At 73.2% G+C, this 57671-nt stretch carries 48 protein-coding genes and 1 pseudogene (2 of these 49 cut by a window edge); 34 read left to right on the forward strand and 15 right to left on the reverse strand.

The features are described from left to right. The 3 genes in view from FRAAL_RS15270 to FRAAL_RS15280 are tightly spaced (at most 45 nt apart) and all read left to right on the forward strand, a layout consistent with a single transcriptional unit that may run on beyond the window. On the forward strand, positions 1-785 hold the 3' portion of the coding sequence (locus FRAAL_RS15270) for an amidohydrolase family protein (protein ID WP_011604640.1). It extends 433 nt beyond the left edge of the window; 785 of the gene's 1218 nt are visible here — the last part of the coding sequence; the start codon falls outside the window, past its left edge; its stop codon occupies positions 783-785. Positions 786-789: 4 nt separating this feature from the next. Further along, a complete protein-coding gene (locus FRAAL_RS15275) occupies positions 790-1701 on the forward strand; it encodes a TIGR03619 family F420-dependent LLM class oxidoreductase (protein ID WP_011604641.1) in 912 nt (303 codons plus the stop codon). 45 nt (positions 1702-1746) lie between these two features. Next, entirely contained in the window at positions 1747-2961 is a 1215-nt protein-coding gene (locus FRAAL_RS15280; RefSeq protein ID WP_011604642.1) for an amidohydrolase family protein, read from the forward strand. Here the strand turns inward: FRAAL_RS15280 and FRAAL_RS15285 are convergent. Then, the gene (locus tag FRAAL_RS15285) at positions 2958-4007 is read right to left on the reverse strand and encodes a Rieske 2Fe-2S domain-containing protein (RefSeq protein WP_231861011.1); all 1050 of its coding nucleotides are present in this window, start codon (positions 4005-4007) and stop codon (positions 2958-2960) included. The genes FRAAL_RS15280 and FRAAL_RS15285 overlap by 4 nt on opposite strands. Before the next feature lie 347 nt (positions 4008-4354). Between FRAAL_RS15285 and FRAAL_RS15290 the strand changes: the two genes are divergently transcribed. The 7 genes from FRAAL_RS15290 to FRAAL_RS15320 all read left to right on the forward strand — a co-directional run bounded on the left by FRAAL_RS15290 (position 4355) and on the right by FRAAL_RS15320 (position 13219). Next, entirely contained in the window at positions 4355-5452 is a 1098-nt protein-coding gene (locus tag FRAAL_RS15290) for an acyl-CoA dehydrogenase family protein (protein WP_011604644.1), read from the forward strand. Beyond that, entirely contained in the window at positions 5449-6495 is a 1047-nt protein-coding gene (locus FRAAL_RS15295; RefSeq protein WP_011604645.1) for an acyl-CoA dehydrogenase family protein, read from the forward strand. The genes FRAAL_RS15290 and FRAAL_RS15295 overlap by 4 nt, the downstream gene beginning before the upstream one ends. A 77-nt stretch (positions 6496-6572) precedes the next feature. Then, on the forward strand, positions 6573-7031 hold the full coding sequence (locus FRAAL_RS15300; protein ID WP_011604646.1) for a Zn-ribbon domain-containing OB-fold protein: 459 nt from the start codon (positions 6573-6575) through the stop codon (positions 7029-7031). After that, positions 7018-8169 carry a thiolase family protein gene (locus FRAAL_RS15305; RefSeq protein WP_011604647.1) on the forward strand — a complete coding sequence of 384 codons (1152 nt, stop codon included), beginning with the start codon at positions 7018-7020 and terminating at the stop codon, positions 8167-8169. Before FRAAL_RS15300 ends, FRAAL_RS15305 begins: the two co-directional genes overlap by 14 nt. Positions 8170-8217: 48 nt before the next feature. Continuing rightward, positions 8218-9390, forward strand: coding sequence for an acetyl-CoA hydrolase/transferase C-terminal domain-containing protein (locus tag FRAAL_RS15310; RefSeq protein WP_041939349.1), 1173 nt, complete (start codon positions 8218-8220; stop codon positions 9388-9390). Positions 9391-9946: 556 nt separating this feature from the next. After that, a complete protein-coding gene (locus FRAAL_RS35575) occupies positions 9947-11446 on the forward strand; it encodes an HNH endonuclease (RefSeq protein WP_083866803.1) in 1500 nt (499 codons plus the stop codon). 144 nt (positions 11447-11590) lie between these two features. Then, positions 11591-13219, forward strand: coding sequence for an ABC-F family ATP-binding cassette domain-containing protein (locus tag FRAAL_RS15320; RefSeq protein ID WP_041939350.1), 1629 nt, complete (start codon positions 11591-11593; stop codon positions 13217-13219). A gap of 4 nt (positions 13220-13223) precedes the next feature. Here FRAAL_RS15320 and FRAAL_RS15325 read toward each other — a convergent pair whose 3' ends face one another. Continuing rightward, positions 13224-13901: a TetR/AcrR family transcriptional regulator gene (locus FRAAL_RS15325; RefSeq protein ID WP_011604651.1), complete on the reverse strand. Its 678-nt coding sequence runs from the start codon at positions 13899-13901 to the stop codon at positions 13224-13226. A gap of 60 nt (positions 13902-13961) precedes the next feature. Here FRAAL_RS15325 and FRAAL_RS15330 point away from each other — a divergent pair, with 60 nt between their 5' ends. Further along, a complete protein-coding gene (locus tag FRAAL_RS15330) occupies positions 13962-15017 on the forward strand; it encodes an LLM class flavin-dependent oxidoreductase (RefSeq protein ID WP_011604652.1) in 1056 nt (351 codons plus the stop codon). Between the two features lie 17 nt (positions 15018-15034). Here FRAAL_RS15330 and FRAAL_RS15335 read toward each other — a convergent pair whose 3' ends face one another. Genes FRAAL_RS15335 through FRAAL_RS15345 form a run of 3 tightly spaced genes read right to left on the reverse strand, consistent with a single transcriptional unit; the run spans position 15035 to position 19082 of the window. Next, positions 15035-16627, reverse strand: coding sequence for a class I adenylate-forming enzyme family protein (locus FRAAL_RS15335; RefSeq protein ID WP_011604653.1), 1593 nt, complete (start codon positions 16625-16627; stop codon positions 15035-15037). Further along, positions 16624-17799, reverse strand: coding sequence for an acyl-CoA dehydrogenase family protein (locus FRAAL_RS15340; RefSeq protein WP_011604654.1), 1176 nt, complete (start codon positions 17797-17799; stop codon positions 16624-16626). The genes FRAAL_RS15335 and FRAAL_RS15340 overlap by 4 nt, the downstream gene beginning before the upstream one ends. Next, positions 17796-19082 (reverse strand): acyl-CoA dehydrogenase family protein, encoded by a 1287-nt coding sequence (locus FRAAL_RS15345; RefSeq protein WP_011604655.1) that lies wholly within the window; start codon positions 19080-19082, stop codon positions 17796-17798. The genes FRAAL_RS15340 and FRAAL_RS15345 overlap by 4 nt, the downstream gene beginning before the upstream one ends. A 176-nt stretch (positions 19083-19258) precedes the next feature. Between FRAAL_RS15345 and FRAAL_RS15350 the strand changes: the two genes are divergently transcribed. The 8 genes from FRAAL_RS15350 to FRAAL_RS15385 all read left to right on the forward strand — a co-directional run bounded on the left by FRAAL_RS15350 (position 19259) and on the right by FRAAL_RS15385 (position 29757). After that, positions 19259-20185: an SDR family NAD(P)-dependent oxidoreductase gene (locus tag FRAAL_RS15350; protein WP_173402691.1), complete on the forward strand. Its 927-nt coding sequence runs from the start codon at positions 19259-19261 to the stop codon at positions 20183-20185. A gap of 93 nt (positions 20186-20278) precedes the next feature. Continuing rightward, on the forward strand, positions 20279-21514 hold the full coding sequence (locus FRAAL_RS15355; protein ID WP_011604657.1) for a Zn-ribbon domain-containing OB-fold protein: 1236 nt from the start codon (positions 20279-20281) through the stop codon (positions 21512-21514). After that, positions 21511-22671 carry a thiolase C-terminal domain-containing protein gene (locus tag FRAAL_RS15360; RefSeq protein ID WP_041939351.1) on the forward strand — a complete coding sequence of 387 codons (1161 nt, stop codon included), beginning with the start codon at positions 21511-21513 and terminating at the stop codon, positions 22669-22671. Before FRAAL_RS15355 ends, FRAAL_RS15360 begins: the two co-directional genes overlap by 4 nt. Before the next feature lie 64 nt (positions 22672-22735). Further along, the gene (locus FRAAL_RS15365; RefSeq protein ID WP_011604659.1) at positions 22736-23506 is read left to right on the forward strand and encodes an SDR family NAD(P)-dependent oxidoreductase; all 771 of its coding nucleotides are present in this window, start codon (positions 22736-22738) and stop codon (positions 23504-23506) included. Between the two features lie 75 nt (positions 23507-23581). Further along, positions 23582-24601 (forward strand): DUF2889 domain-containing protein, encoded by a 1020-nt coding sequence (locus tag FRAAL_RS15370; RefSeq protein WP_041940576.1) that lies wholly within the window; start codon positions 23582-23584, stop codon positions 24599-24601. Positions 24602-24613: 12 nt separating this feature from the next. Continuing rightward, positions 24614-25453 carry a hotdog family protein gene (locus FRAAL_RS15375; protein WP_011604661.1) on the forward strand — a complete coding sequence of 280 codons (840 nt, stop codon included), beginning with the start codon at positions 24614-24616 and terminating at the stop codon, positions 25451-25453. A 192-nt stretch (positions 25454-25645) separates the two neighbouring features. Next, positions 25646-27259: a class I adenylate-forming enzyme family protein gene (locus FRAAL_RS15380; RefSeq protein WP_011604662.1), complete on the forward strand. Its 1614-nt coding sequence runs from the start codon at positions 25646-25648 to the stop codon at positions 27257-27259. 104 nt (positions 27260-27363) lie between these two features. Beyond that, positions 27364-29757: a CoA transferase gene (locus tag FRAAL_RS15385; protein ID WP_011604663.1), complete on the forward strand. Its 2394-nt coding sequence runs from the start codon at positions 27364-27366 to the stop codon at positions 29755-29757. A gap of 85 nt (positions 29758-29842) precedes the next feature. On the opposite strand, the gene FRAAL_RS15390 is transcribed toward FRAAL_RS15385, so the two are convergent. After that, positions 29843-30337 (reverse strand): nuclear transport factor 2 family protein, encoded by a 495-nt coding sequence (locus FRAAL_RS15390; protein ID WP_231861012.1) that lies wholly within the window; start codon positions 30335-30337, stop codon positions 29843-29845. A gap of 84 nt (positions 30338-30421) precedes the next feature. On the opposite strand from FRAAL_RS15390, the gene FRAAL_RS15395 reads away from it, so the two are divergent. Continuing rightward, positions 30422-31054, forward strand: a complete 633-nt coding sequence (locus FRAAL_RS15395; RefSeq protein ID WP_011604665.1) for a TetR/AcrR family transcriptional regulator — start codon at positions 30422-30424, stop codon at positions 31052-31054. Between the two features lie 75 nt (positions 31055-31129). On the opposite strand, the gene FRAAL_RS15400 is transcribed toward FRAAL_RS15395, so the two are convergent. Next, positions 31130-32302 (reverse strand): amidohydrolase family protein, encoded by a 1173-nt coding sequence (locus tag FRAAL_RS15400; protein WP_011604666.1) that lies wholly within the window; start codon positions 32300-32302, stop codon positions 31130-31132. A 376-nt stretch (positions 32303-32678) separates the two neighbouring features. Between FRAAL_RS15400 and FRAAL_RS15405 the strand changes: the two genes are divergently transcribed. Then, positions 32679-33290, forward strand: a complete 612-nt coding sequence (locus FRAAL_RS15405) for a TetR family transcriptional regulator (protein WP_011604667.1) — start codon at positions 32679-32681, stop codon at positions 33288-33290. Between the two features lie 83 nt (positions 33291-33373). On the opposite strand, the gene FRAAL_RS15410 is transcribed toward FRAAL_RS15405, so the two are convergent. Next, on the reverse strand, positions 33374-34714 hold the full coding sequence (locus tag FRAAL_RS15410; RefSeq protein ID WP_011604668.1) for an ABC transporter substrate-binding protein: 1341 nt from the start codon (positions 34712-34714) through the stop codon (positions 33374-33376). 360 nt (positions 34715-35074) lie between these two features. Here FRAAL_RS15410 and FRAAL_RS15415 point away from each other — a divergent pair, with 360 nt between their 5' ends. From FRAAL_RS15415 to FRAAL_RS15430, 4 genes are all read left to right on the forward strand, one after another. Next, positions 35075-35872 (forward strand): SDR family oxidoreductase, encoded by a 798-nt coding sequence (locus tag FRAAL_RS15415; protein ID WP_041939352.1) that lies wholly within the window; start codon positions 35075-35077, stop codon positions 35870-35872. 281 nt (positions 35873-36153) lie between these two features. Then, entirely contained in the window at positions 36154-38946 is a 2793-nt protein-coding gene (locus FRAAL_RS15420) for a branched-chain amino acid ABC transporter permease/ATP-binding protein (protein ID WP_011604670.1), read from the forward strand. Between the two features lie 455 nt (positions 38947-39401). Beyond that, positions 39402-40166: an ABC transporter ATP-binding protein gene (locus FRAAL_RS36105; protein WP_011604672.1), complete on the forward strand. Its 765-nt coding sequence runs from the start codon at positions 39402-39404 to the stop codon at positions 40164-40166. 111 nt (positions 40167-40277) lie between these two features. Next, positions 40278-41582 (forward strand): ABC transporter substrate-binding protein, encoded by a 1305-nt coding sequence (locus FRAAL_RS15430; protein ID WP_011604673.1) that lies wholly within the window; start codon positions 40278-40280, stop codon positions 41580-41582. Positions 41583-41677: 95 nt separating this feature from the next. Here FRAAL_RS15430 and FRAAL_RS35845 read toward each other — a convergent pair whose 3' ends face one another. Beyond that, entirely contained in the window at positions 41678-42388 is a 711-nt protein-coding gene (locus tag FRAAL_RS35845) for a FadR/GntR family transcriptional regulator (RefSeq protein WP_011604674.1), read from the reverse strand. 773 nt (positions 42389-43161) lie between these two features. Between FRAAL_RS35845 and FRAAL_RS15440 the strand changes: the two genes are divergently transcribed. Continuing rightward, positions 43162-44427, forward strand: coding sequence for an RCC1 domain-containing protein (locus FRAAL_RS15440; protein WP_011604676.1), 1266 nt, complete (start codon positions 43162-43164; stop codon positions 44425-44427). Between the two features lie 77 nt (positions 44428-44504). Here the strand turns inward: FRAAL_RS15440 and FRAAL_RS15445 are convergent, their stop codons facing one another. Both FRAAL_RS15445 and FRAAL_RS15450 read right to left on the reverse strand, forming a co-directional pair. After that, on the reverse strand, positions 44505-46799 hold the full coding sequence (locus FRAAL_RS15445; RefSeq protein ID WP_011604677.1) for an acyl-CoA dehydrogenase family protein: 2295 nt from the start codon (positions 46797-46799) through the stop codon (positions 44505-44507). Positions 46800-46933: 134 nt separating this feature from the next. After that, positions 46934-48148, reverse strand: a complete 1215-nt coding sequence (locus tag FRAAL_RS15450; protein ID WP_050997138.1) for a CaiB/BaiF CoA transferase family protein — start codon at positions 48146-48148, stop codon at positions 46934-46936. 431 nt (positions 48149-48579) lie between these two features. Here FRAAL_RS15450 and FRAAL_RS15455 point away from each other — a divergent pair, with 431 nt between their 5' ends. From FRAAL_RS15455 to FRAAL_RS15475, 5 genes are read left to right on the forward strand one after another with little or no spacing between them, the layout of a single operon-like run. Then, positions 48580-49167 carry a nuclear transport factor 2 family protein gene (locus FRAAL_RS15455; RefSeq protein ID WP_011604679.1) on the forward strand — a complete coding sequence of 196 codons (588 nt, stop codon included), beginning with the start codon at positions 48580-48582 and terminating at the stop codon, positions 49165-49167. Then, positions 49164-49916, forward strand: coding sequence for an SDR family NAD(P)-dependent oxidoreductase (locus FRAAL_RS15460; protein ID WP_011604680.1), 753 nt, complete (start codon positions 49164-49166; stop codon positions 49914-49916). The genes FRAAL_RS15455 and FRAAL_RS15460 overlap by 4 nt, the downstream gene beginning before the upstream one ends. Continuing rightward, positions 49900-50835 (forward strand): SDR family NAD(P)-dependent oxidoreductase, encoded by a 936-nt coding sequence (locus FRAAL_RS15465; protein ID WP_157892108.1) that lies wholly within the window; start codon positions 49900-49902, stop codon positions 50833-50835. The genes FRAAL_RS15460 and FRAAL_RS15465 overlap by 17 nt, the downstream gene beginning before the upstream one ends. 9 nt (positions 50836-50844) lie before the next feature. Further along, positions 50845-51726: an LLM class F420-dependent oxidoreductase gene (locus FRAAL_RS15470; RefSeq protein WP_011604682.1), complete on the forward strand. Its 882-nt coding sequence runs from the start codon at positions 50845-50847 to the stop codon at positions 51724-51726. After that, the gene (locus FRAAL_RS15475) at positions 51723-52706 is read left to right on the forward strand and encodes an SDR family NAD(P)-dependent oxidoreductase (RefSeq protein ID WP_157892109.1); all 984 of its coding nucleotides are present in this window, start codon (positions 51723-51725) and stop codon (positions 52704-52706) included. The genes FRAAL_RS15470 and FRAAL_RS15475 overlap by 4 nt, the downstream gene beginning before the upstream one ends. Positions 52707-52739: 33 nt before the next feature. Here the strand turns inward: FRAAL_RS15475 and FRAAL_RS15480 are convergent, their stop codons facing one another. Further along, positions 52740-53090 carry a winged helix-turn-helix transcriptional regulator gene (locus FRAAL_RS15480; protein ID WP_197537196.1) on the reverse strand — a complete coding sequence of 117 codons (351 nt, stop codon included), beginning with the start codon at positions 53088-53090 and terminating at the stop codon, positions 52740-52742. A gap of 38 nt (positions 53091-53128) precedes the next feature. On the opposite strand from FRAAL_RS15480, the gene FRAAL_RS15485 reads away from it, so the two are divergent. Both FRAAL_RS15485 and FRAAL_RS36110 read left to right on the forward strand, forming a co-directional pair. Continuing rightward, the gene (locus tag FRAAL_RS15485; protein ID WP_231861013.1) at positions 53129-54034 is read left to right on the forward strand and encodes an enoyl-CoA hydratase/isomerase family protein; all 906 of its coding nucleotides are present in this window, start codon (positions 53129-53131) and stop codon (positions 54032-54034) included. A 61-nt stretch (positions 54035-54095) separates the two neighbouring features. Next, positions 54096-54230, forward strand: a pseudogene (locus FRAAL_RS36110) (methyltransferase, FxLD system); the annotation flags it as partial. A 153-nt stretch (positions 54231-54383) separates the two neighbouring features. On the opposite strand, the gene FRAAL_RS15490 reads toward FRAAL_RS36110, so the two are convergent. Further along, positions 54384-55625, reverse strand: coding sequence for a hypothetical protein (locus FRAAL_RS15490; RefSeq protein ID WP_041939354.1), 1242 nt, complete (start codon positions 55623-55625; stop codon positions 54384-54386). A 73-nt stretch (positions 55626-55698) separates the two neighbouring features. On the opposite strand from FRAAL_RS15490, the gene FRAAL_RS15495 reads away from it, so the two are divergent. Next, positions 55699-56457 (forward strand): glycosyltransferase family 2 protein, encoded by a 759-nt coding sequence (locus FRAAL_RS15495; RefSeq protein ID WP_041939355.1) that lies wholly within the window; start codon positions 55699-55701, stop codon positions 56455-56457. A gap of 155 nt (positions 56458-56612) precedes the next feature. Here the strand turns inward: FRAAL_RS15495 and FRAAL_RS15500 are convergent, their stop codons facing one another. Beyond that, on the reverse strand, positions 56613-57179 hold the full coding sequence (locus FRAAL_RS15500) for a dihydrofolate reductase family protein (protein WP_041939356.1): 567 nt from the start codon (positions 57177-57179) through the stop codon (positions 56613-56615). Positions 57180-57465: 286 nt separating this feature from the next. Next, a protein-coding gene (locus FRAAL_RS15505) for an AzlD domain-containing protein (RefSeq protein ID WP_011604689.1) crosses the window boundary here: on the reverse strand, positions 57466-57671 show its 3' portion. It continues 118 nt past the right edge of the window; the window shows 206 of its 324 coding nt (coding positions 119-324); its start codon lies beyond the right edge, outside the window; it ends in the stop codon at positions 57466-57468.

The raw sequence follows: 57671 nt of genomic DNA on the forward strand, positions 1-57671 counted from the left end.
ACCGATGGATGCTCGACACCTGGGGCTACACCCACGCCGACCGGCTGTTCATGACGCCGGTCATCAGCTGCGCCCTGGTCGACGACGCCCGCCGCGAGCTCGACTACGTCCTGGAGAACGGGGCGAAGGTCGTCCTGATCAAGCCGGCGCCGGTCAAGGGCCTGCGGGGCTGGCGCTCCCCGGCGCTGCCGGAGTTCGACCCGTTCTGGGCCGACGTCGAGCGCGCCGGCATCCCGGTGGTGCTGCACTCCAGCCAGCCGCCGCTGGACGACTACATCAACCGGTGGGAGCCGCCGGACTCCAACGACTTCACCGAGATGAGCGCCTTCCGCTGGGTGACGCTCGGCCACCGCGAGATCGCCGACATGCTCACCAGCCTGATCTGCCACGGCACGCTCACCCGGTTCCCGAAGCTGCGCATCGCCAGCATCGAGAACGGCAGCGCCTGGATCCACCCGCTGTTCGACGACCTGCAGGCCGCCTACAACAAGATGCCGCAGGCGTTCCCCGAGCACCCGCTGGAGGTGTTCCGCCGCAACGTGTGGGTCAGCCCGTTCTGGGAGGGCTCCGTGGCCGACGTGATCTCCACGGTCGGCTGGGACCGGGTGCTGTTCGGCTCCGACTTCCCGCACCCGGAGGGCCTCGCCGAGCCGCGCGGCTACTACGCCTACGCCGAGGGCATGGACGAGAAGCGGACCCGCGACTTCATGGGTGACAACGCGCGGCGGCTACTCGGCCTGCCGGTGCGCGACCCCGCCGGTGACCGGTCCCCGGTCGCGGTCTGACGCCGTGGAGTTCAACTACCAGTTTCCGACCCGTGCGGTGAAGCACTGGGAGCGGTGGATCGGCGAGCGTGACCTCGCCGACGTGGCGGTCGCCGCCGAGGAGAGCGGTTTCGACATCGTCTCCACGACGGACCACCCCTTCCCGTCCAGCGCGTGGATCGACGGTGGCGGCCACCACTCCTTCGACCCGTTCGTCTCGTTGGCGTTCATGGCGGCGGTCACCCGGCGCGTGCGCCTGTTGACGTTCATCCTGGTCGCCGGCTACCGCAACCCGTACCTGACGGCGAAGTCCACGGCCAGCCTCGACCTGCTCTCCGGCGGCCGGCTGATCGTGGGCATGGGCGCCGGGTACCAGAAGCCCGAGTTCGACGTGCTCGGCGCGCAGTTCGACGGCCGCGGCGGCCGGTTCGACGCGGCCATCGCCGCGATGCACGCCGCCTGGACGGGCGAGGTCGTCGAGCGCGACGACGACCCGTACTTCCCGGCGTCGGGCCACGTCATGCTGCCCCGCCCGGCGCAGCGCCCCGGCCCGCCGATCTGGATCGGCGGCAACAGCCGGGCGGCGATGCGCCGGGTCGCCGAGGTCGCCGACGGCTGGCTGCCCTTCGAGCAGCCCGCGCAGATGGCGGAGATCACCACCACGCCGAGCCTGGCCGCCGACGAGATCGGCGAGCGGATCGCCACCCTGCGTGAACTGCGCGTGGCGGCGGGCCGCCCGTCCACCTTCGACGTCTGTTTCACCCCGCAGGTCAGCCGGGATCCGGCGCGCGCCGCCGAGGCGCTCGCGGCCGCCGCCCCCGGGTACGAGGCCGCGGGCGTCACGCACCTGTCGGTCGAGTCGCACGCCCGCAGCATCGACGACTGCCTGGCCGAGATCGAGCTGTTCGGCAAGGCCCTCGCGTCTGCCCCGCTCTGAAGAACTGCCGCTCACGTCCCGCACGCTCGACAACGAGGAGAGTCCATGACCACCCTGGCAGCCCCCGGCGACGCGGCCGTGCTCCCGTCGCTGGGCTACCCGCTCTACGACGCCGACCAGCACTACTACGAGACGGCCGACGCGCTCACCCGTCACCTGGCGCCCGAGTACAAGCGGCTGATCAAGATTCTGCAGACGCCGGACGGCCGGACCCGGATGGTGATCAACAACAGGCTCTACACCACCAACCCGGACCCGACGTTCCCGACCGTCGCCGCCCCCGGCGTGTTCGAGCAGTACTTCCGCAGCAACAACACCGAGGGCCGGGAGCTGGCGTCGTTCGTCGGCAGGCTGCAGGAGAGCCAGCCCGAGTACACCGACCGCGACGCGCGCATCGCCAAGCTCGACGAACAGGGCGTCGCCGCGACGATCATGCTGCCGACGGTCGGGGTCGCCGTCGAGGGGCTGCTCACCGACAAGCCCGACGCGCTGCACGCCATCGTCGAGGCGTTCAACCGGTGGATCGAGGACGAGTGGGGCTACTCGTACCAGGACCGCATCATCTCGACGCCGGTGCTGTCGCTGGCCGACCCCGACCTGGCCGTCAAGGAGCTGGAGCGGGTGCGTGACGCCGGCGCCCGCATCGTCGTGCTGGTGCCGGGCCCCGTCCGCGCCGGCGCGATCACCCGCTCCCCGGGCAACCCGATCTTCGACCGGTTCTGGGCGACCGCGGCCGAGGCCGGCATCGTCGTGTCATACCACACCGGTGAGGCCGGCTACGAGTGGGTCGCCGAGAAGTGGGGCGAGGGCGCCTTCGAGGGCCTGCGCACCACGCCGCTGCCCGAGATCATGCAGCTGCACGTCGAGCGGCCCATCCAGGACACCATCGCGGCGCTGGTCGGCCACGGCGTGTTCGAGCGGCACCCGGCGCTGAAGGTCGCCACCATCGAGGCCGGTTCCACCTGGGTGCTCGACCTCGTCCGCCGGATCCGCAGCGCCTACGGCAAGATCCCGCAGAAGTTCGCCGTCGACCCGGTGGAGAGCTTCCGCGAGCACGTCTGGGTCGCGCCGTTCTACGAGGACGACCTGCTCGCGCTCTCCGACGCCCTCGGCATCGGGCACATCATCTTCGGGTCGGACTGGCCGCACCCGGAGGGCCTGCCGACTCCGGGTGCCTTCGTCCGCGACGCCGCCGTGCTCTCCGAGGAGGACCGCAAGCTGATCCTCTCGGACAACCTCAAGTCCCTGCTGCAGCTCTAGCGGCTCGCAGCTCCTGCAGCGTCCTGTGGCGCGGCGGCGGTCCTGCGGGCCTCGGGGCCGACCGCCGCGTCCGGGTAGAACTGCGCGGACCAGCTGCGCAGCGCGCGGAAACCGCGGGCCTCCTCGGTCGCCAGCGCCGGCGCGTCGAGGAAGGTCTGGTTGGTCCAGATGACGATGTCGTCAGGTAGCGCCAGCTTGGCGTCGGCCATGCGCCGTTCGTAGGTTCCGTCGGCGAGGTCGCCGTCGAGCTCGTCGATCCAGTAGGTCGCGAAGATCTCCGTGCGGCCGTCCTCGACCGGCGTGGTGTTGATCGAGATGACCCGGACGCCCTCGCCCATGTGCTCGACGTTGACGCTGACGCCGGGGCCGGACCAGAGGATCTCGATCGTGTTCGCGCTGTCGGTGCGCAGCCTTCCCGCGGCGTCGAGGGCGTGCTCCGCCCAGCCGCGCCCGAAGCCGACCCGCGACCACCACTGCGGCCCCTCCACGCGTTCTTCGAGCACCACCGGGCTGCGCGAGGTGTGGTGGACGAACTGGAAGTGGTGCGGGTCGACGACGTTCTCCAGCACCATCTGCGGGTGGGCGCGCAGGTCGCGGAAGTGCTGGCGGCCCTCCACGCCGGCCGGGTGGAAACGCCGGCTCGCCGCGTGTGGCGCGTCGCCGAGTGCGTCGGGGACCTCCCACAGCGGCTCCCGGCCGGCGGCGTCGTGCCAGACGTAGATCGTCTCGTTGCGTTCGGCCACCGTCCAGGTTCCCAGCTTCGGGCCGCGGTTGGGCCGCTCCTGGTAGGGGATCGACACGTTGCGACCCTCCGGGCTCCAGACCCAGCCGTGGAACGGGCAGCGGATGCCGTCGTCGACGACGCAGCCGCCGTGGGCCAGGCTCGCGCCGAGATGCCGGCAGTACCGGTCGTGGACACGGACCACGCCGTCGCGACCGCGGTAGGCGACGAGGTCCCGGCCGAAGTACCGCAGCGGGACGACCTGTTCCGGGCCGACGTCGACCGACCACGCCACCTGGAACCATCCGGTCAGCGCCAAATCCAAACCGTGCAGTTTCACTGCCCCGACCTCCGCGTTCTCCCGGCCTGCGGGACTTCCCAGAATGAATGCACCCTACGGGGAACGGCATTCCCGGACAAGCCGACGGTCGACGGCCGCCGGGCGGCTCGCCGGCTGCTCGCCCGGTGACGTGCCGGCCTCGGTCCGCGCCGGCCCGGCGGCCGGCGCGGCGGTTTACTTCTGACGAAATCGTCAACTACGATGTGCGGGCTGGATCGCACCCCCCGGGCCGCGGTGCGAAGCATCCCGCCGACATCGGTGCGAGCGGCGTCCCGCGGCGGCTGCGCACTCGGAGGAAACCTCATGATCGTCGCCCGCGACGAGGTCGGCTGATGGCCGACCCCCACGACAAGCTGCGCCGGGAGGTCCGCGCGTTCGTCGCCGAGGCCGGCATCGTGGCGCGCAACGACAGCTGGCTGCGCGGCTACGACCCCGACTTCACCCGCGAGCTCGGCCGCCGCGGCTGGATCGGCATGACCTATCCGACCGAGTACGGCGGCGGCGGGCGGTCGAACACCGAGCGGTTCGTCGTCACCGAGGAGCTGCTGCGCGCCGGTGCTCCGGTCACCGCGCACTGGACGGCCGACCGCCAGATCGGCCCGACGATCCTTCGGGTCGGCACCGAGGGCCAGCGCGCCGAGATCCTGCCGAAGATCTGCCGTGGCGAGGTCGTCGTCGGTCTGGGCCTGTCCGAGACCGAGGCCGGCTCGGACCTCGCCGCCGTGCGTACCCGGGCGACGGCGATCGACGGCGGCTGGTCGATCACCGGGGCGAAGGTGTGGACCACCTCGGCGCACCACGCCACCCACCTGTACATCCTCGCCCGCACCGGCGAGGGGGCCTCCAAGCACGAGGGCCTGACCGAGTTCCTCGTCGACGCCGACACCCCCGGCATCACCGTGCGGCCCATCCTCGACCTCGTCGGGGAGCACCACTTCAACGAGGTGATCCTCGACGACGTGCACGTGCCCGACGACCGCGTGCTCGGCACGGTCGGCGCCGGCTGGAAGCAGGTCACCGAGCAGCTCGCCTTCGAGCGCGGCGGGGTGGAGCGCTACCTGAGCACCTACCCCGTGCTCGCCGCGATGATCCGCACCGTCGCGCGCCATCCCGACCGGGCCGCCACCGAGCGCCTCGGCGAGCTGGCCGCGCGCCTGACCGCGTTGCGCCAGCTCGGCCTGCAGCTCGCCGGCGCCCTCGACCAGGGCGAGGCGCCGGTGCGCCTGGCCGCGGGCCTCAAGCTCGCCGGCACCCGGTTCGAGAAGGACGTCGTGGAGACCGCCCGGTACGTCCTCGACGTCTGCGAGGGCGACACCGAGGCTCACCGGCTGCTCGTCGACGGCCTGGCCGTCGTGCCCGGTGCGTCGATCCGCGGCGGCTCGTCGGAAGTCCTGTACACCGTCATCAGCCGGGCGGAGCTGCCACGATGATCTTCGATGCCGATCTGCGCCCCGTCGTCGACGACGTGCTCGGGGCGAACACCGACACCGCCCCCGGCGCGCTGTGGGCGCTGCTGACCGAACTCGGCTGGCCGGTCGTCGGCGTCGCCGAGGACGACGGCGGCGCCGGCGGGGATCTCGCCGCGGTCGCCGAGCTCGCCGCGGGCGTCGGGCGCCACGCCGTCGCCGTCCCCCTGATCGAGACCGGCCTGGCCGCCTGGGCGCTGGCCGGCGCCGGCCTGCCCGTCGCCGCGACCGCCGAGCGCGCCGCGGTGGCGCTGGCTCCCGCCGGCTCCGTCGAGGCCCGCCGCGACGGCGCCGACGGCGGCGACGCGGGCGACTGGATCTTTGACGGCACCGTCGCGCGCGTTCGCTGGCTGTCCGAGGTGCCCACGGTCGTGCTCGTCGTCGAGCAGGCCGACGCCACCGTCGTCGCCATCCTCGACGCCGCGGCGAGCGCCACCCCGCCCGAGCGTGACCTGGCCGACGAGCCGTCGGGGACGCTGCGCCTCGACGGCCTGCGGGTGCCCGCCGACCGCGTCGCCGCGGCCTCCGCGGGGCTCGCCGGGGACGTGCTCGACCGCGTCGCGGTGCTGCGTGCCGCGGCGATCTCCGGCGCCGTCGAGCGGGCCTGCACGCTGACCAAGGACCACGTCACCACCCGCCAGCAGTTCGGCCGGCCGCTGTCGGCGCTGCCCGCGGTGCGCCAGCTCGTCGCCGGCCTGGCCGTCGAGCGCGACCTGCTCGACGCGGCGCTCAGCGTCGCCGTGACCCGCCCGGGGCGCGGCACCGCGGCGGCGGCCCGCGCGGTGGCGGCCCGCAGCGCCGGGACGGTGGCGACGGACACCCACCAGCTGCACGGCGCGATCGGCATCACCCAGGAGTACCCGCTGCACCTGGTGACCCGTCGGCTGTGGTCGTGGCGCGACGACGAGGGCACGCAGCGGCGCTGGGAGCGGCTGCTCGGCGACGAGGTGGTCGCCACCGGTTCGGACGAACCGCTGTGGGCGCTGGTCACCGGCGCCTCCGTCTGACCGCTCGACCGCTCGACCGCTCCACCCGCGCACAGGCTCGACCGCGCACAGGCTCGAAGGCTCGAAGGAGAGTGGGAATGGCACAGCAGGTACCCCTGGCCGAAGATCTGTTCACCTGGCCGGCGGAGGAACCCGCCCTGATCGGCGGCCGGTCGTCGGACGGCAAGGTCGTCTTCCCGTACCGCAGCCACAAGCTGGTCGGGGGCGTCAACGAGGAGCTGGAGCGGGTGGAGCTGCCGCGCCGCGGCACGCTCTGGACGTTCACGGGCCAGCGGTTCCGCCCGCCGTCCCCGCCCTACACCGGCGACGACACGCCGAAGACGTTCGAGCCGTTCGCGGTCGGCTACGTCGAGCTGCCCGGCGCGCTGCGGGTCGAGGCCCGGCTCACCGAGGCCGACCCCGACAAGCTGCACATCGGCCAGGAGATGGAACTGCGCATCGTCCCGTTCGGCACCGACGCCGACGGCAACCAGACCTTGATCTACGCGTTCGCCCCGGTCGGGGCCGAGGAGGGACACGGCGATGGCTCCGAGTGACGTTGCGATCATCGGCACGGGCCTGCACCCGTTCGGGCGCTACCCCGGCAAGTCGGCGCTGGAGATGGGCGAGGACGCCGTCATCGAGGCCCTCGCCGACGCCGGGGTCGAGTGGTCGGCCATCCAGGCGCTCTACGCGGGCAGCATGGAGGTCAAGAACCCCGAGGCGATCGTCGGCCTGCTGGGCCTGACCGGCGTGCCGGGCCGGGCGGTGTTCACCGGCTGCGCGACGGGCGCGACCTCGCTGGCGATGGCGGCGCACTCCATCCGCCTCGGCGACGCCGACATCGCGATCGCCATCGGCCTGGACAAGCACCCCCGCGGCGCGTTCTCCGACCACCCGTCGGTCTCCGGCCTGCCCGGCTGGTACGGCGAGGCCGGCCTGTTCCTCACCACGCACTTCTTCGGCATGAAGATCAACCGCTACATGCACGACTTCGGTATCACCCCGATCACGCTGGCCCGGGCGGCGGCGAAGGCGTTCCGCAACGGCGCGGCGAACCCGCGGGCATGGCGGCGCACCCCGATGACCGCCGAGCAGATCCTCGAGTCGCAGTACCTGAACTACCCGCTGACCCAGTACATGTACTGCTCGCCGGACGAGGGCGCCGCCGCGGTCGTGCTCGCCCGCGCGGACCTGGCGTCGAAGTACACCGACAAGCCGATCTACCTGCGCGCCAGCACCCTGTTCTCCCGCCGCGAGGGCGCCTTCGAGCTGCTCAGCCCGTCGCTGCCGCTGGAGACGGCCCCGAGCCCCACCGTCTTCGCCTCCCAGGCCGCCTACGAGCAGGCCGGCATCGGCCCCGAGGACGTCGACGTCGCCCAGCTCCAGGACACCGACGCCGGCTCGGAGATCATCCATCTGGCCGAGAACGGCTTCTGCAAGGACGGCGAGCAGGAGACGCTGCTGGCCGAGGGTGCCACCGAGATCGGCGGGAAGCTGCCGGTCAACACCGACGGCGGGCTGCTCGCCAATGGTGAGCCGGTCGGCGCCTCCGGGCTGCGCCAGATCCACGAGCTGGTCACCCAGCTTCGCGGCCGCGCCGGGGACCGCCAGGTCGCCGGCAGTCCGCGGGTTGGCTACGCCCATCTCTACGGCGCCCCCGGCACCGCCGCCGTCACCATCCTGTCCACCTGAGCTGACTGACCCGACGACGAGGGTGATGGCGTGAGTGTCGGTGCTGGCATGAGTGTCGAGAGCGGGAAGCTGGCGGAGCTCGTCGAGCCGGGCAGCCGGGTGGCGCTGGCCGACGGGATCGGCGCGCCGCGGTCGGTGTCCGGCGAGCTCGCCGCCGCGGCTGCCGCGGCGGGCGGGGTGCGGCTGCTGCTCGGCTGGCTGCCCGTCGCCGACCGGGAGCTCGACCTCGCCGCCTTCGCCGACGTCCGCGCGGTGATGTCCGGCTGGGGGCTGCGTCGGCCGGTGGACGACGGGCGGGTCCGCGCGCTGCCGGTGCGGCTGTCGGCGGTGCCGTCGCTGCTGCACGGTCCGCTGCGCCCGGACCTGCTGGTCGCCACGGTCGTGCCGGCTCCCGGCGGCGGCTACGCCTTCGGTACCGAGGTGGCGTGGATGCACGCCGCGATCGCCGCCGGCGCCCGCGTCGCCGGCGTCGTCGCCCACGCCACCCCGCACTGCGACGCGGGCCCCCCGCTGCCCGCCGACCGGCTCGTCCTGGTGGGGGAGACCGACACCCCGCCGATCGCGCTGGAGTTCAGCCCCCCCGGCGACGAGCACCGGGCGATCGCCGAGCGGGTCGCCGCCCTCGTCCCCGCCGGTGCCCGGTTGCAGGTCGGGCCGGGGGCGCTCGGCGTCGCGGTGCTGGAGGCGCTGCGCACCCCCGTGCACATGGACTCGGGCCTGCTGCCCGAGGGCGTCGTCGACCTCGACCGCCGCGGCCTGCTCGCCGGCACCCCGGTCACGACCTACCTGGCCGGCGGTCCCGGCCTGCTGGCCTGGGCGGCGGGCCGCCGGCTGCTGCATCCCATCGAGCACACCCACGACCTGGGCCGGCTGTCGAGCGGGCTGCCGTTCGTCGCGGTGAACACCGCGATCGAGCTTGACGAGCAGGGCCAGGTCAACGTGGAGGGCTTCCCTGGCGCGACCGTCGGCGGCGTCGGCGGCCACGCCGACTACGCCGCCGCCGGCGCCCGCTCGCCCGGCGGCCTGTCCATCATCGCCATGCCGGCGACCCACCGCGGCCGCCCCACCCTCGTCGAGCGTCTGTCGGCCCCCGTGAGCACCCCCGGCCACGACGTCGACGTCGTCGTCACCGAACACGGCACCGCCGACCTGCGCGGCCTGGACCGCCGCGAACGCGCCGCCGCCCTCCACCACCTCTGGGACCGCCCGGCGTCATCCTGATCTCCGCGTGCCCGAATTCCTCTGGTGGGTTCGGCGTCCGGTTTGGCGCTGAAGTAGGACCCGGATGGTCCGTTCCCACGCAGGCCTCTCGCACCGGCCGGCCGACCCCGACCCGGATCGGCGGAGATGACCGAGACGCCACAGCAGTGACCGGGACGAGCTCGCCCGAGCATCAGACAAGGCCCGAGCGCAGCGCCAGCCGCAGCGGAACCGACGCAATCACGCGCCCGCCCTGCGGCGCAGGCACGATGACCGTGACGCGGTTCCGCGGAACACCAAGATCGTCTTTGGGGTGCCGGCTTGGTTGCCGGCCACGCCGCCGGCTTGGTCGCCGGCGTGGCTTCCAGGCGCCGTTGCGGGTCTGCCGCCGGCTGGTGCGGGTTCCGCGGCATTCCATGTTCGGACGCCCTGATGCCCTGATGCCCGGACGCCGTGCTGCAAGCCGGGTTCCGTGTCCGGGGCGGGGGTGCGGGTCGGTCGCGGCGGTGTGTGGGCGTTGCCGCCTGGTTGATCTTGGTGGGTTTTTGTCGGTGGGGGGTGGGACGATGTTCGAGTCCTGTTCGACGACACCCCTGGCCCGGTGATCATGATGGCTGTTCCTGTGTTCCCCGTTTCCGCCGATCCTGCCGCCTCCTCGGCGCTGGGGGTGGATGTGGAGTCGGCGTCGTTGGGGGAGGTGGAGGAGGTGATCTGCCGGTGGGCGGGGCGGATCGCGGCGGCGACGTGTGCCTGGCTGCTGGCGGTGGCGGCGTTCGATCGGCGCCAGGGCTGGTCGGGGATGGGGCTGGGGTCGTGTGCGCACTGGTTGTCGTGGCGGTGCGGGATCGGTCTGCGCACCGCGCGGGAGCAGGTGGCGACCGGGCATGCGTTGGAGCGTCTGCCGGCGATCCGGGCCGCGTTCGCCGCGGGCACCCTGTCGTATGCGAAGGTCCGGGCGGTGACCCGGATTGCCGACGAGCATTCCGAGCAGGCGTGGTTGACCCATGCCCGGTTCTGCACCGCCGGGCAGATCGAGCGGCTGGTGCGTTGCGCCCGGCAGGCCCGCGGGCAGGAGAAGACCCGCCGGTCGGCGCCGCGGCTGGGGTGGCAGTACGACGACGACGGGATGCTGCGGGTGAGCGCGGTGCTTTCCCCGGACGACGGTGCCCGGCTGATCGCGGCGTTGGACGCGGCCCGGGCCGGCCTCGACACCACCACCCCCCTCGACTCCCCCGGTGATGCCGAGGCCGGTGAGGTGCCGGCGGACGGGGAGAGTGTGGTCCGGGCGCGGGATCGTAGGCGGGACGCCGAGGCGCTCGTCGCGTTGGCCGACGGGTTCCTCGACCGGCAGGCACCCGGGCTGACGGCCCCCGAGCACACCCTGACCGTCCACCTGACCACGACCCTGCCCGACACCACCGCCAGCCCCGACACCACCGCCAGCCCCGACGGCACGGCCAGCGGCGGCGAGGACAGCACCCCGGCCAGGGCAGCAGATGGTGGCGCCGCGGGGCCGGTGGGGATGGCGCGGATCGGGATCGGGGCGTGGGCGCAGGTCGACGGGGGGATCGGGCTGTCCCGGCAGGTCGTGGCACGCCTGGGCTGTGACGGGTTCCTGCGCGGCCTGGTCACCGACCCCGACGGCAACAACCCGCTGCACCTGGGCCGGCGGCAGCGTCACCCCGGCCAGCGGCTGCGTGACGCCGTCTACGCCCGCGACCACGGCCACTGCCAGTACCCCGGCTGCGGACACACCCGCTTCCTGCAGATCCACCACCTCACCGAATGGACCCGGGGCGGTGACACCGACATCGACCGGCTACTGCTGATCTGCTCGGCCCATCATCGGGCCGTCCACGACGACGACATCCGCCTCGACCGCGCCCCCGACGGCACCGTCACCGCCCGCACCGCCGACGGCCGGGTCCTCACCGCCGCCCCACCCCTGCTGCCCGGACCCGAACCCGCCAGCAGACTCGCCCACGCCACCCGCCACATCACCCCCACCGCCATCCACACCCCCGACGGCGGCCGACTCAGCCTCATCGACTCGATCCACGCCCTCCTCAACCCCTGATTCGGGACAGACCCCGACGCCGACGGTTCCGCGGAACCGGCCAGGGTTACCATGGACGCATCATGGAGCTCTGACACCACCCGCGTCCGCGGCCGAGGCAGCGTCCCGGCGGGCGAGAGATGCGATCCTCTCGGTGGTGTTCGCGTGGCTCAGTCCGCTCTTTCCGCATCCGACCTCGTCCGCTCGCTGGGTGGGCGCCGTGTTCTCGACGGGGTGTCGCTCACCGCGGCGCCGGGGCATCGCGTCGGGCTGATCGGTGAGAACGGAGCCGGCAAGAGCACGCTGCTGCGGCTGCTCGCCGGCGTCGACGAACCCGACGGCGGCGCCGTCACGCGGCCGGCGGACGTCGGCTTCCTCCATCAGGAGATGCCGTTCGATCCGGCCGCGACGATCGCCGACGTGCTCGACGAGGCGCTGCGCGAGGCCCGCGAGGACCTCGGCGAGCTTGACCGGCTCACGACCGCGCTCGCCGCGACCCCGCCGGAGGGCCCCGACCATGCGGCGTTGCTCGCCGCGTACGGCGTGCGGCTCGAACGGGCGCAGGACCATGCGGCCTGGGACGCCGACCGGCGCGCCGAGATCACCCTGGCCGGTCTCGGGCTTGGTGGGATCGATCCGAGCCGGGCGCTGGCGACGCTGTCCGGCGGGCAGCGGGCCCGTCTCGCTCTCGCCGCGTTGCTGGTGCGCCGGCCCACCGCGCTGCTGCTCGACGAGCCGACGAACCATCTCGACGACGACGCCGCGGCCTTTCTGGAGGAGCAGGTGCGCGCGCTGCCCGGGGTCGTCGTCGCGGCCAGCCACGACCGGGCGTTCCTCGACGCCGTCTGCACCGACCTGATCGACCTCGACCCGGCTGTCGACGGCCCGACCCGCTACGGCGGCGGCTACACCGCCTACCAGGCGGCGAAGCAGGCCGAGCGGGACCGCTGGGAGCGGCGCTTCGCCGACGAGCAGTCCGAACTCGCCGCGCTGCGCCACGCGGTCGCGACCACCTCGCGCACCATCGCCGCGAACCGCGGGCCGCGGGACAACAACAAGATGAGCTTCGGCCTGCTGACGAACCGGGTGGAGCAGCAGATCTCCCGGCGGGTGCGCAACGCCGCGCGCCGCCTCGACGATCTGGAGCGCCACCAGGTCCGCCGCCCCCCGCCGCCGCTGCGCTTCGCCGCCCCGGCGCTGGCGAACCCCTCGCCGGACGGGACGCTGCTGGCGCTGCGCGACATCCGCGTGCCCGGCCGCCTCGCGCTGGACCGGCTCGACCTGACCGCCACCGACCGGGTTCTCGTCACCGGCCCGAACGGTGCCGGCAAGTCGACGCTGCTCGCCGTGCTGGCCGGGCAGCTCGGAGCCGCCGCCGGCGGTGGTGAGGTGCGCCGCCGCGCCCACCTGCGGGTCGGGCTGCTGGCCCAGGACAGCGTGTTCGACCGGCCGGAGCGCACCGCCGCCGACACCTACGCGCGCGCCGTGGGGCAGCGCCGGGCCGAGACCGTGCCGCTGGGCGGTCTCGGCCTGCTCGCCCCGCGGGAGCTGGGCCGGCCGGTGGGGGAGCTGTCCGTCGGGCAGCGCCGCCGCCTCGCCCTGGCGATCCTCGTCGCGGACCCGCCCGACCTGCTGCTGCTCGACGAGCCCACCAACCACCTCTCGCCGCGCCTCGCCGACGAGCTGCAGGACGCGCTGGGTCCCGGCCCCGGCGCGATCGTCGTCGCCTCCCACGACCGCTGGCTGCGCTCCCGCTGGCCCGGCCGCGAACTGCGCCTGCCCGCCCCGGCCTGACCGGTCAGCGGCGGGTGTCCGGCTTCGGCGGCGCCGAACGCAGGCGCAGCATCGCGCGGTACATGGCGGTGCGGCTCGGTGGCGGGGGCAGGGCGAGGTGAGTCTGGGAGTCGGGGTCGGCGGCGAAGGAGCGCAGCAGGTGGCCGACCAGGCGTCGGGAGGCGGCCTCGGCGGCGGGGCCGCTGGCGGCGACGACGCCGGCGTTGGCCATGAGGATCACGACGAGGTCCTGGTGGGCGAAGTCGGGTCGCAGCCGGCCGGCGGCCTGGGCCCTGGCGATGAGCCGGCCGAAGTCGGCGGCGACCTCGTCGCGCTGCGACTCCAGCGCCCGCGCGGTGGGGAAGGTCCGGGTCAGGACCTCGGTGAAGCCGAGGTCGGCGACCTGCATGCCGCAGACGGTCTCGAGGAACCGGCTGAACCCGTGCCAGGGGTCGGGGTCGGCCAGGGCGGCGGACATGGCGTCGCGGTAGCCGGCCATCTTGGGCCCGAACACGGCGCCGACGAGGTCGTCGCGGGTCGGGAAGCGGCGCAGCACGGTGGCGATGCCGACGCCGGCGTGGCGGGCGACCTCGTTGGTCGACACCGACAGCCCCTGTCGGGTGAACAACTCCCGGGCGGCCTCGACGATCCGGTCGCGGTTGCGCCGCGCGTCGAGGCGGATCCGCTGGCCGTCATCCGTCACGGCTCCGACCGTACCGCACCATCTGGAGCGCCTTATCCGGTTGTCCCGTAGGCTGCGCACATGCTCGAACTCGGGGTGCTATCGCTCAGCGACCGCCAGGTCCGGCTCGGGACGGGGGAGCGGGTCGGTCACGGTGAGCGGCTGGACGAGATCGTGGGTCACGCGACGCTCGCCGAGCGGGTCGGGCTCGACCTGTTCGCCCTGGGGGAGCACCACACCCTCGACTTCGCCGTCTCCTCGCCGGCGGTCGTGCTCGCCGCCGTCGCCGCCCGGACCAGTCGGATCCGGCTCACCAGCGCGGTGACCGTGCTGCCGATCCTCGACCCGGTGCGGCTCTACCAGGACTTCGCCACCCTCGACCTGCTCAGCCACGGCCGCGCCGAGATCATCGCCGGGCGCAGCGCGTACGCCGAGCCGTTCGAGATGTTCGGCGAGCACCTCGCCGACGCCGACGCGTTGTTCGACGAGAAGCTCCGCCTGCTGCTGGCCCTGCGCGAGCGGGAGCGGGTGACGTGGCGCGGCCGCTTCCGCCCCCCGCTGACCGACGCGCCGATCACGCCCCGGGCCGAGCCCGGCTCGCTGCCGGTGTGGGTCGGGGTCGGCGGGTCACCCACCAGCGCCGAGCGGGCCGGCCGGCTCGGCCTGCCGATGGTGCTCGGCTACATCGGCGGCCCGCTCAGCCACGCTCGCCGGGCCGTCGACCTGTACCGGGAGGCCGGCGAGCGGGCGGGCCATCCCGCCGAGCGGCTCAAGGTCGGCATCTCGACCCACTTCTACGCGGCGGCCTCCGAGCAGGACGCCCGCGACGTCCACCCGTACTACTACGAGTACCTGCGTCCCAAGACCCCCGGCGGGCGCGGCTTCGTCGTCTCCGCGGAGGCGTTCGCCGACGGGATGCGCCGCGGCAACGCCATCATGATCGGTACACCGGCCCAGCTCGTCGAGAAGATCCTCGACGCCCACCAGACCCTCGGCCTGGACCGGTTCTACGGCCAGATCGACTGGGGCGGCCTACCCCGCGAGCAGGTCGCCGAGTCCATCCACCGCTTCGCCGAGGCCGTCGCCCCGGTCGTGCGCACCCACACCGACAGCCAGCCCAGCGTCGCCACCCGCTGATCAGCCTCGCCCACCGCTCAGCGGCGGGGGCCCCAGGGGGTGTCGGTGCGCAGGCGGGCCTTGTCGACCTTGCCGGCGGCGTTGCGGGGCAGCGGCTCGGTCAGGATCGCCACGTACTGGGGGATCTTGAAGTCGGCGAGGCGGCCGGCGGCATGGGTGAGCAGAGCGGGGATGTCGACGGCGGCGCCGGGGCGGGGGACGATCGCCGCGGCGACCCGCTGGCCCAGGCGCGGGTCGGGCACGCCGACGACGGCGACCTCGCCGACGCCGCCGAACGCCGCCAGCACCCGTTCGACCTCGATGCTGTAGACGTTCTCGCCGCCACGGTTGATCATGTCCTTGATGCGGTCGAGCAGGTGGATGCGCCCGGCGTCGTCGATGCGGGCGAGGTCGCCGGTGCGCAGCCAACCGTCGACGAGAGCCTCGGCGGTGGCCTCGGGGCGGCGCCAGTAGCCGCTCATGAGCTGCGGGCCGCGTACGAGGAGCTGGCCGATGCCGGCGGCGGCCTCGGGGCCGTCGAGGCGCAGTTCGGTGGCGGCGACCGCGCTGCCGACCGTGTCGGCGTGGGCGAGGACGTCGTCGTGGTCGAGGCCGCTGACGCAGGCGGCCTCGGTCAGCCCGTAACCGGGGCCGAAGCGGGCCGCGGGGAAGGCGGCGAGCAGCTCCGCGACCTGGCTCGGCGGGGTCGGCGCGGCGCCGTAGCTGACCAGCCGGACGCGGGAGACGTCGGTGCGGGGGAAGTCGGGGTGGCGCAGCGCCTGCCAGTACATCGCCGGCACGCCGTTGAGCACGTCGATGCGCTCGTCGCGGATCGCCCGCAGCCAGGCGCCGGTCTCGAAGTGGGTGGCGATGACGACCGTGCCGCCGGCGAGCAGGGCGGGCAGCCACTGCATGCCGAAGGCGAGGACGTGGAACAGCGGCGCGGCGATCAGCGTCCGGGTCACCTCGGTCGGGCCGAGGTGCAGGGCGCGGCGGCACTGCTCGGCCGCGGACAGCAGCGCCCGGTGCGACAGCATCGCGCCCTTGGGCACGCCGGTGGTGCCGGAGGTGTAGAACAGCGCCGCCAGCGCCTCCGGGTCGTCGGCGAGCCGGACGGTGGGCGGGCCGTCGGGCAGCGCGGCCGGGTCGTCGACGACGAGCGTGGCGGCGGAGTCGGTGACGATGTGGGCGACCTCGGCCGGGGTCAGCCGGGTGTTGACGGGGACGGGCACGGCGCCGGCGAGGATCGCGCCGAGCACCGCCGCGCACCAGGGCGCGCCGTTGGGCAGCCGCACGGCCACCCGCTCACCCGGGTCGACGCCCGCGGCGACGAGGCCGCCGGCGACCCGGCTGGCCGCGTCCCACAGTGCGCGGTAGGTCAGGCGCTGGCCGGTGGCGAGGTCGACGAGGGCCTCGGCGTCGGGCACCCGCTCGACGGTGGCGCGCGTGCCGTCGCCGACGGTGGTCGCCAGGCCGGTGAAGCGCAGCCCTGCCGCGGTGCGCACCGTGCCCGCGGTGTCCGGGCCGGGGCCCGGTGCGGCAAGCCCCGGACCCGGCGGCGGCGAGGCGGCTGGGACGGTGGCCGTGCCCGCGCCGCCGGGCACGGTGGCCGGGTCCGGGGCGGCGCTCACACGCCGGCCTTGGCCAGCAGTCGCTCGTAGTAGACCGCCGGGCCGCCGAACAGCAGCTGGGAGGCCTTCGCCCGGCGGTAGTACAGGTGCGCCGCGTGCTCCCAGGTGAAGCCGATGCCGCCGTGGACCTGGATGTTCTCGGTGGCCACCGCGAGGAACGCCTCGGAGCAGACGGCGTGCGCGACGGCGGCGGCGACGCCGGCGTCGGGGGCGTCGGCGAGGCCGTCGACGGCGCGGGCGGCCTCGCGGGCCGCGGCGTCGGCGACCTGGACGCGGGTGAGCATGTCCGCGGCCTTGTGCTTGACGGCCTGGAAGCTGCCGATCTGCCGGCCGAACTGGACGCGGTCCTTGGCGTAGGTGGTGGACGCCTCCAGGCAGGCGCGGGCGGCGCCGACCTGCTCGGCGGCCAGCGCCGTCGTCGCCACGTCGAGGACCCGGTCGAGGACCGCCGCGGCGCCGCCGGCCGCGCCGACCAGGCGGGCGGGAGTGGCGGCGAAGGTGACCTTCGCGATGCGGCGGGTCAGGTCCAGCACGGGCAGCGGGGTGCGGGTGAGCCCGGCCGCGTCGGCGTCGACGGCGTACAGGCCGGGGCCGGCCGGGCCGCCCGCGACGACGAGGAGCACGTCGGCGCCGGCGCCGTCGAGCACGAGCGGCGCGGTGCCGTCGAGGGTGACGGCACCGCTGTCGGCACTTGCCGTGCCGGCGCTCGCCGTGACGGCGAGAGCGTCGCCCGCGCCGCGCCCGCCGAGCGACCAGCCGCCGTCGACGGACGGCGGGGCGAGGGTGGCGGTGGTGGTGCCGGCGGCGATGCCGGGCAGGATCCGCGCGGCCTCGTCGCCGCCCGCGGCGACCAGCGCGGTGCCGGCGAGCACCACCGAGGACAGGAACGGCGAGGGCAGCAGCGCCCGGCCCATCTCCTCGAGCACGACGGTGAGCTCGACCAGGCCGTAGCCGTCGCCGCCGTGCTCGGTGGGCAGGGCGAGCGACTGCAGGCCGAGCTGCTCGGCCATCTGCGCCCAGACCTTGTCGTCGTAGCCGCGCTCGGAGTCGATCGCCGCGCGCACCGCGCGCTCGTCGGCCTTGGCGGACATGAAGTCGCGTACCGCCGAGCGCAGCTCGTCCAGCTCGGTGCTGGTGGTGTTCTCGCTGCTGGTGGTGACCTCGGTGCTCATGCGGACCTCGATTCCGTGGCGCCGGCCGAACGGCGGAGCTCCCGGAACGGCGACCTGGTGTCGATACCGGGCTCCTTGGGCAGGCCGAGCACCCGCTCCGCCAGGATGTTCTTCATGATCTCCTCGGTGCCGCCGAGGATCCGCAGCGCCGGGGTGGACAGCAACAGCTCGGTCCAGGAGTAGGTGCCCCACGCGCCGGTGTCCGCGATCAGGCGCGGGCCGATGATCTCGGCGGCGAAGTGGGCGCCCCGGGTGAGGTTCTGGGCGTACATCAGCTTGGACACCGACGCCTCGGGGCCGGGCTGCTCGCCCGCGCGGAACCTGCGGACCATCTGGTGGTTGAGGTACTCGGTGGCGAGCGTGTCGGCGTGCAGCTCGGCGAGGCGGCGGCGGGCGGCGCCGTCGTCGAGGCGGCCGTTGGCGCGCAGCAGCTCGGTGAGGAAGGGCAGGGCGACCACGCGGCCGACGGGGCCGGCGCCCTCGCCGCCGACGCTGGCCCGCTCGTTCATCAGGGTCGTCAGGGCGACGCCCCAGCCGCCGTCGACGGGGCCGAGGCGGTGGTCGTCACCGACGTGGACGTCGGTGAGGAAGACCTCGTTGAACTCGGAGCCGCCGCTCATCTGGCGCAGCGGGCGCACGTCCACCCCGGGGGCGGTCATGTCGACGACGAACGCGGTGATGCCCTTGTGCTTGGGGTTGTCGGGGTTGGTGCGGCACAGCGCCAGCCCGATCGCGGCGTGGTGCGCCACCGACGTCCAGACCTTCTGCCCGCCCAGCACCCAGCCGTCGCCCTCGCGCACGGCCTTCGTCTCCAGGCTCGCCAGGTCGCTGCCCGCGGCCGGCTCGCTGAACAGCTGGCAGGCGATGATCTCGCCGCTGTAGAGCCGGGGCAGGTAGCGCTGCTTGAGCTCGTCGGAGCCGTGGGCGAGGATCGTCGGGCCGATCATGCCGAGGCCGATGAGGGAGAGCACCCCGGTCTCGGGCACGTCGTAGGCGGCCTCCAGGCCGTCGTAGACGAGGTCGTGCAGGGTGGTCAGGCCGCGCCCGCCGAACTCGGTCGGCCCGGTGATCCAGCCGAAGCCGTTGTCGTAGCGGGTGCGCTGCCAGGCCTTGGCCGCGGCGACCTTGGCGTTCTCGATCTCGGGCGGGTCGGTGCTGAAGTAGGTGATCCGGTCCTCGCCCTCGCCCCAGGCGACATCCTCGGCCGCCCGGGCGCGGCGGGTGGCGTGGGCGTCGAGAAACGCGGTGACCTCGGCGACGAACTGGTCCATCTCGCTCGGCATGGGCGATCTCCGACTGGGGTGTCAAGTATGGCGGAAAATCCCGGCCTGCAAGCGCACACCGGGGCGGCATGAGCAAGGGATATGGCCTCATGACACTAAGGTTTGACGAATATGTCAAGTAGACCCTAGAGTCGCCAGCGTCGCCGTGCGGACTGACCGGGCAGAGGAGCTGACGGGTGTCGCAACAGGGTGAGCGTCTCCTGGAGGGACGCGTCGTCATCGTGACCGGCGGAGGCCGGGGAATCGGCCGCAGCCACAGCCTCGAGCTGGCCGCCCACGGGGCAACTGTCGTGGTCAACGACCTGGGCGTCGGAGTCCGCGGGGAGTCGTCGCAGGAGGAGCCCGCCGACGCCGTCGTCGCCGAGATCGAGGCCAAGGGCGGGGTCGCGGTGCGCGACACCGGCAACGTCACCGACTGGGCGGCGGTGCGCTCCCTCGTGGCGAACACGGTCGAGCGGTTCGGTCGACTCGACGCCGTCGTCAACAACGCCGGCATCCTGCGGGACGCGACGATCACCTCGCTCACCGAGCAGGACTGGGACGCCGTCATCGGCGTCCACCTCAAGGGCACCTTCGCCCTGACCAAGCACGCCTGCGACTACTGGCGGGCCGAGTTCAAGGCGGGCCGCCCGGTCGCCGGGCGGATCGTCAACACCACCTCCGGCACGGGGTTGGCGGGCAACGTCGGTCAGGCCGCCTACGGCGCCGCCAAGGCCGGCATCGCGAACCTGACGCTGACCACGGCGCTCGAGGGCAGCCGCTACGGCGTGACCGCCAACTGCATCTCCCCGGTCGCCGCGACCCGGATGACCGCCGGCACGGGCCTCGCCCAGCCGGGCGCCGACGAGGGCTTCGACCGGTTCGACCCGGCGAACTCCTCCCCGGTCGTCGCCTGGCTGGCCTCGGAGCGCTCCGGCTGGCTGACCGGGCGGGTGCTGCGCATCGACGGCAACACCGTGCATCCGGTGGACCCGTGGAGCGTGCGCCGCGGCTACAGCGCCGCCCGCGGCGGGCGCCTCGACGCCGCCGAGCTCGACGCCGGGCTGCGCGTGGTGCTGGGCACGGCCCCGGCGGGCCTGGCCGGCCTGACCATCATTTCGTGACCGCGGTGTTTCCGTGAATTCCGGTGTTTCTGTGAGCGGTGTGCCTGTGATCGGGGAGTCCGTGATCTGCTGGCGGCGAGAGGAGACGACGCGATGACGACGGTGGCCGCTGTCGGTACGTACCTGCCCCCCTGGGGCAGCGCGCGGGGACGGGTCCTGGGACCCGACGAGGACGCGGTGACCCTGGCCGTCGCCGCCGCCCGCGCGGCGCTGGAGCAGGCCACCCCGGCCGGCTCGGCGACGGCGCCGGACGTGCGCCGGGTGGTTTTCGTGACCCGCGAGCTGCCGCTGCTCGTCGGCGGCAACGCCGCGGCGCTGCTGGCCGGCATCGGGCTGCCCGACGACGTGCCCGTGGTCGAGCAGGTCGGCGGCGGGCCGGCGGTGTTCGACACTCTCGGCGGCGCCGAGGCCGGCACGCTGGTCATCGGCGTCGACGCGGCCGAGTCCGGCCCGGTCGGCGCCGCCGCGGCGCTGCTGTCCGACGGGGCCGGGGTCGGCGTGGAGCCGATCGGCCGGATCGTGCGCAGCCTGCCGGTGCACAGCCGGGAGAACGGCGGCGGCCCTCGCGACTACTCCGACGCCCGGCTGGAGCGCGAGCGCGGCGTCGGGGTCGCCATCGAGCGTCTCGAGCTCACCGACAAGCCGGTCGTCGTGGCCGGGCTGCCCGCCAAGCAGGCCCGGGCGCTGTGCGCCGGGGTGCCGCCGACGCTGCCGACGACGGGCGCGAGCGCGGCGCTGTTCGCGCTGGCGGCGCTCGCCGAGGTCGGCGCCGGCGGCCTGGTCCTCGCCGTCGAGCAGGGGTCGGCGACGGCGCTGCGCGTCGACGGGGTGCCCGCGGTGCGCCGTGACTCCCCGGCACTGCTGGCACCGGAGAAGCTGACCCGCACCCCCGGCCCGGACATCGCGATCTCGCTGGCCGCCTACGAGCGGGCCTTCGACGCGAAGCTGCGCTGGGACGCGGGGAAGTGCGACGCCTGCGGCACGCTGGCGCTGCCGCCGCGGCGGCGGTGCCTCAACTGCGGCTCGGAGGACGGCTGGTCGCTGACCCCGCTGCCGCGCACCGGCGAGGTGTACACGGTCGTCACCGTGCATGTTCCCGTGCCGGGATTGCCGACGCCGTACTCCCTGGCGATCGTCCAGCTCGACGGGGTGGACGTGCGGGCGCTGGTGAAGGTGACCGGCGCCCCGGCCGGCACCGTGCAGATCGGCGACCGCGGCCGGCTGGTGCTGCGCCGGGTCGCGGTGCGCTCAGGAATTCCGGACTACGGATATGCGCTGTACCCGGATGCGGCCACGGCCGCGGATGCAGGCGAGGGAGCGGTGCGATGAGGCGAGTGGCGGTGGTCGGCGCCGGGATGACGGCGTTCGGCGAGCATTTCGGCCTGGGCATCAAGGAACTGCTGCCGATGGCGGTCTCCGAGATGGCCGCGCACGTCGACAAGGGCCTCAACCGTGACGACATCCAGGCGGCCTGGTTCGGTGAGCTGACGACCTCGGACGGTTTCCCGACGGGCATCCTCGCGGACACCTGCGGGCTGCTCGACATTCCCGTCACCCGGGTGGAGAACGCCTGCGCGACGGGTAACGACGCGGTCCGCAACGCCACCTTCGCGGTGGCCTCCGGCGCGTTCGACGTCGTGCTCGTCGTCGGCGCGGACAAGGTGCGCGAGTCCTCGGCGCGCAGCACGTTCTGGGAGTGGGCGGGCCTGACCCGCGACATGGCCTGGGACTACCCGCTCGGCCTGGTCGCCCCGGCGAACTTCGCCCTGCACGTCGCCCGCTACCTGCACGAGTCGCCCGCGACGAAGGAACACCTCGCGATGGTGGCCGTGAAGAACCACAAGCACGCCGTGCCGAACCCGAAGGCGCAGCTGCGCTACGAGATCACCGTCGAGCAGGCGTTGAACGCCCCCGTCGTGGTCGCCCCGTTCAACCTGTACGACTGCACGCCGCAGAGCGACGGCGCCGCGGCGCTGCTGCTCGTCTCCGAGGACGTCGTCGAGCGTTACACCGACCGTCCCGTCTGGGTGCGCGGCGTCGGGCTCGGCCTCGACCGGGTCATGCACCAGCACAAGAAGGACATGACGACGTTCCCGCCGACCGTGAAGGCGTCGAAGGCCGCCTACGCGATGGCGGGGCTCGGCCCCGAGGACATCGACGTCGCCGAGGTGCACGACTGCTTCACCGGCGTCGAGCTGATCAGCTACGAGGACCTCGGGTTCGCCGAGAAGTTCGGCGCCTACAAGCTCATCGAGAACGGCGTGACCTCCGTCGGCGGCGCGAAGCCGGTGAACCCCAGCGGCGGTCTGAAGGCGAAGGGGCACCCGCCGGGCGCCACCGGCGTCGCGCAGTGCGTGGAGCTGTTCGAGCAGCTCCGCGGCGAGGCGGCCAACCAGGTCGACGGCGTCCGCACGGCACTCGCGCACAACATCGGTGGCCCCACGGCGGTGTCCGCGGTGACAATTCTGTCGTCCCAGCGGGGCTGACCGGCCCCAAGGCCAGAAGCCGGACGACCGGCGGCCGGAACGACACAGACGAGAAAGGGACCGGATGACACTGGCAGGCAACGTCGCCCTCGTGACCGGCGGAGCGGGCGGCCTCGGTGAGGCCACGGTGCGGGCGATCGTCGCCGCGGGCGGGTCGGCGATCATCGCCGACCTCAACGACGAGCGCGGCGAGAAGCTCGCCGCCGAGCTCGGCGACGCGGTGAAGTACTCGCGCACCAACGTGCTCGACGACGACTCGGTGCTCGCGACGATCGAGGCGGCCGGACAGCTCGGCACGCTGCGCTACGCGGTGGCGGCGCACGGCGGCTTCGGTGTCGCCGAGAAGGTCGTGCAGCGCGACGGTTCGCCCGCGTCGCTGGACGGCTTCCGCAAGACCGTCGACCTGTACCTCACCGGCACGTACAACGTGCTGCGCCTGACCGCCGCGGCGATCGCGCGCGCCGAGCCCGGCGAGGACGGCGAGCGCGGCGCGGTCGTGACCACGGCCAGCATCGCCGCCTTCGAGGGCCAGATCGGCCAGTCGTCGTACGCGGCGGCCAAGGGCGGCGTCGTCGGCCTCACCCTCGCCGCGGCCCGTGACCTCGGCTCGCTCGGCATCCGGGTGGTCTGCGTCGCCCCGGGCACCATGCGCACGCCGATCATGGAGTCGGTCGGGCCGGAGGCGCTGGCGAAGTTCGGCGCGGCGGTGCCGTTCCCGAAGCGGCTCGGCCACCCGTCGGAGTACGGCGCGCTGGTCACCCACATCCTGACCAACCCGTACCTCAACGGCGAGACGATCCGCCTGGACGGCGCGCAGCGCTTCCAGCCGCGGTAGGTCCCGCGGCCGCGGGGGGCGCGGTGGCGACCCCCGCGGCCGAAGCACGTTGTCGAACAGACAGGGGGAGTGGCGATGATCCGAGCAGGTCATCCCGGCCATGGACCGCGCATCCCGGCGGCGGCGACCCCCCGGCGCCGGCCGGATTCGATCCGGCGCACCAGCACCGTCGACATCGCCGGCGGCCGCGAGCTCACCGGGCCGCTGGTGCTGCGCGGGCGGGGCCGCGACCTGGTCACCGACCCCACCGGGGCCGGGCTCGAGCTGGCCCGTGCGGCCGTCGAGGTCGAGATCGACCGCGCGGGGCGTCCCGCCGTCGCCCGCGTCACCGCCGACCCGCCCCTGCCCGGCGCCGAGGCGCTCGTCGGTGCCGGCGTCCCCGGTGGGTTCCGCCGGGCCGTCGCCGCGGCCCTGCCGGCCGAGACGTCGTCGCTGGGGCACCTGCTGCTCGACGACGTGCCCGGCGCGGTCATCATCTCCGGGTACGCCTGGGCGGTGGAACCCGGTGAGAACGGGCCGCATCCCGGCGGCATGGCGCAGGCCGACATCTGCTCGGGCTGGCGCTCCGACGGCACCATGATGATCTCCATGCGCACCGAGGGCGGGCTGCCGCCCATGGCCGGCCCCGTCGCCCCCGACCTCGCCGACCCCGACGACCCGGCCGCCTGGCACGAGCTGGCGCCGCTGGCCGTGCACGGGGTGCGCCGCCGCCGGCGGCTCGACCTGACGGCCCACGACGGGCTGCTCGACGTCGACGCGATGTTCCGCGACACCTACGTCGACTCCGACGGCGACGAGACCGTCGTCCACGAATACGGCCTGACCGCCGGGATCGACGCGGCGACGTTCACCGTCGTCACGGTCGCCGCGCAGCCGCGGGTCCTGCCCTGGGTCGAGTGCCCGCTGGCCGGCGCGAGCGCGGACCGCCTCGTCGGCACCGACGTCCGCGCCGTGCGCGGACTGGTCGGCGGCGCCTTCCGCGGCATCTCCACCTGCACGCACCTCAACGACCTGCTGCGTTCCCTCGGTGACGTCGAGGCGTTGGCCGCCGCGCTCGGAAAGAATGTCGGGGCGGTCCGCCCGGTATCCCTGTAGTACCGTCCAGGAATGGTCAGGGATATTCGTGAAGTCACCCCGGAAGAACACTGGAAGCAGTTTGAGGAGGCCTGGACGGCGCTGCTCAGCTACCGTTATCTGGGAAAGCTGAGCCCCGATCTCGACAGCGAGGTCGAGCGGGAGACGATGCCGCTGCGCCACGACATGCGCAACTCCACCGGTGGCATCATGGCGGCGCCGCTGTGCATCGCCTCGCCCGAGCCCTACTGGCTGGACAGCCAGTGCGTGCCGGCACCGGTGGTGATGTCCTACGACATCCTCGACAGCGCCCGCGACGTCCGCGGTGTGGCCGTGCACCGCGACGTCATCCACCTCGGCCGCTCCATGGGCTTCAGCCGGTCGCTGACGGTCGACGCCGACGACCCGAGCCGGGTGATCGCCGTGTCGTGCGGGACCGGGGTGAGCCTCGGCGACGTTCCCGAGGACTACCAGAAGGTCTCGAACCCCCCGGTCCCGGTCGTGGACTCCCCGTCGCTGCCGCCGCTGCACCAGGTTTTCGGGGCGCGCCGCGGGCAGGACGGGGTCTGGCGGCTGCCCGAGGTCACCCCGGAGCTGTCCTCGCCGCACGCCGCGCTGCACCTCGGGCCCATCAACATCGTCCTTGAGGCCGCGGCGACGGACGCCGCCGCCGCGCACGCCGGCACCGACGCGCTGCAGGTCGACAGCTGGATCGTCATGTTCGTCCGCCCCGGCGTCGCCGGGCCGTTCCGGGCCGAGGCCGAGGTGGTCAGCGGGCGCTCCGAGCGGATCGCGACGCAGTTGACGCTGCGCGACGAGGGACGAGAGGACCGCATCGTCAGCGTCGCCCGCGCCGTCTTCCGCCGGGTGTGACGCACGTCGGGTGAGCGGGCCGCTTCGGGGCGTCCCGTCATTGACGATACTTGCGGCGGGTTCATAGAATAGCGTTCTACGTGCGGCGAATAGGTGTCCTCCGTATCCTGCGCCGGGATTCCTCTGTCATTCGGGATCTCGTTTGCGTCGGTTCCGCCGGCCGAGCCGCATCGAGTCCGAGGGGTGCTTCGCGTGCCGGTTCCGGTTCCGGTCATCAATGACGCCGTCACCTGGTGGGAGCTGATCGAGCGCCGGGCGCGGGCGACCCCGGAGCTGGCGATGCTCGTCGACGCCGCCGGGCGGCGGCTGACCTTCCGCCAGTTCCGCGATGTCGCCGAGCGGGCCGCCGCCGGGCTGTGGGAGCTGGGGGTGCGCCCGGGGGAGACGGTGAGCTGGCAGCTGCCGACGACGATCGAGGCCGCCGTGCTCATGTCGGCGCTGGCCCGCCTCGGCGCGGTGCAGAACCCGCTCATCCCGGTCCTGCGCGAGGCCGAGGTCGACTTCGTCGTCGGCCAGCTCGGGGCCCGCTGGATCGTCGTCCCCGAGGTCTTCCGCCGGTTCGACCACCGGACGATGGCGGAGAAGGTCGCCGCCCGCCACGACGCCCGCGTCCTCGTCTGCGATCCCGCCGCGCCGGCCGGGGGAGGGCACGCGGGGGTCGCGAGGCACGCGGGGGTCGCGATCGGACTGCCGCTGGGCGATCCGGCCGTGCTCCCGCCCCTGTCCGAAGCCGGGGCCGGGGACGGTGCCGGGGACGCGGTGCGCTGGGTGTTCTACACCTCGGGCACCACGGGCGTGCCCAAGGGCGTGCGGCACACCGACCGGTCGGTGCTCGCCAGCTCCAACGGGATGGTCTACCAGCTCGGGTTCACCGACGCCGACGTCGCCTCCATCCCGTTCCCGCTGGCGCACATCGGCGGCCCGGGGATGCTGGGCCTCATGACGCGGGTCGGGTGCTCCGGCGTGCTCGTGGAGACCTTCGACCGGGAGGCCACCCCGGCGATGCTCGCCCGCCACGGCGTGACGATGCTCGGCAGCGCCGCCCCGTTCTTCCACGCCTACCTCGACGCGCAGCGCCGCCACGGCGACGAGCCGCTGTTTCCCCGGCTGCGGCTGTGCGTCTCCGGCGGGGCGCCGAACGAGCCGGGCCTGCACACGCGGATCCGCGCCGAGCTCGGCGGCGCCGGGATCTGCAACGGCTGGGGCCTCACCGAGCATCCCGTCGTCGGCTACGCCGCGCCCGGGTCCCCGGACGACCGGATGGAACGCACGGCCGGCCGCCCGGCGCCGGGCGTCAGCGTGCGGGTCGTGCGCGCCGACGACACGCCCGCCGCCCCCGGGGAGGAGGGCGAGCTGCGCCTGCGCGGCCCGCAGCTGTTCGCCGGCTACACCGATCCCGCCCTCGACGCGGACGCCTTCGACGAGGCAGGCTACCTGCGCAGCGGCGACCTCGGCTACGTCGACGCCGAGGGCTGGCTGCACCTGACCGGGCGGCTGAAGGACATCATCATCCGCAACGCGGAGAACATCTCGGCGCTGGAGGTCGAGGCGGTCGTGCTGCGCCATCCGGCGGTCGCCGAGGTCGCCGTCGTCGGGCTGCCCGACGCCCGCACGGGGGAACGCGCCGTCGCCGTCGTCGTGCCCGACCCCGACCAGCCGACGCCGACGCTCGCGGCGCTCGTGGCGTTCTGCCGCGCCGAGGGCCTCGCCCCCTACAAGATCCCCGAGCAGCTCGAACTCGTCGCCGAGCTCCCCCGCAACTCCATGGGCAAGGTCCTCAAGCGCCAGCTCCAGCTCGCCCTCTGATGCCGAAGCTGGACTCCACCGGAACTGACTGAGCTGCAGGAATAGTCGAATTAGGGTGAGAGGGTGGGGCGACGTCGGCGGGGACTTGGGCAGGAGGGCATGGGATGAGTGGCGCGTATGACGGCGTGCGGGTCCTCGACGCGAGTGGGGCGATCGCGGGCGCGATGGCCGCGATGTACCTGGCCGACCAGGGCGCCGACGTCGTGCGATTACTCCCGCCGGGGCGCGGCCCGCTCGACGGCGGCCCGGGTGCGCTGTGCTGGGACCGCAACAAGCGGCTGTGCGCCCTCGACCGGGCGGCGCCCGCCGGGGCGGCGCAGCTTCGCCGCCTGCTCGCCGCCGCCGACGTGCTCGTCGTCGACGACACCCCCGACGAACTCGACCGCGACGGCCTCGACCCGGACGGTGTGCGCGCCGCGCATCCGGACCTGATCCACCTGTGGCTGCCGCTGCTCGCCCCGGCGGCGCCGTGGGGCCGGCTGCCGGCCGACCCGCTGCTCGCCGACGCGGTGTCCAGCGCCTCGGGCGAGCACGGCTCCTACGACGGTCACCCGCTCGCGCTGGTCACCCCGATCGCCGCCTACGGCCAGGCCATCCTCGGCGCGACCGCGGTCGCGGCCGCCCTGCTGGGCCGCGACGGTGCCGGCGGCGGGGGTGCCGGTCGCGGGAGTGCCGGCCGTGGGCGGGCGGTGCTGGTCAGCGGGCTGCACGCGACGGCGGCGATGCAGGCCGCGAGCCTCACCGACGCCGAGGGGATCATCCGCGCGAGCCAGCCGGGGGGCGGCGGCTCGTCGCCGAACTACCGGCTCTACCGCTGCTCCGACGACCGCTGGCTCTACCTCGGCGCCCTCACCGAGCCGCTGTTTCTCACCGCGCTCGACGTGCTCGACCTGTTCGAGGTGCTGACCATGCCGGGCGTGGACGGCTCGATGCTGAACATGCTGCGTCCCGGCGTCGGCGCCCCGGTCGTCGCACGGCTGGCGGCGCGCTTCGCCGAGCGGCCGCTGGCCCACTGGGAGCGGCTGCTGACCGACGCCGGGGTGCCCAACGCCCCGGCGCAGACCCGCGACGAGTGGTGGGCGGGCGAGGTCGTCGCGTCGAACGGGATGCGCCGGGTGCACGTCCATCCCGAGCTCGGCCCGGTGGAGATCCCCGGTGATCCGGTCCGGCTGAGCCGCACCCCGGGGACGTTCTTCCACCTGCCGAGCACGCAGGCGTTCGTCGACGCCGCAGCGGTCTGGACCGATCCGCGCCCCGCCGCGGCGGCGGGGGAGCCGGCGGGGGAGCCAACGGGGGAGCCGGCGGCGCCGCTGGCCGGGCTGCGGGTGCTCGACCTGGGCAGCTTCGTCGCCGGGCCGTTCGGCTCGACGCTGCTCGCCGACTACGGCGCCGAGGTCATCAAGGTGGAGGGGCCCGGCGGCGATCCCTACCGGATCTACACCGTCTCCTTCCTCGCCTTCCACAAGGGCCAGGCCGACATCGTGGTCGACCTGAAGACCCCCGAGGGTCGGGAGACGTTCCACGACCTGGTGCGCAGCGCCGACGTCCTGCTCGACAACGTCCGCCCCGGCGTGCGCGAGCGCATCGGCACCGACTACGCCACCCTCGCCGCGATCAACCCGCGGCTCGTGCGCGGCACGGTCACCGCCTGGGGCACCGGCAACCCGCTGAGCGCCACCCCCGCGTTCGACCCGCTGCTGCAGGCCCGCTCCGGGCTCATCACCGCCCAGGGCGGCGCCGGCGCACCCTGCCAGAGCGCCATGCTCGTGCACGACATCGGCACCGGGTCGCTCGTCGCCTTCGGCATCCTCGCCGCGCTGTACGCCCGCCGGCGCGACGGGCTCGGCCAGGAGGTCGTCACCACGATGGTGAACTCCTCGGTGATGATGCAGGCCGGGGAGTTCGTCCACCACGCCGGGCGGCCCGCGCCGGCGGTGGGCGGCCACGAGTACGTCGGCGACACCGCGGTGCACCGGCTGTACCCGTGCAAGGAGGGCTGGGTCGCCGTCGCCGCCACGACCCCCGAGCACGCCGCCGCCCTCGTGGCCGCGTTCGGCGAGGGTTCGGAGCCTGGCGGGGGACCGGGGCTCGGCGGGGGATCGGAGGTCGACGCCGTGGCGCTGCTGCGGGCGCCGGCCCGGGGCCCGGCGGCCGAGCGGATCACCGCGGCGCTCGCCGGCCTGACCGGCGCCGAGGCCGCCGGCCTGCTTGCCGCCGCGGGCGTGCCGGCCGCGCCCGTCCTCGACCGCGGCGGGTTCCTGACCGATCCCTGGTTCGCCGCGGCGGGCATCCTCACCCGCATCGACGAGCCGGACCTCGGGCCGTGCACGGTCGTGCGCCGCTACGCCGACTGGTCCGGCAACCCGGTCGAGATCACCGCGGCGGCGCCGCCCCCGGGGGCGGACACCCGCCGCATCCTCGCGGGTCTGGGCTACTCCGACGACCGCATCGCCGAGCTCCTCGCCGCGGGGGCCGTCCGGGAGCACGCCGCGCCGTGATCCAGCCCTGGGGAGGCCCGGCGGCGCTGGCGTGACGACCGTGGCGCGGTTCCGCGGAACACCATGATCGTTGAGCTGGGCGGCGTCAGGCGGGATCGGTCCGCGGCAGGTCGCCGGCCTCGCTCAGCGCGAAGACGGTCCGGGAGTGGTAGGTGTCGTTGAACTCCCACAGCCGGCTGATGCGCTCGCCCGAGAACTCGAACAGGAAGTGGTACGCCTGGTCGTAGTGCCTGCCGGCGACGGTGACCGCGTGGCCCTCCGTGAGGGCGGCGACGCGGTCGTCCTCGGCGGTGAGCGTCGTGATGGTCTGCTGGATCGGCGCCCGCAGCAGCTCGGTGTTGACCCAGTCGATCGACGCGCGCATCTGGTCACGGTCGGAGAACCGTCGCGTCGACAGGCTGAACCAGGCGGCGTCGTCGGTGAGCAGGTCGAAGGCGCCGGCCACGTCGCCGGCGTTCATCCGGTCGAAGAACGCCCGCACCGCCGCCTTGTTCCGTGCCACCGCGTTCCGTGCCACCGTGTTCTGTGCCGCCGTGTTCTGTGCCGCCGTGTTCTGTGCCGCCGCACCGGTGTCGGTCACCTCGGGGGTTCCTTTCGTCGGCGCGGCTCCTATGCTGAACATCTGTTCAGTGGGGCGGGCGCAGGCAGCGAGGGGGATGGGTACATGTCGACGCAGCTGACCGGGCCGGAGGATCTCACCGCGAAGGCGCGCATCCGGGCGGCCGCCTTCGCCCTGGTCGCCGAGCGGGGCGTGCACTCGACGACCGTGCGCGGGATCGCCCAGCGCGCGGGCGTCTCACCGGCCCTGGTGATCCACCACTTCGGGTCGAAGCAGGGGGTCATCGACGCGATCTCGACGTGGATCGTGGAGTACCTGCACCGCAACACCCGCGAGCCCGACCGCGGCGGCGACCCGGCGCAGGCGCTGCAGCGCCGGCTCGTCCGCTTCGAGCGCATGGTCGCCGAGGTGCCGCTGCTCGGCGCCTACGTCCGCCGGATGCTGCTCGACGGCCAGCCCGACGGCCTGGACTGGTTCCGCCGCGCGGTGGACCTCTCCGCGGAGGAACTCGCCCACCGCGAACGCATGGGCAAGGCCCGACCGTCGACGGACCTGCGTGCCGAGGCGGCGATGCTGTTCATCCTCGGCTTCGCCCCGGTCCTGCTCGGCCCGATGCTGGAACACGCCCTGGGCCTCGACTTCGACGACGAGCGGTCCTGGACGCGGTGGCGCGACGCCGAGTCCGAGCTGCTGACCTCCGCGCTCTACCCCGGCGCCGCGACCACCGACGCGCCCTGACCGGCCGGCCAGGGCCCGGCCGGTTCAGGTGCTGAGCCGGTTCAGGTGCTGGGTCGGTTCAGGTGCTGGGCCGGTTCAGGAGGTGCGGGGGAAGTGGAGCATCGTGCGGGCGTTGGTCTCGGTGATCTTCACGACCTCGTCGTCGGGGACGTTCGCGAGGACCTCGGCGGCGCGCTTGCGGCTGTTCGGCCAGTTCGAGTCGGAGTGCGGGTAGTCGATCTCCAGCATGATCCGGTCGATGCCGACCTTGTGCCGGTTCTCCAGGCCGAACTCGTCGTCGATGAAGCAGCCCCAGAAGTGCTTGCGGAACAGGTCGGAGGGGCGGGCGTCGAAGTCGATCGGCTGGTAGTAGCGGTGGCGCTCCCAGACGAAGTCGGCGCGCTCGAGGATGTAGGGAATCCAGCCGATGCCGCCCTCGGCCAGGGAGAACTGCAGCTTCGGGTGCTTCTGGAGGATCCCGGAGAACAGCAGGTCGGTGGCCGACCACATGAGGTTGGTCGAGAAGATGGTGATCGCCACGGCGAACGGGGCGTCGGGGAGGACGACCTCACCGGGAATGGCGCGGGTGGCGGCGAAGGAGAAGCCGGGCACGTAGCTGCCCGAACCGAAGTGCAGCGAGATGACCATGTCGGTCTCCTCGCAGGCCTCCCACACGGGCTCCCAGGCGGCGTTGTGGAACGAGGGCAGCCCCAGCGGCACGGGGCTGTCGGGGAAGGAGATGGTCCGGGCGCCCTTGGCGGCGGTGCGACGGATCTCCGCCGCGGCGAGCTGCGGGTCCCAGGTGGGGATCAGGGCGAGCGGGATGAAGCGGTCCGGCGCGGCCGCGCACCACTCGTCGATGTGGAAGTCGTTCCACGCCTGCACGCACAGCAGCGCGAGGTCCTTGTCGGGCGCGCGCTGGAACACGCCGCCGCCGAAGCCGGGGAAGGACGGGAAGCACAGGGCGGCCTGGATGCCGTCGAGGTCCATGTCCTTGACCCGGGCGACCGGGTCGTAACAGCCGGGGATCATCTCCTCGTAGCGGACCGGGTCGATGCCCCACTCCTGCGGCGGGCGGCCGGCGACCGCGTTGAGGCCGACGGTCGGGAAGACCGAACCGTCGTAGTGCCAGACGTGCTTGCCGTTCAGCTCGACGATGCGCGGGCCCTGCTCGCGCAGCGCCGCCGGTAGCCGATCCTGCCAGACGCGGGGATGTTCGATGAGGTGGTCGTCCACCGAGACGATCTGATGATGATCCTGCAGCGGCATGAGACGCGCTCCCTCGTCGGTGTTGCGGTTGGGCGCGAGGCAGCGTACCCAATGTTGACGCATTCGTCACCTGATCGCTGTCCGCCCGTCAGGCGACTGCGTAGTGCAGCCGAGTGTCGACGTGCCGTGCAGACTGGGCAGATGCCTCGCGCACGCGAGGGAGCTGCGCGCCATCGCGGTCCGCCGGGCGTTCCGGCGGTCCGCCGGGGCCCTCCGTTGGCGGTGGCGTCAACTACCGTGATGTCTCTCCGCCCGTCCGCCTCACGGGCACGTCATCGCGCCGCCGTCCACCCACCGTAGAATGATGTTCCACGGGCCGTGGCCGGCCGCCGGCGCGCGCCCAGGGATCTGCTGTGCGCCGACGAAGGGAGCGCCGATGGCGAGTCCGCTGCGCTACCTCGACGATCCCGCCGCCCTGGCGCGCGAGCGCGCGGCGTTCATCGCCGCGGCGCTGGACCTGCTCGCCGCGACGGACACGGTGGACCTGCAGGTGAGCCGGATCGTGGCGCGCGCCGGGCGGCACAACGCCGCCTTCTACCGGGTGTTCGGGTCGAAGGACGGGCTGACCCTCGCCGTGGTCGAGGAGGCGACGCGGCGCACGGCCGTGGTGGTGGAGCGCCGTGTCGCCGCCGCCGAAGCGCCCGTCGAGGCGGTACGCACCTGGGCGGTGGCGCTGCTGTCGCTGGCCCGGGGCGAGGCGGCGCGGGCGATCCGCGCCCTCGCCCTGGACCGCTACCGTCTGCTGCACCGCTTCCCGCAGGCCGAGGCGACGCTCACTCTCCCGCTGCGCCAGCCCCTGACCCGCACGTTGCGCCGCGCCGCGCTGCCGCGGGCGGAACTGCTCGCCGACGCCGCGTTCGAACTGGTCATGAGCCGCCAGGCAGCCTGGATCGCCCTTGATCACCAGCCCGACGCCGACGAGGTCGCCGCCTACGCGGAGCTGGTCCTGGACCTCGTCGGACTGGCCCAGCCCGCCGCCTCGCGGTAGCCGGGCGCACGCAGGGGCGCCCCGGAGCCAGTGGCCCCGGGGCGCCCGTCTGCGTGTGCCGCCCGCGAGGGCAGGCGGAACCGTCAGCTCGCGCCGAGCTTGAAGATCCCGGTGGTGTCGAGGGAACGGAAGTTCGTCAGCGTGCCCTCCTTGTCGGAGTCCGCGATGAACCCGGTGGTGGAGCAGATGTTCGGCGAGACCGAGTTCGCCTTGCCGTTGCACTGGAAGGTCGCGCCGCCGCCGAGCGGGTACGTGGTGGGCGGCATGGTGTGCAGCGCCGTGGCGATGGCGGCGGGGCTGGCGTCCGTGCCGGGCACGGAGTTCACGCCGCGCACCAGGCCGAGCATGCCCTGGTAACCGCTCATGCTGATCGCGTCGAACTTCAGGCCCTTGCCGTAGGCCTTGAGCACGGCGTCGAACAGCTTGAACTCGGGCGTGGACGGGTCGACGTTGGCCTGCGCGATGATGTTGACGCCGGAGAAGCCGCCGGGGATCGACGCGCCGTGGTCGGCGCCGATGCAGCGGTCCAGCGCGGTGATCGGGGCGGTGATGCCGAGGGCCTTGATCGCCTTGATGGCGCTGGCGCAGAACGTCGGGTCACCGATGACGTGGTACATCGCCGGCTTGTTCTTCTGCGCGGTCTGGACCTGCGGGGTCATGTCGGCGGTGCCCGGCGGGATCGCGATGACCTCGGCCTTGGTCCCGGCGTTGGCGAAGAACGGCGGGATGAGCTGCTTGGCCGGCTCGCTGGCCGCGGGCACGTCGATGACGAACACCGCGGCGCTGGTCAGCTTCTTGTCCCGGGCGAAGGCCGCGGGCGTACCGAAGGAGCCCAGGGGGTTGCCCCAGATGAACGTGTCCTTCGTCGACAGGCTGGCCTGGGTCGCGACGAGGTTGAGGGCCACCGGGATGCCCGCCGGCGCGACGATCTTCAGCCAGGGGTCGGTCTGCCCGGGGCTGCCGGCCGCGACCACGGAGACCTTCTCCCGCAGGAACTGGTTTCCGCAGGCCTGCGCGCTGGCCGGGATGGACTTGTCCTCGCAGGGGACGAGCTCGATCTTGTGACCGTGCAGGCCGCCGAGGTGGGCGTTGGCGTAGTCGACGACGGCCTGGGCGGCCCGGATCTCGCCGGAGGTGTCGACGGCCTGCGTGCGGCCGGTGCTGACCCAGCCGACCTTCACCGGCGTGCCGGTGGCGGCCTTGGCGGGACCGAGCAGGCTGCTGTCCGACTTCGCGGCCCCGCCCGTGCTGCCGGCGCCACCGCCGCTGCTGCCGCCGCAGGCGGCCACGCCGGTGGCGACCGCCACGGCGAGCGCCACGGCCGACAGGCCGGCGCGGGCGCGCCCGCCGGATCGGGACAGGTGCCCGCGGGAGCGGGTCGGACACGCGCGCCGAAGCGGTAATCGCGAGCTGGAGATATGCACGCTGGAACTCCTCGTGGTGTTCGGGAAGTGCCCGGGGTCGACCCGGGTGGTGCGAGAGCGGAGCCCCGCGACGGGCGACGAGCCGTCGAGTCCGTCGGCCGCTCGGTCGAGATCGTCAGACCCGCGGGAGGACGGCCTCCTCCGCGGGATCGTGTGCGGCATCCGGACGTCGTCCGGCCGGCGGTCGGCTGACGTCCGGCCGCGATTGTGGCTTAGGTCACGTTGGGTTGTCAATGAGCGGTTGTGATCACCGTTGCGGGCGTCCCGTCGGCGCATGTGCCAGGATGGGAACGCCGTTCCCGGCCGGTGCGCGGGGGCATGGCAGCAGGGTGGATCCGTCCCGGTGGGAGAGGCAGAACAGTGGACCTTGGCATTCGTGACCGGGTGGCGCTCGTCGTCGGCGGCAGCAAGGGGATCGGGCTCGAGGTGGCGAGGATGCTCGCGGCCGAGGGCAGCCGCGTCGCCGTCGTCGCCCGCACGCAGCGTCACATCGACTCCGCCGTCGCCTCCATCGCGCAGGCCGGCGGCGAGGCGGTCGGGGTGTCGGCGGACATGAGCACCGCCGAGGGCATCACCTCGGCCGTCGCCGAGGTCACCGACCGGCTCGGGCCGCCGCTCATCGTGGTCACCCAGGCCGACTTCCACGTGCGCGGCTTCTTCGCCGAGATCACCCGGGCGGAGGACTACGTCGACTCCTACCGGACCTACACCCTCAGCCAGGTGCACATGCTGCACGCGGTCCTGCCGGGGATGCAGGAGGCCGGGTTCGGGCGCTACGTCCACATCGGCTCGGCGACCGCCAAGGAGCCGCAGAGCAAGCCTCCGCACACGGTGGCCAACGCCACCCGGCCGTCCACCGTCGGCCTGCTCAAGAGCGTCGCCGACGAGTACGCCCGCCACGGCATCACCATCAACACGATCGCCCCGGGCTGGATCGCGACGAAGACGACGAACTGGTACCTGTCGACCCACGAGGGCCTGACCGAGCCGGACGCGCGGCGCGAGTGGATGATCGAGACCGCGGGGGTGCCGGCGGCCCGGCTCGGTGAGCCCGAGGAGATCGCCTCGTCGATCGTCTACCTGTGCTCGCGCCAGGCCGGCTACCTGACCGGGCACTACATCGCCGTCGACGGGGGCCACCACCGCTCGGCCTTCTGATCGGCCCGCCGGCCCGCCGGCCCGTGAACGCAGCGTGACGCCGGGTGCGGAGAGGGTCCCCCGGCGGGCCGCGAACCGGCCGTTTGCCGCCCGTTCCGCCGCAGGTCACGGCATCGCTTGACAGGCTGTGAAGTAAGACACAAGAATCCAATGAGTTTAACTCAATCGGGGGGCCGGCGAGATCCGTCACGCGCCCCGAGGTCCTGTCGAGGCGCGGTGCTCCGCGACCTGCGCAGGCCTGAGCGCCCCTCCCGCTCTGGGACGATCCTGCGGAGTGACTTTTGAGTCAACATATTGTTTTCCTGCTCCTCGGCCTCGGCAACGGTGCGGTGTTCGGTGCGCTCGCGCTCGCGCTCACCATCACCTACCGAAGCTCGGGGATCATCAACTTCGCGACGGGCAGCATCGCGCTGCTCGCCGCCTACGTCTATGCCTACCTGCGCTCCGGTGAACTGATCAACCTGATCCCCGGCACGCCCACGACCATCGACATCGGTGGCGATCTACCGATGGGTGCGGCGTTGCCGATCGCGGTGGTGCTCTCCGCGCTGCTCGGCCTCGGGCTGCATCTGGTGATCTTCCGGCCGCTGCGCAACGCCCCGCCGGTCGCGAAGGCGGTCGCCTCGCTCGGCGTCTCGCTGGCGATCACCGCACTGATCGCCGCGCGGATGGGCACGACCGCCGTCGCGGTCGACCCGATCTTCCCGACCGACCTGTGGAAGGCCGGCTCGATCAACGTCCCGAGCGACCGGGTCTACCTGGCGATCACCGTGCTGGCGCTCGCCGCCGCGATCTCGCTCGTGTTCGCCCGCACCCGCTTCGGCCTCGCCACCCGCGCGACGGCGTCGAGCGAGAAGGGCGCGTACGTCAGCGGCATCTCCCCGGACCGGATCGCCGCCGGCAACTGGATGATCTCCTCGGCGGCGGCCGGGCTGGTCGGCATTCTCATCGCGCCGATCGTCCCGCTCATCCCCGTCTCCTACACGCTGTTCATCGTCCCCGCCCTGGCGGCGGCGATCATGGGCCGGTTCCAGTACGTCCTGTGGGCGGCGGTCGCCGGCATTGTCATCGGTGCCCTGCAGTCCGAGGCGCAGTACCTGCAGAACAACTACGACTGGCTGCCGTCGTCCGGCCTGCCGGAGCTCGTCCCGCTCGTTCTGATCCTCATCGTCCTCGTCGTGCGCGCCCAGCCGCTGCCCGGCCGCGGAGCGGTCATCACCCGCAACCTCGGCCGTGCCCCTCGACCGCACAACGTCGTGCTGCCGACCGTGGTTCCGACCGTTCTCGGTGTCGTGGGCCTCATCGCGTTCACCGGCGACCTGCGGGACGGACTGATCTCCACGTTCGTCTACGCCGTCATCGCGCTGTCGGTCGTGGTCGTCACCGGCTACGCCGGGCAGGTGTCGTTCGCCCAGCTCCCCCTCGCCGGGGTCGCGGCGTTCCTGGTCGGGCCGATCTCCGAGCACCTGCACATCGCCTTCCCCTTCGCGCCGATCGTCGCCGCGCTCGGCGCCACCGTCGTCGGCGTGGTGATCGGCCTGCCCGCGCTGCGCATCCGCGGGCTGACGGTCGCCGTGGTGACCTTCGCGCTGGCGTTCGCGCTGGAGGCGCTGTGGTTCCGCAACCTCGACTTCGTCGGCTCGTCCGGCGCGGCGGTGCCCAACCCGGAGATCTTCGGGTGGAACCTCGGCGTCGGCAGCGGCTCGGACTTCCCCCGGGTGACGTTCGGGGTGGTCTGCCTGCTCGTGCTCGTGGTCGTCGGGCTCGGCGTGGCCTGGCTGCGCACCAGCACGCTGGGTTCACAGATGCTCGCCGTGCGCGCCAACGAGCGTTCCGCCGCGGCGGCCGGCGTCAACGTGGTGCGGGTCAAGCTCGCCGCGTTCGCGCTGGGGGCGTTCATCGCCGGTATCGGCGGGGCGCTGCTGGCCTACAAGTTCGGCAACGTCACCAACGACCCGTTCACCGCCATCGTCGGGCTGACCTTCTTCGGCACGGTCTACCTGGCGGGCACGACCTCGGTCTCCGGCGGCCTGCTCGCCGGGGTCACCGTCGTCAACGGGCTGCTCTACGCGCTCGTCGACAAGGTCGTCTCCACCGGCGTCTGGTACGAGGCGGTGGCGGCGCTGCTGCTGATCCTCACCGTCGTGTTCAACCCCGAGGGCGTCGTCGGCCCGGCCCACCAGCTGATCGAACGTCGCCGCTCGCGGTCCGCGACCACCCGCTCGGACGCGCTCGTCGCACCCGAGGACGCCGTGGTCGCCCAGGCCGGCGAGATCGTCGCCGACGCCGAGGCGGCGACCGCCGCGTCGGCGGTCACCTTCGACGACGACGGCGGGCCCCTGTTGACCGTGCGCGACCTCACCGTCCGCTACGGCGGTGTGCTCGCCGTCGACAGCCTGTCCCTGGCCGTGCCGCCGGGGCGGATCGTCGGCCTCATCGGCCCGAACGGAGCCGGCAAGACGACGGCGATCGACGCGATCAGCGGATTCGCGCGGGCCACCGGCAGCGTGGCGCTCGGCGACCAGGACGTGTCGACGCTGCGCCCGCACGAGCGGGTCCGCGCCGGGCTCGGCCGGACCTTCCAGGCGATCGAGCTCTACGAGGACCTCAGCGTCCGGGAGAACGTCAGCGTCGGGCTGACCGCGGGCGCCTCGCGGCGCCAGGCCGGCAGTTCCCGTTCCGAGGAGGTTGCGGCGACCCTCACCCTGCTGCGACTCACCGCGGTGGCCGACCGTCCCGCCGGTGAGCTCTCCCAGGGCCAGCGCCAGCTCGTCTCCATCGCCCGGGCCCTGGTCGGGCGGCCACGGGTGCTGCTGCTCGACGAACCCGCGGGTGGGCTCGACACGGTCGAGAGCCACTGGCTCGGCCAGCGGCTGCGCGACATCCGCGCCGCCGGCGTCACGATCCTCATGGTCGAACACGACATGAGCCTCGTGCTCAGCCTCTGCGACGAGATCCACGTGCTCAACTTCGGCAAGGTGATCGCGCACGGCACCCCGGCGGAGATCCGTAGTCATCCCGCCGTCGCCGAGGCCTACCTCGGTAGCACCCACGCGGAGGAGGTGTCGGCATGACCGCGACGAACGAGCCGACCGCGAACGAGCCCACCGCGACCAGCGAGCCGACCGTGACGAACGAGCCCACCGCGACCAGCGAGCCGACCGCGATCAGCGAGCCGACCGCGACCAGTGAAGCGACCGCCGAAAAGCCGTCCGGGACGACGGACACGGTGGCGGCGAAGCCGGCCGATACTGCGAAGCCGGCCGATACTGCGAAGCCGGCCGATACTGCGAAGCCGGCCGATACTGCGAAGCCGGCCGATACTGCGAAGCCGGCCGACACGGCCGAACCAACTCCGGCGGAGGAGCCGACTGCCGTGCCGACGGCGGCTGCCGAGCCGGCCGCGGCCAGCGAGCCCGCCGCAGTGAAGGAGCCCGCCGCAGAGAAGGAGCCGGCTGCGGTGAGCGAGCCGGCTGCGGTGAAGGAGCCGGCTGCGGTGAGCGAGCCGGCGGTCGTGAAGGAGCCGGCCGTGGGTACCGCCGCGCCGGCGGTCGGCGGGGCCGGGACGGGCGCCGCCACGCCGCTGCTGGCCGTGCGCGGGCTGGAGGCCGGCTACGGTGCCGTGCGGGTCGTCCGGTCGTTGGACCTGACCGCGGACAGCGGCACGGTGCTCGGCGTTCTCGGCCCGAACGGCTCCGGCAAGACCACGATGATGATGACCCTCGCCGGGCTGCTGCCGCGGCTGGGCGGCGAGGTGCTGGTGGACGGCTCGCCGGTGCCGGGGGGACGGCCGGCGGCGGCGAACCGGGCCGGCATCGTGCTCGTCCCCGACGATCGGGCGCTGTTCCCCGATCTCGACGTCCGGGAGAACCTCGTCGTCGCCCGGCGTTCCGGGGGATACAGTCTCGACGACGTCGTCGAGCTGTTCCCGAGCCTGGGCAAGCGGCTCAATGTGGCGGCGGGTGCGCTCTCCGGCGGGGAGCAGCAGATGCTCGCCGTCGCCCGCGCGCTCGTGCAGAAGCCGCGGGTGCTGCTCATCGACGAGATGAGCATGGGTCTCGCGCCGGTGATCGTCGAGGGCCTGCTGCCCGTGGTCCGCCGGATCGCCGACGAGACCGGGGCCGTCGTCATCCTCGTCGAGCAGCACGTCCAGCTCGCGCTGGAGGTCGCCGACCAGGCGGTCGTGCTCGTGCACGGCGAGGTCGTCCGCAGCGGCCCGGCCGCCGACCTGGCCCATGACCGGGCCGGTCTCGAGGCCGCCTACCTGGGAGCCGAGGCGGGCGCCTCCGCCTGATCCCACATTCTTTCTGGCCCGCACCACGCACCATCCGCGCGCGGTCCATGGGCTGTCCGGTCCACGGACCGCGCGTCCATGTAGGTGATGAGATGACTAAGGAGCACCACCGTGCGCTTGTTACCGCTTCGTTTCACGACGGCCGGCCGGCTGGCCGCGCGGCCGCGTACCCGCACCGCGCTGACCGGCGTCCTGCTCGCCACCTCGCTGGTGGCCGCCGCCTGTGGTGGCAGCAGCGGCGGTGGCAGCAGCGGCGGGACGGCGAAGGCCGACTCGGCGCTGCTCGGCCCGGCGAAGGCCGCCACCGGCACCCCGGTGAAGATCGGCTGGATCGGCACCGGCCACACCCAGGCCGTGGACGCCTCGGCGGAGGAGAAGTCGGCGCAGGCCGCCGCCGACTACGCCAACGCCCACCTCGGTGGGCTGCGCGGGCACCCGATCCAGATCGTCAGCTGTGAGGACAAATCCGTCCCCGCGGACGCGCAGGCGTGTGGCAACACGTTCGTCCGCGAAAAGGTCGCCGCGGTGGCCGGCGGCAGCCCGGGGCAGGCCGACCCCTGGATCAAGATCGTTTCTCCGGCCGGGATCCCGTCGGTGCTGAACCTGGTCGCGACGCAGACCGCCCTGACGACCAAGAACGTGTTCCTGCTGGGCAACCCGCTCGGGCCGTTCGGCACGGCGGCGGCGTACGCGCGTGAGGCCAAGCTGTCCCCGGCCGTCGTGCTCGTCATCGACGTGCCCGCGGCCAGCGGTCCGGCCAAGGCGCTCTCGCCGATCTTCTTCAACAACGCGGGAAGCAAGGCCACGGTCATCGCGATCCCGCCGGGTACCGCCGACATGACCCCGCAGATCCAGACCGCGCAGAAGGACAAGCCCGCGCTGTACCACATCACGGGTGACCCGACCTTCTGCGCCAGCGCGATCAAGGCGATCAAGGCCCTCGGCATCAAGGCCACGATCACCGCGCTGGACCGCTGCGTCGGCACCGACAAGGGCGCCTCGATCCCCGGCGGCTTCGAAGGTGTGAAGATCATGGGTCAGGCCAACCAGGACCCGACCACCGCCGAGTACAAGCTGTACTCGGCCGTGATCGACGCCTACGGCAAGGGCCTGAAGACCGTCGACGCCTACACCGTCAGCGGCTACCAGGGCATGCTCGGCCTGATCCGCGCGGTCAACGCCGTCCCGGGCACCGACGTGACGCCGGCCGCGGTCACGACGGCGATCAAGACGGCGCCGGCCACCCCCTACCCGATCGGTGGCGGGGCGACCTTCCAGTGCAACGGCAAGGCGAGCCCGGTGTCGGCGAACATCTGCTCGACCACCGGATTCGTCGCCGACGCGTCCAAGACCGGCACGCTGTCGAACTTCCGCACCATCGACGCGACCGGAATCTACAAGCTCGGCGCGAACTAACCCGTTCGCGACGAACTGACCCGCTCGTGAGCTGATCGCTCGTGAGCTGATCGCCTCGCCGAGGGCGTGGGCCGCGTGACCCGCGGTTCACGCCCTCAGGCGAGCAGGTCCAGAGTGGCGGCGTTGCGTCCGCCCCCGTCGAGGTAGGCGGCACCGGCCCGCAGATGACGCCGCCACAGTGCCTGCGCACCGGCGGCGTCCCGTTGCTCGACCAGATCGACCAGGGCGTGATGCGCCCGGACGGTCGCCCGCTCGGTCTCGGCCTGCACCGACGTCCCGAGGTCGCTCTCGACCGCGGCCAGGGTGGCGCGGTCGACGATCTCCCTGAGCATGCCGATGAGCAGCTCGAGGGTTTCGTTGCCGGCCAGCCGGACGACGAGGGCGTGGAAGTCGTTGTGCAGCCGGACCGTCTCGGCCGGATCGGCGCCGTGGCGCTCCACCGCCGCGCGCAGCAGGCCCAGGTCGGCGCGGGTACGCCGGCGGGCCAGCAGCCCCGCGACCGGCGGCTCCAGATACAGCCGCGCCTCCCACACGTCGGCGACCGTCGTGCCGCCATGCTCCAGCACCAGCCCCGCGTAGCGGGCCGCGACCTGGGGGCTCGGCGTCTGCACCCGCGCCCCGCCGCCCGCGCCGCGGCGCACGGTGATCAGCGACTCCGCCTCCAGAATGCGCAGCGCCTCCCGCAGCGTCGGCCGGGACACCCCGTACTGCGCGACGAGCAGCGCCTCCGTCGGCAGCGCCTGCCCCTCGACCAGTTCGCCGCGCACGATGCGCTGGCGCAGGTCGGCCGAGACCAGCTCGGCCATCTTCGGCACCCGCATCCGCTGCCCCACGACGCCGACCCCGCCCGCGCCGGTACCGCCGGTGCTGCCCGCGTCGCCGGTGACGCCCCCGCCCACGGCGGGCTCCGCTGTCGGCATGCGTGTCTCCTTCATGGGTGGATCTCCACGCTACCGGCCAGGCACGCCCAGGCCGCCCACCCTCTGCGAGCCGGTGTGCAGGGGAACGGCGCCATCTGCCCGTCCGGGAGGAGTAGAAGGGACGCCGAACCCTGCAGAACAACCGCGGAGGCCGCTCTCCCGTCCATGGTCGTGTGCAGGACCCGTCGACCGCCGCAAACTCTCGGGAGTTTTTCGGCAAGGCGCCGAGGGCTTCGATGACGGCGATGGCGGCCGCCTCGCTCGGGCCGTTTGCGGAACTGCTGGGGTGAAGCCGCCTTCCGACCGTGCTGGTCGGGGCTGGAGTTCATCGGTGCCAAGTTCCTTCGATGCCTGTCGTGAGGACGGTCGAAAAGCCCGTTCGTGGGCTGGCGGAGAGTGTCGCGTGATGCCATCGAGAGTGTCTTTGTGCAGGTGGCGACGGCTTGTGGGGCCGTCTGGCGGCGGGACCGCCGGCCGTTCTCCTGATCTTCGGTCAACGAGGAGCGGCGCGGCGGCGGCGGTAGGGCCATACGCCGCTCCCGCGGTCGAAAGCGAAGCGTCCGGCCTCATCGCAACACGCCCGGAAACCGCGCTGAAAGACGGTCTAGCCATTACCCTGTGCCGGAAAAGTTGACTACCCTTTCAGCGGGAGGACAACGATGTCCGACATACGGAAAATAAGATGGCAATCAGGAAAGCGGAAATCTGTGCCGGGCGCGGCTGTGTTCGCAGCCGCGTTCTCCCTGATATCCCTGACGCCCGCCGCGGCATTCGCGACGGGAACGGCCGACTGGTCCGCCGCGAAGCCGGCGGCAGCAGGCCGGCACGGCGCGCCGCCGGCCACCGGGGTCGCCTGGTCCTGGGGGTGGAACGTGGAGGGGCAGCTCGGCGACGGCACGCAGACCGACAGCAACCGCCCCCTCCCGGTCACCGGTATCGACAGCGTCACCGCGGTGGCGGGTGGTGGCGTCACCGGGTACGCGCTGCGCCGCGACGGCACCGTCTGGGCCTGGGGCGCCAACTCGGCCGGGCAGCTCGGCGACGGCAGCACCACCGACAACAACGTGCCTGTCCGGGTCGGCGTGCTGGACGGGGTCACCGCCGTCGCCGCGGGCGCCACCGCCGGGTACGCGCTGCGCCGCGACGGCACCGTCTGGGCCTGGGGCGCCAACTCGGCCGGGCAGCTCGGCGACGGCACCACCACCGACAGAGACTTTCCTGTCCAGGTCGGCGGGCTGGCCGACGTCACCGCCATCGCCGCAGGCCAGAACGCGGGGTACGCGTTGCGCCGGGACGGCACGGTCTGGGCCTGGGGCGCGGGCTGGACCGGTCAGCTTGGCAACGGCACCGACACCGACAGCGGCACACCCGTCCAGGTCGCCGGTCTTGACGACGCCACCGCTGTCGCCGCGGGCGACGGCACGGGATACGCGCTGCGCCGCGACGGCACCGTCTGGGCCTGGGGAGCGAACGGGGTGGGTCAGCTGGGCAACGGAACCACCACGGAAAGCAACGTTGCTGTCCAGGTCGGTGGGTTGGACGAGGCCACCGCCATCGCCGCGGGCGCCGGATCGGCGTACGCGCTGCGCCGCGACGGCACCGTCCGGGCCTGGGGCAACAACTCGGAAGGCCAGCTGGGCGACGGCACCACCACCAGCAGCACCACCCCCGTCCAGGTCGACGGACTGGACGACGTGAACACGATCGGGGCCGGCGGCAACACCGGCTATGCGGTGCGCGAGGACGGCACAGCCTGGTCCTGGGGCGTGAACTGGTTCGGGCAGCTCGGCGACGGTACCAACACCGACAGCTTCAGCCCGGTCCGGATCGCCATCCCCGCTCGCGTCACCGCCATCGCCGGCGGTGGCTACAGCGGATACGCGCTCGGCGGGCCCGCCCGCAGGCGCCACGCAGAAGCCTCCTGACAGTACTACCGACTGTCACATCGAACCCGGGGTGGCTCCGTCTTGAGCGGGCCGCCCCGGGTTCGGGACGTTCCAGGTCAGCGGGGCATGCCGAGGACGCGTTCGGCGAGGATGTTGCGCATGATCTCGGTGGTGCCGCCGGCGATCGTCGCCGACCGCGACATCAGGTACTCCCGCTGCGCGCGGCGCCCGGTCGTCTCGGCGACGCCGGCGAGGCCGAGCGCGGCGAGGTGCGTCTCGCCCTGGTGCTGCATGGCCCGCGACCACAGCAGCTTGATGACCGAGTGCTCGGCGCCGGGCGCGCCGCCCTCGGCGATGCGCCCGAGCGCGCGGCTGCCGAGCAGGCCGACGAGGCGGGCCTCGACGAGCCGGTCGGTGAGCTCCAGGCGGGTCTGCTCGTCCAGGCCGTGCCCGGACAGCGCCGTCACCAGGTCGTCGACGGACTGCTCCAGCCCGGCGGCGAGCTCGATGACCCCCGCCCGCTCGAAGCCGAGGGTGGTCATCGTGACCGTCCAGCCGGCGTGCAACGGGCCGAGCAGCGCGCTGCGCGGGACGCGAACCTCGTCGTAGAACACCTCGGCGAAGCCGCTCTCGCCGGTGATCATCGTGATCGGGCGGCGGGTGATGCCGGGCAGGTCGAGCGGCACGAGCAGCGCGGAGATCCCGCGGTGCGCCGGCGCGTCGGGGTCGGTGCGGGCGAGCAGCAGGCAGTGGGTCGCCTCCATGCCCTCCGACGTCCACACCTTCTGCCCGGTGATGACGAACGCGGCGTCGTCGCCGTCGCCGACGAGCTCCGCGCGGGTGCGCAGCGAGGCGAGGTCGCTGCCGGAGCCCGGCTCGGAGAAGCCCTGGCACCAGATCTCGGTGCCGGCCTGGATCGCCGGCAGATGTGCCTTCTGCTCCGGGGTGCCGTAGCGCATGAGCGTCGGGGCGACGTTGTTCAGGCCGAGGACGCCGCCGAGCGGCTGCGGCGCCCGGTGCGTCGCCATCACCCGGTCGCAGGCGACCTGGTCGACGATGCCGAGCCCGCGCCCGCCGTACTCCACCGGCCACTGCGGGGCGACCCAGCCGACCGAGTGCAGCGCCTGCTGCCAGGCCATCCGGGAGGCGAACGACACCTCGTCACCCCAGCGCTCGCGCCAGGCGGGCAGCAGGGCGGCGACGTGCCCGGCGAGCTCCGCGGCGGGCCCGGAGTCGGGCACGCTCAGCGTCGGGCGGGCGCCGGTGCCGCGCCGCGTCGGGTCGAGCCGGGCGCGGTGCGCGCCGGCGCCGCCGAGCAGCGGCGCGCCGGCCGCGGCGCGGCGCAGGTACAGGTGGACCTCGTGCTCCCAGGTGAAGCCGATCCCGCCGAGGATCTGCAGGTACTCGTTGGAGACGACGCCGGCGGCGCGCCCGGCGGCGAGCAGGGCCAGCGCCAGGGCGTCGTCGAGCTCGGCCGGGTCGGCGGCGGCGTCGTCGAGGCGGGCGGCGAGGTGGCGGGTGGCCGCGCGGGCCTGCTCGACCTCGGCGAGCATCTCGGCGCAGCGGTGCTTGATGGCCTGGAAGGAGCCGATCGGCCGGCCGAACTGGTGGCGGTCGGCCGCGTAGGCGACCGCGCCGGTCAGGCAGTGCCCGGCGAGACCGGTGCACTCGGCGGCCAGCGCGAGCGCCGCGGTGGCCTGACCCCGGCGCACCGCCGCGGTCGCCTCGGCGCCCGCGGCCAGCACGGTGCCCGGGGTGTCGTGCAGGGTCAGCGTGCCCAGTGGCCGGGTGGCGTCGACGCCGTCGACGCGGGTCAGGTCGAACCCGGCCGCGCCGGCGTCGACCGCGACCAGCAGCGGACCGTCCGGTGCCTGCGGACCGCCGGCTGCTTCGGCGAGCACCAGCACGTGGGCCGCCTCGGGGGACAGCACGGCGGAGACCTCCCCGGTGAGGGTCACCTGCGCGTCGGTCGGCGACGGCGCGGTCGCGCGCACCGAGCCGGGCGCGCCCCACAGATCCTCGTGCGCGGTCCAGGCGAAGGTCGCCACGGTCCCCTCGGCGACGGCGCCGAGCAGCGCCGACGCCGGCGCACCGGGCAGCGCCTGGAGGGTTCCGAGCACCGCCGCGGCGCCGATGCTCGGCACCGGCGCGAGCACCGCCCCGACCGCCTCCAGGGCGACGGCAAGGTCGACCCAGCGACCGCCGGCGCCGCCCTGCTCCTCGGCCAGCGGCAGGCCCGCCAGCCCCACCTCGGCCAGCGCCGCCCACACCGGCAGCTCCGAGACCTGGGCGGGGTCGGCGATCTGCTTGTGCCGGGAGTCCGCGGGCCAGTGGCGGGCGAGCTGGCCGACCACCGCCTCGGTGAGCGCGGCCTGATCCTCGGTGTCGGCGACCCCGACCTGGTCGATCACTGCTGGGATACCTCGTGGGGCTCGGCGGGAGGCGCCGTGGGCGCCCCGCGGGGGTGAGAGCAGTACGTGAACGAAGCGGCACGTGCGACGGCGGGCCGGGCGTGCGTCACCGCGGCCCGGCCCGCCGTGCTCGGTCAGCTGGTGGCGCCGTTTTCCTTGAACTCGATGATCTTGTCCCAGTCGTAGCCGAGCTCGAGGAGGATCTCCTCGGTGTGCTGGCCGTGCTCGGGGGCGGCGGTGAGGTCGAGGTGCTTCTCGTCGAACTGCACCGGGCTCGCCGCGACGGAGAACGTGTTGCCGTTGCCGTCGGTGATCTTCGGCAGGTAGCCGTTGGCCTGGACCTGCGGGTCCTGATGCAGCTCGGGGGCGGTGCGCACGGCGTCCCAGACGCCGTCGAAGTCGGCGAGGGCCTTCTCCCAGTGCGACAGCGGCGCCGACTCGAAGGTTGCCCGCAGCTCGGCGATGCACTCGCGCCGGTTGGCGAAGCGGACCTTCGCGTCGCTGTACCGGGGGTCGTCGATGAGGTCGGTGCGGCCGAGCCGGGTGCAGAAGTCCGCCCAGAAGCGGTCGGCCTGCAGCAGCACGACCGCGAGGAAACGGCCGTCGCCGGTGCGGTAGAGGTTCGCGACCGGGTTGGGCATCTCCTCGAGCTGGAACTTCGGGATCGGGGCGCCGGTGACGCCCGCCCCGACGATGTCCGGGGCGAGCTGCCAGATCGCGGCGGCCAGCAGGGACACGTCGACGACGGACGGCTCGCCGCTGCGCTCGCGACGGAACAGTGCCGCGGCGATGCCGCCCGCGAGCGCGAAGCCGCCGTAGGTGTCACCGAAGGCGGGACGCTGCGGCGCGGGCCAGTCGCCCTCGTGCGGGATGAGCGAGTCGCCGATGCCGCCGCGCGACCAGTAGGCGGCCATGTCGTACCCGCCGCGGCCGGCCTGCTCCCCGCGCGAGCCGTAGCCGTGGCCGCGCGCGTAGATGATCTTCGGGTTCCAGGCGCGGACGTCGTCGACGTCGATGCCGGCGCGGGCGCGGGAGTCGGGCAGCAGGTTCGTCACGAACACGTCCGACTGCTCGACCAGCTTGCGCAGGATCTCGCGGCCGGACTCGCTGCCGATGTCCAGACCGAGGCTGCGCTTGCCGCGGTTGGGCTGCTCGATGAAGTGGTTGATGCTGCCGGCACCGGCGACGATGCCGGAGCTGATCAGGCCGCGCTGCGGGTCACCCGTGACCGGGTGCTCGATCTTGACGACGTCGGCGCCCCAGTCGGCGAGCACGGCGCCCGCCGACGGGACGAACGTCCACGTCGCCACCTCGACGACCCGCACGCCGGCCAGGATGTCCTGCTTCATCGGATGTCCTGCCTCATCGGCTCCGGTCTCCTCGAACATGTGTGTGTCTCTGCGGACTGAGCTGTCACGGACTGATCTCTACGGTTCTCTGAGCGGTGTGTGTCGCTGATGGTCCGAAGCCGGATCGGCCGGCCGTGGGGGCGGCGTGACTGGTCCGGATGCCGTTGCGGGCGCATGCTGATCACCCCGCCCGACGGCCCCACCGGTCGAGCATCCTGCATGTTGACATGACCGTCAAACGTCGCTCCAATGACGATGGCGAGGCCAGCGGCGGCCTCCCGAGGAGGTGGGCGAGCGGTGACGGCGGACATTTCGGACTTCCGAGGTCAGGAAAGAGCCCGTCCTTCGTCCGCCGGGGACCAGCTCCCAGGTCAGGCTCCGGCCGAATCTGTCGCTCCCGTCAACATCGTCGGCGCGCGGGCGGCCCGCCGGTGAGCACGCCGACGGGTGGACCGGCCACGGCCGGCGACGAGGCGGCCATCCGCCGGGTGCTGCTGGAGTACTGCCGCGGCATCGACCGGCTCGACCTCGAACTGGTCCGCGGCTGCTACTGGCCGGAGGCGACCGACCGGCACGGCCCGTTCACCGGCACCCGCGACGAGTTCATCGACTGGGTCGGCCCGCTGCTGGGCCGCCAGACCATGACCATGCACCATCTCGGCAACGTCCTCGTCGACATCCCCGCCGGTCACGACGTCGCCGACGCCCACGTCGCCGTCGCCGAGAGCTACGGCGTCGCCTACCACGCGGGCGAGCCGGCCGGCGACGTGCGGTGGAACTACGCCGCGGGCTTCCGGTACGTCGACCGGTTCGAACGCCGCGACGGGCGGTGGCGCATCGCCGACCGGATCACCGTCATCGAGTGGGTCCGGCCCTGGGACGCCGACCGCGACCGGATCACCAAGTTCGGCGAGCACCTGCCGCGCCGCGACCGCACCGACCCGCTCTACGCCACGCAGGCGGCGGCCGAAGTGCGGGAACTGGGAGCGGGGAAGACAGCAGCGCGGGAATCGGCGTGAGGCTGGCCGAGACGGTCGCCCTGGTGACCGGCGCCGGGCAGGGCGTCGGGCGTGGCGTGGCGCTGGCGCTGGCCGCCGAGGGCGCGGCCGTCGCGGTCGTCGGGCGCACGCTGGCGAAGTGCGAGGCGGTGGCGGCCGAGATCGTCGAGCGGGGCGGGCGGGCGATCGCGGTGCAGGCCGACGCGGGGGTCCGCGCCGACGTGGACGCCGCCGTGGCCGCGGTCCGCGCCGGGCTCGGCCCGGTGACGAGCCTCGTCAACGTCGCGCAGACCACCCGGTACGGCTCGATCCGCCGGCTCACCGAGGACGACCTGGACGCCGTCTGGCAGTCGGGCCCGGTCGGGTCGCTGCGGTTCATGCAGGCCTGCTTCGACGACCTGCGGGCCAGCAAGGGCAGCGTGGTCAACTTCGGCTCCGGCAGCGGGCTGACCGCCCGCCCCGCGATGGGCGCCTACGCCGCGGTCAAGGAGGCGCTGCGGACGATGAGCCGCGTCGCCGCCGCCGAGTGGGGCCGCTACGGCATCCGGGTCAACGTCGTCTGCCCGCTCGCCGGCTCGCCCGGCTTCGACAGTTGGACGGCCGACCTGCCCGACGCCGCGGCGAGCCTCGCCGCCCAGGTGCCGCTGGGTCGACTCGGCGACGCCGAGGCCGACGTCGGGCGCGCCGTGGTCTTCCTCGTCGGCCCGGACGCTCAGTACATCACCGGCACCACCCTGATGGTCGACGGCGGCTATGACTACCTCCGGTGAGTCGACCGGCCGCGCCGGTGCCCAGGGTCCGTTAGCCGGCGGCCCGCTGGCGGGCGGTTCGTCGGCGGCCGGTTCGCTGGCGGGTGGTTCGTTGGCGGGTGAGGTCGCGCTGGTCACGGGGGCGGGTTCGGGGATCGGCGCGGCCAGCGCCCGCCGGCTCGCCGCCGAGGGCGCGGCGGTCGCCGTCACCGACCTTGCCGGCGCGTCGGCGCAGCGGGTCCGCGACGAGATCGTCGCGGCCGGCGGGCAGGCCGTCGCGCTCGCCCTCGACGTCGCCGACGAGGCCGCCGTGCGCGACTGCGTCGCGCGGGTCGCGGCCGAGCTCGGCCCGATCGGCGTGCTGCACAACAACGCCGCCGCGACCGCACTGTCCGGCGGCGGCGGCGACGCCGAGGTGCTCACGATGTCGGCGGAGCTCTGGGACGCGACGATGGCCGTCAACGTCCGCGGGCCGATGCTGCTGGCGCGCGCCGCGCTGCCCGCGATGATCGCCGCCGGCCGCGGGTCGATCGTCAACACCTCGTCGGGGGCCGCCGCGGCCGCCGAGCACCTGCGCCCGGCCTACGGCGCGTCGAAGGCGGCGCTGGAGTCCCTGACCCGCAGCATCGCCGCCCGCTACGGCCCGGTCGGAGTGCGCTGCAACGCCGTCGCCCCGGGACTCGTGCTGACCGACACCGTCCGCGGGCCCGGCCGCGGGCTGCGCCGGATGCGCGCCGTGTTCGCCGCGCACACCCCGTCCCCGCTGGGCACGCCCGACGAGGTCGCCCGGGTCGTGGCGTTCCTCGCCTCCGACGCCGCCCGTTACGTCAACGGCGTCGTGCTGCGCGTCGACGGCGGCATGGGCGCCGCCCAGCCCTACCTCGCCGACCTGCTCGGCCGCCACGCCGCGGTCGAGAACGCGCCGACCGTGCTTTCCTGAGGAGTCTCCATGAAGTGGGGCATCGTCTTCGCCAGCACCGGGTTCCCCGACCCCGAGGACGCCGTGGCGCTCGCCGTCGCGGCCGAGCAGGCCGGGTTCGAGTCGCTGTGGGCGCCGGAGCACGTCGTGCAGTCGCGCCGCCCCGACGCGACCCCGTACCGCGGCGTCACCAACGGCAGCATGGACCGGCTCTCGCGGCGCGGCGGCATGCCCGACCCGCTGATCTGGCTGACCTACGTCGCCGCGGTGACCACCCGGATCCGCTTCGGCACCGGCGTGCTGATCCTGCCGGAGCACCAGCCGACGGTGCTCGCCAAGACCGCCGCCACCCTCGACCATCTCTCCGGCGGCCGGCTGATGCTCGGCATCGGCGTCGGCGAGCTGCCCGAGGAGTACGCCGCCGTCGGCATGGAGTTCCGCAACCGGGGCCGGCGGATGGACGAGTACATCGACGCCATGCGGGTGCTGTGGCGCGACGACACGGCGACCTTCGCCGGCGAGTACGTCGCCTTCGACCAGGTGGAGTGCCGGCCGTGGCCGGTGCGCCGGGCGATCCCGCTGTTCGTCGGCGGGGCGTCGGAGGCGGCGATCCGCCGCGCGGCGACCCGCGGCGACGGCTACTTCCCGTTCGTCTTCCCCGGCCAGGACCCGCTCGTCGAGCTGCCGAAGCTGCTCACCCGGGTCCGCGAGGAGACCAGGGCCGTCGGGCGCGACCCCGACGCCATGGAGTTCACCGCGGGCGGGGCGCGCACCGTCGAGGAGGCGAAGGTCTACGCCGACTTCGGCGTCCACCGGCTCACCGTCGCCGTGCGCGGGCGCACCATCGCCGAGATGCTCGACGACGTCGCCCGCCTCGGCGACGAACTCGTCGCACCCACGGTCGAGCTGTGACCGCGGCGGATCCCGATCCGGCGTCGTCGTCGGCGGGGGAGTTGTCGTTCGCGGGTCGCACCGTGCTCGTCACGGGTGCGGGGCGCGGCGTCGGGCGGGCGCACGCGCTCGCCTTCGCCGCCCGCGGGGCCGCCGTCGTCGTCAACGACCTGCCCGATCCCGCCGCCGATCAGGCCGAGGGGGCCGAGGGGGCGGAGGGGGCCGCGGCCGTCGTCGCCGAGATCCGCCGGGCCGGGGGCAGGGCCGTCGCGCACCTCGGCGACGTCGCCGAGCCGGGGGTCGCCGAGGCGCTGGTCGAGCGGGCGCTCGCCGAGTTCGGCCGCGTGGACGTCGTCGTCGCCAACGCCGGCATCGACCGGATCGTGCGGCTGCGCGAGGTCACCGCCGACGTGCTGAGCGAGTTCTTCCGGGTGCACGTGCTGGGCACCTGGGCGCTGTGCTCCGCCGCCTGGCCGCACCTGGCGCAGCAGGGCTACGGGCGGATCGTGACGACGACCTCGGCCGCCGGCTACTTCGGCCTGGCCGCCGCGCTGCCGTACACGGTCGCGAAGGGCGCCCTGCACGGCCTGACCCAGACGCTCGCCCTCGAAGGCGCCCGCCGCGGCATCACCGTCAACGCGGTCGCGCCGTTCGCGGCGTCACGGCTGGCCGCCGACCGGACCCGGTCGCGGCCCGAGATGTACGCCGCGATCGAGCGGGTCGCCCCGCCGGCGTCGGTGGCCGCGGTGGCGCTGTGGCTCGCGCACGAGTCGACGACCGTCACCGGCCTGGCCTTCGAGGCCGGCATCGACGCGGTCGGCCGCATCGCGGTGGCCACCGGCGACGTGCTCACCGTCGACGGTGCGCTGACCCCCGAGGACGTCCGCGCCGGCGCGGCGCTGCTGACCGGAGGCGCCGTGACCGTCCCCGACCTCGGCGCCGCCGACCGCCCCCTGACCCGCCGCCTCACCGAACGCGCCGCCGCAGCCGCGTCGAGGTGAACGGCGCCGTCCTGCGCGAGACAGGCCGGGATGTCACGTGTCCGCACGTCGCTCGTCGTAGTGACAGCGGGCGGCCTCGACCGCGTCGAGATGACCGACAGCCCATTCCAGGATGGCGTGCACAGGGGACCGAAGGGTCCGGCCCAGGGGGGTGATGCGGTATTCGATCGCCACCGGATCCGTGGACACGACCGCTCGTTCGACCATGCCGTTGCGCTCCAGTCGTCGCAGGCAGGCGGTCAGTGACTTCGGGGTGACGGCGGGCATGTCCTGCCGGAGTTCGTTGAAGCGTCGGGGGCGGTCGCACAGTGCGGCCAGTACCAGCAGGGACCACTTGTCGAAGAGTTGGTCGAGCAGATGTCGGCCGTCGCCGTCGAGCGTCACGTCGGGCACGTCGGTCTCCCTCGCGATACCTGATTTCGTTGAAGTATATCCGCGCTACTAGATATACATCAGATACCGGACGGTCTGACGACGAAACGGGAATCATGACTAACGCATGTTCGACCCTCACGATCTCTCTCGCCGGCGGCGTGGCGAACGTCGTGATCGACAACCCTCCCATCAATCTGCTCGACACCGCCCTGATGACGGACCTGGACCGGTTTGCGGCCGCGATGTCCGGCGCCCACGACATCCGGGTGATCGTTTTCGACAGCGCGGATCCGGACTTCTTCGTCGCGCACGGCGACATGACGACCGCCGACGCCCCCGCGGCGTTCGCTGCCCTCCCCCTCGCGCCCGAACAGGACCAGTCCCTCAACCCGATGATGCGCCTGCACGAACGCATTCGGTCGCTGCCGCAGATCACCATCGGCAAGGTGCGCGGACTGGCCCGCGGCGGCGGTGCGGAACTGCTGTCCGCGATGGACCTGCGGTTCGCCTCGCTCGAACGCGCCGCAATGGCGCAGATGGAGTGTCGGCTGGGAATCATCCCGGGTGCGGGAGGCACTGCCTACCTGCCTGGTCTCGTGGGTCGCGCGCGTGCTCTGGAGATCATCCTCGGCGGGCAGCTGGTCGATGCCGCGACCGCGGAACGGATTGGATGGGTGAACCGGGCCGTGCCGGACACCGAGCTCGACCACGTCGTCGACACCCTCGCCGCCCGCATCGCCGCTCTTCCTCCCGGCGTCGCCCGCGCCGCGACCGAAGCGGTCGACACCGCGGTCGAATCGACCACGCACGGCCTGCGGAAGGCCAACGAGCTCCTCAAGGGACTGTTCGACGAACCCGCCGCAACCCGTCTCGCCAGGGCTGCACTGGCCGCCGGCGCGCACACCCGCGACGGAGAGCGCCGCCTCGAGGCTCTTGTCGACGACATCACCTAGGACACCGGCGACCTGTGGTTCCAGGGCGAGGCGGTGACCGGCCCGGAGGAGCTCGTACAACTCGGCGTTGCTCACCGAACTGGTGGGCGAGGCCGGCGAGGTCATCTCGATCGACATCGATGAGGACGTCTTGGACCGTGCCGGTCGGCTCCTGCCGGCCGCCGGCTACCCGGATGTGCGCCTGGTGCACGCGGACGGCGAGTTCGGCGCGCTGCGCGGAGAGTTCTCCTACCAGGCGGCGATGGTCTGGTTCGCCTGGTGCGACCGACGAAGCCGTCCCCGCGTGCCACGACGAGGACGCGCTGACCGAACCAGCATCCGACCCGAACATGTGAAGTCGCCCCGGGGTTCAGGACCTGCTGGTTCTGTCCGGCGGACTGGCGTCGGGGTCGGGGTGGTGTCGGCCGGTGATGATCCAGGTGCCGGCGATGATGACGAACGCGAAGAGCAGGAGCCCGGCGCCGAGGATGGTGAGCAGGAGTGCGCGGTCGCGGAAGCCGAGGTTGCCGGTGAGGGTGATCGGGAGTGAGCCGACGGCGAAGGCGACGGCGGCGGTGAAGACGGTGACGAGTTCGACGGCGCGGATCGCGGAGGTCTGCAACGTCCGGCGCAGATCGCGGTTGGCGGCGTCCTGGGCACGCCAGCGGGTTTGCTGGCCAGCGGCCAGTTCGGCGAGATCGAGACCCTTTTCGATGACGTCGCGTTCCCGTAGGTACTGCTCCTGAAGAAGTTCGTGGCTGATGCGGGTGCCGATCGCGGGCAGCAGGCGCAGCGCGGTGTCGATGGTGTCGAGTGCGTCGGTGTAGTCGCCGCACATGCGTTGGCCGCACGCGAGGCGAAACTGGAACAGATGGTCGTCCGGGAACTCGGTGACGGCGTCGGTGGCGCGGCGACGGAGCTGCTCGCCCCGTTCCGGGAAACGCGGGGCGGCAGCGAGGGCGCCCAGGCAGACGTCGACGACGGCCCGGGAACGTGGGGTGGCGCGCCAGGCCGTGTCGAGGAGGTCGAGGGCGTGGCTGGTGGTGATGGTGCGGCTGCCGAACGCGGCGAAGGCGCGTAGGCCGGTGAACAGCGGGTCGTCGCGGTGGCGGCCGGCGGCGACGGCGAGCAGGGAGGATTCGAGGAATTGGTGGAGCTCGTCGAACCAGAAGTTCGAGCGGAGCTTGCCGGCGTGGTAGAGCGCGGCGAAGTAGCAGATGTCGGCCGAGCCCTGGGTCGTCTCGACGATGCGGCCGGTGGCGAGGGTGAGGTCGTGGCGGGACTCGACGCTGTCCTTGGTGATGAAGGCGTAGCCCAGCGACCACTTCTCGATGATGTTCGGGCGGATCGGCGGTTCGGTGTGGTCGTACAGCCAGCGGGCGCAGCGGGCCGCTACCTCGACGGTGGGCTCGCGCAGGAATCGGCGGCGCCAGTACCGGTCGGCGCAGATCAGCCAGGGGTCGATGACGAAGTCCGCCGACGGGATCTGGAAGGGGGGTTCGATGCCGGCGTCGATCAGTTCGGCGGCGAGATCCTCGCAGATCCGGTCCAACTCACGGGAGTCGGTGGAGGCTGCCTGACCGAGCCGCGCGTTGATCGATGCGACGTCCACGTGCCTCCTTCTGGCGGATCTTCTCCGGATATGTACCACACGAATGCGGATCGGATCGGTACATACTGCGAACATGCGGGTCGATGTGGTCACCGCGGCTCACGCCGAGTACGCGGGCTACCTGCCGGCGGCGTGGGAGTCGCTGCGTCGGCAGCGTCATCCGCACTGGACGTGGCGGGTGCAGATCGACGGGCCGTCCGACGACGTTCTCGACACACTGGCCGCCTGTGGAGCGGCGGCTGACGGCCGCGTCCGGATCGGCGCGCACGGCACCCGGGAAGGCCCTGGGGTCGCCCGCAACATCGCCCTTGGTGAATGCACCGCGCCGCTGGTCCAGAACCTCGACGCCGACGACGAGCTCGAACCCGACGCGCTCGCCGCCCTCAGCGGCGCGCTCGCCACGCATCCTGCGGCCGGCTATGCGGTCGGTCATGCCCGTGACCTGCATGGGGACGGCACCCTGCACACCTTGCTGTTGGCCGTGCCCGCCGGGCCGCTGGCCCGCGGTGCGCTGGCTGTGGCGTGGGCGTCTGCCCTTCCCGACCAGACCCTGCCACCGGTGCACCCGGCCGGGGTGATGTGGCGCCGCACTCTGCTCCTCGCCGTCGGGGGATGGGCGGCACTACGCGGCGTCGAGGACACCGCAACCCTCATCGCCGGCTCCGCCCTCGCCACCGGAATCCTGCTCGACATTCCCACCCTGCGTTACCGGCGTCATGACGCACAGCGTTCCCGTCAGAACGGCAATTTCTCCGGGGGGGGGGGTCAATATTTGCTCATCTGGCAGCGCGCCGCACTCCTCGCCGCAGGGCATCCCTGGGAAGACCGATAACCAGCGCGCCCGGCGATCGAGGGTCACCCGCACCTCGCAGGCCAGTCGTTCGGCGCACGCTGAACGGTCGGAATATCGCGACGGCCGTATGCGAGTAGGGGGTCGGGAAAGCGCGGCACCGCCGAACATCTGGCCCGTGACTCCCGGAGGAGCGCTCAGCGCCTCGTCTCGTACCTGGTCAGGACCACGCCGCCGGGAAACGTCCGCGTCTCCACCAGGTTCAGGTTCACCCAGCTGTCCAGCGCGGTGAAGAACGGCGTGCCGCTGCCCACCAGGACCGGATGGGCGACGATCGCGTACTCGTCGATCAGTCCGGCGCGCATGGCCGCCCCGGCGAGCGTCGCGCCGCCGATGGTCATGGGGCCGCCGTCCTCGGCCTTGAGCCGGGTGATCTCTGCGATCGCGTCGCCGGTGACCAGGCGGGTGTTCCCGTCGACCTTGGCGATCGTCGAGGAGAACACCACCTTCGGCGTGTCGCGCCAGTTCCGCGCGAACTCGATCTCCGCCGGGGTGGCGTCGGGCTGCTGGTCGCCGGTCGGCCAGTAGGAGCTCATCGCCTCCCACAGCCTGCGCCCGTACAGCGACAGGCCACTCGCCTGCTCGTGGCCGAGCCACCACTGGAACAGCTCGTCGCTCGGCGGCCCGCTCCAGCCGAGGTCGTCGCCGGCCGCGGCGATGTAGCCGTCCAGGGTCAGGTTCATGCCGTAGATCAGTTTCCGCATGGCGCCAGCCTTCCGTGAGTCGGTCCCAGGCGTACAGACCGGCGCGCCGCGAAGTCGGAGCGCCGCGCGTGTGGTCCGGACTGTCGGCATGAGCGTCATGGTGAACGTGTGCTGCCACGCGTCGTCGTCGAGTTGCGGGAAACCGCCCGGAGGCGTCGAGGTACCCGTGACGTTGTTGACAAGCAGATCAATTCTCCCGTGTCCTCCGACCGCGGAATGCGAGTCGGCGGCGTGGGTTCGTCGTCCGAGGGCTCTGCTTGGACCGCAACCTGTGGTGCGACACGGGCTACGGCACGGAGAGTAGGCGGAGGACTGCCGTGACGGCCGCGGCGACGACCACGACCACCAGAAAGGGCACCTTTCGGTAGGCAAGCACGCCGCCCACGAGTACCCATACCGGCCGGGCGACACCGTTGATGTGGTGGCCGGTAGCCAGCGCGGACGAAGCCACCAGGGCACCCAGCAGCACGATTGCCGCCGTGTTCAGCAGGC

Origin of the sequence: Frankia alni ACN14a (assembly GCF_000058485.1) — a bacterium.
GTDB classification, from domain to species: Bacteria; Actinomycetota; Actinomycetes; order Frankiales; family Frankiaceae; genus Frankia; species Frankia alni.

What these genes read in the sequence shown, in the direction of transcription:
- FRAAL_RS15500 (WP_041939356.1), bottom strand. Translation starts at nt 57,179, where the DNA reads ATGCGGAAACTGATCTACGGCATGAACCTGACCCTGGACGGCTACATC.
- FRAAL_RS15360 (WP_041939351.1), top strand. Translation starts at nt 21,511, where the DNA reads ATGAGGCGAGTGGCGGTGGTCGGCGCCGGGATGACGGCGTTCGGCGAG.
- FRAAL_RS15365 (WP_011604659.1), top strand. Translation starts at nt 22,736, where the DNA reads ATGACACTGGCAGGCAACGTCGCCCTCGTGACCGGCGGAGCGGGCGGC.
- FRAAL_RS15470 (WP_011604682.1), top strand. Translation starts at nt 50,845, where the DNA reads ATGAAGTGGGGCATCGTCTTCGCCAGCACCGGGTTCCCCGACCCCGAG.
- FRAAL_RS15280 (WP_011604642.1), top strand. Translation starts at nt 1,747, where the DNA reads ATGACCACCCTGGCAGCCCCCGGCGACGCGGCCGTGCTCCCGTCGCTG.
- FRAAL_RS15385 (WP_011604663.1), top strand. Translation starts at nt 27,364, where the DNA reads ATGAGTGGCGCGTATGACGGCGTGCGGGTCCTCGACGCGAGTGGGGCG.
- FRAAL_RS15405 (WP_011604667.1), top strand. Translation starts at nt 32,679, where the DNA reads ATGGCGAGTCCGCTGCGCTACCTCGACGATCCCGCCGCCCTGGCGCGC.
- FRAAL_RS15300 (WP_011604646.1), top strand. Translation starts at nt 6,573, where the DNA reads ATGGCACAGCAGGTACCCCTGGCCGAAGATCTGTTCACCTGGCCGGCG.
- FRAAL_RS15310 (WP_041939349.1), top strand. Translation starts at nt 8,218, where the DNA reads ATGAGTGTCGAGAGCGGGAAGCTGGCGGAGCTCGTCGAGCCGGGCAGC.
- FRAAL_RS15400 (WP_011604666.1), bottom strand. Translation starts at nt 32,302, where the DNA reads ATGCCGCTGCAGGATCATCATCAGATCGTCTCGGTGGACGACCACCTC.
- FRAAL_RS15495 (WP_041939355.1), top strand. Translation starts at nt 55,699, where the DNA reads ATGCGGGTCGATGTGGTCACCGCGGCTCACGCCGAGTACGCGGGCTAC.
- FRAAL_RS35845 (WP_011604674.1), bottom strand. Translation starts at nt 42,388, where the DNA reads ATGGCCGAGCTGGTCTCGGCCGACCTGCGCCAGCGCATCGTGCGCGGC.
- FRAAL_RS15465 (WP_157892108.1), top strand. Translation starts at nt 49,900, where the DNA reads ATGACTACCTCCGGTGAGTCGACCGGCCGCGCCGGTGCCCAGGGTCCG.
- FRAAL_RS15450 (WP_050997138.1), bottom strand. Translation starts at nt 48,148, where the DNA reads ATGAAGCAGGACATCCTGGCCGGCGTGCGGGTCGTCGAGGTGGCGACG.
- FRAAL_RS15295 (WP_011604645.1), top strand. Translation starts at nt 5,449, where the DNA reads ATGATCTTCGATGCCGATCTGCGCCCCGTCGTCGACGACGTGCTCGGG.
- FRAAL_RS15395 (WP_011604665.1), top strand. Translation starts at nt 30,422, where the DNA reads ATGTCGACGCAGCTGACCGGGCCGGAGGATCTCACCGCGAAGGCGCGC.
- FRAAL_RS15355 (WP_011604657.1), top strand. Translation starts at nt 20,279, where the DNA reads ATGACGACGGTGGCCGCTGTCGGTACGTACCTGCCCCCCTGGGGCAGC.
- FRAAL_RS15340 (WP_011604654.1), bottom strand. Translation starts at nt 17,799, where the DNA reads ATGAGCACCGAGGTCACCACCAGCAGCGAGAACACCACCAGCACCGAG.
- FRAAL_RS15290 (WP_011604644.1), top strand. Translation starts at nt 4,355, where the DNA reads ATGGCCGACCCCCACGACAAGCTGCGCCGGGAGGTCCGCGCGTTCGTC.
- FRAAL_RS15330 (WP_011604652.1), top strand. Translation starts at nt 13,962, where the DNA reads ATGCTCGAACTCGGGGTGCTATCGCTCAGCGACCGCCAGGTCCGGCTC.
- FRAAL_RS15440 (WP_011604676.1), top strand. Translation starts at nt 43,162, where the DNA reads ATGTCCGACATACGGAAAATAAGATGGCAATCAGGAAAGCGGAAATCT.
- FRAAL_RS15345 (WP_011604655.1), bottom strand. Translation starts at nt 19,082, where the DNA reads ATGCCGAGCGAGATGGACCAGTTCGTCGCCGAGGTCACCGCGTTTCTC.
- FRAAL_RS15375 (WP_011604661.1), top strand. Translation starts at nt 24,614, where the DNA reads ATGGTCAGGGATATTCGTGAAGTCACCCCGGAAGAACACTGGAAGCAG.
- FRAAL_RS15370 (WP_041940576.1), top strand. Translation starts at nt 23,582, where the DNA reads ATGATCCGAGCAGGTCATCCCGGCCATGGACCGCGCATCCCGGCGGCG.
- FRAAL_RS15305 (WP_011604647.1), top strand. Translation starts at nt 7,018, where the DNA reads ATGGCTCCGAGTGACGTTGCGATCATCGGCACGGGCCTGCACCCGTTC.